General features: G+C 44.0%; 38 protein-coding genes and 1 other RNA gene. 20 read left to right on the forward strand and 19 right to left on the reverse strand.

Features of this window, described 5'->3' with window-relative positions:
* The 3 genes from NI469_RS10300 to rimI all read left to right on the forward strand — a co-directional run.
* Positions 1-236, forward strand: a 236-nt coding sequence (locus NI469_RS10300) for an EF-Tu C-terminal domain-related protein (RefSeq protein ID WP_475653502.1), incomplete at its 5' end; no start/stop codon positions are given.
* Between the two features lie 223 nt (positions 237-459).
* Positions 460-1,341, forward strand: a complete 882-nt coding sequence (locus NI469_RS10305; RefSeq protein ID WP_005104811.1) for a metal-dependent hydrolase — start codon at positions 460-462, stop codon at positions 1,339-1,341.
* A 105-nt stretch (positions 1,342-1,446) separates the two neighbouring features.
* Positions 1,447-1,905, forward strand: a complete 459-nt coding sequence (gene rimI / locus NI469_RS10310; RefSeq protein WP_005104810.1) for a ribosomal protein S18-alanine N-acetyltransferase — start codon at positions 1,447-1,449, stop codon at positions 1,903-1,905.
* A gap of 15 nt (positions 1,906-1,920) precedes the next feature.
* Here the strand turns inward: rimI and NI469_RS10315 are convergent, their stop codons facing one another.
* The 3 genes from NI469_RS10315 to trxB form a co-directional block, all read right to left on the reverse strand.
* The gene (locus tag NI469_RS10315; RefSeq protein ID WP_253175082.1) at positions 1,921-2,736 is read right to left on the reverse strand and encodes an arginyltransferase; all 816 of its coding nucleotides are present in this window, start codon (positions 2,734-2,736) and stop codon (positions 1,921-1,923) included.
* A gap of 21 nt (positions 2,737-2,757) precedes the next feature.
* Positions 2,758-3,489, reverse strand: a complete 732-nt coding sequence (aat, locus tag NI469_RS10320) for a leucyl/phenylalanyl-tRNA--protein transferase (protein WP_253160811.1) — start codon at positions 3,487-3,489, stop codon at positions 2,758-2,760.
* A 92-nt stretch (positions 3,490-3,581) separates the two neighbouring features.
* Entirely contained in the window at positions 3,582-4,544 is a 963-nt protein-coding gene (trxB, locus tag NI469_RS10325) for a thioredoxin-disulfide reductase (RefSeq protein WP_253160813.1), read from the reverse strand.
* Positions 4,545-4,793: 249 nt separating this feature from the next.
* Here trxB and NI469_RS10330 point away from each other — a divergent pair, with 249 nt between their 5' ends.
* Positions 4,794-7,853, forward strand: a complete 3,060-nt coding sequence (locus tag NI469_RS10330; RefSeq protein WP_253175083.1) for a DNA translocase FtsK — start codon at positions 4,794-4,796, stop codon at positions 7,851-7,853.
* Positions 7,854-7,915: 62 nt separating this feature from the next.
* Here the strand turns inward: NI469_RS10330 and NI469_RS10335 are convergent, their stop codons facing one another.
* From NI469_RS10335 to NI469_RS10360, 6 genes are all read right to left on the reverse strand, one after another.
* The gene (locus tag NI469_RS10335) at positions 7,916-8,203 is read right to left on the reverse strand and encodes a PA4642 family protein (RefSeq protein WP_114541551.1); all 288 of its coding nucleotides are present in this window, start codon (positions 8,201-8,203) and stop codon (positions 7,916-7,918) included.
* A gap of 196 nt (positions 8,204-8,399) precedes the next feature.
* A complete protein-coding gene (gene minE, locus NI469_RS10340) occupies positions 8,400-8,672 on the reverse strand; it encodes a cell division topological specificity factor MinE (RefSeq protein WP_005104804.1) in 273 nt (90 codons plus the stop codon).
* Positions 8,673-8,674: 2 nt separating this feature from the next.
* A complete protein-coding gene (gene minD, locus NI469_RS10345) occupies positions 8,675-9,487 on the reverse strand; it encodes a septum site-determining protein MinD (protein WP_004646120.1) in 813 nt (270 codons plus the stop codon).
* Positions 9,488-9,553: 66 nt separating this feature from the next.
* Entirely contained in the window at positions 9,554-10,267 is a 714-nt protein-coding gene (gene minC, locus NI469_RS10350) for a septum site-determining protein MinC (protein ID WP_253175085.1), read from the reverse strand.
* Positions 10,268-10,426: 159 nt separating this feature from the next.
* Complete coding sequence (locus NI469_RS10355) at positions 10,427-11,491, reverse strand: hypothetical protein (RefSeq protein WP_004279261.1); 1,065 nt, start codon at positions 11,489-11,491, stop codon at positions 10,427-10,429.
* Between the two features lie 2 nt (positions 11,492-11,493).
* Complete coding sequence (locus tag NI469_RS10360) at positions 11,494-12,435, reverse strand: acyltransferase (protein WP_253160819.1); 942 nt, start codon at positions 12,433-12,435, stop codon at positions 11,494-11,496.
* Between the two features lie 252 nt (positions 12,436-12,687).
* On the opposite strand from NI469_RS10360, the gene NI469_RS10365 reads away from it, so the two are divergent.
* From NI469_RS10365 to NI469_RS10405, 9 genes are all read left to right on the forward strand, one after another.
* Positions 12,688-13,341, forward strand: a complete 654-nt coding sequence (locus NI469_RS10365) for a YiaD family glycine zipper/OmpA-like lipoprotein (protein WP_004646124.1) — start codon at positions 12,688-12,690, stop codon at positions 13,339-13,341.
* A gap of 137 nt (positions 13,342-13,478) precedes the next feature.
* Positions 13,479-15,518 carry a UvrD-helicase domain-containing protein gene (locus tag NI469_RS10370; RefSeq protein WP_004730583.1) on the forward strand — a complete coding sequence of 680 codons (2,040 nt, stop codon included), beginning with the start codon at positions 13,479-13,481 and terminating at the stop codon, positions 15,516-15,518.
* Positions 15,519-15,565: 47 nt separating this feature from the next.
* The gene (gene dut / locus NI469_RS10375; RefSeq protein WP_253175088.1) at positions 15,566-16,018 is read left to right on the forward strand and encodes a dUTP diphosphatase; all 453 of its coding nucleotides are present in this window, start codon (positions 15,566-15,568) and stop codon (positions 16,016-16,018) included.
* Positions 16,019-16,402: 384 nt separating this feature from the next.
* On the forward strand, positions 16,403-17,821 hold the full coding sequence (locus tag NI469_RS10380; RefSeq protein ID WP_253175089.1) for a phosphomannomutase/phosphoglucomutase: 1,419 nt from the start codon (positions 16,403-16,405) through the stop codon (positions 17,819-17,821).
* 10 nt (positions 17,822-17,831) lie between these two features.
* Positions 17,832-18,740 carry an acetylglutamate kinase gene (argB, locus tag NI469_RS10385; RefSeq protein WP_253175093.1) on the forward strand — a complete coding sequence of 303 codons (909 nt, stop codon included), beginning with the start codon at positions 17,832-17,834 and terminating at the stop codon, positions 18,738-18,740.
* A 132-nt stretch (positions 18,741-18,872) separates the two neighbouring features.
* Positions 18,873-19,721, forward strand: coding sequence for a class II glutamine amidotransferase (locus tag NI469_RS10390; RefSeq protein WP_253175094.1), 849 nt, complete (start codon positions 18,873-18,875; stop codon positions 19,719-19,721).
* 275 nt (positions 19,722-19,996) lie between these two features.
* Positions 19,997-20,452: a bacteriohemerythrin gene (locus NI469_RS10395; RefSeq protein ID WP_005247102.1), complete on the forward strand. Its 456-nt coding sequence runs from the start codon at positions 19,997-19,999 to the stop codon at positions 20,450-20,452.
* Between the two features lie 143 nt (positions 20,453-20,595).
* On the forward strand, positions 20,596-21,675 hold the full coding sequence (locus NI469_RS10400) for a hypothetical protein (RefSeq protein ID WP_253175096.1): 1,080 nt from the start codon (positions 20,596-20,598) through the stop codon (positions 21,673-21,675).
* The gene (locus tag NI469_RS10405) at positions 21,675-22,007 is read left to right on the forward strand and encodes an RnfH family protein (protein WP_253175098.1); all 333 of its coding nucleotides are present in this window, start codon (positions 21,675-21,677) and stop codon (positions 22,005-22,007) included. The genes NI469_RS10400 and NI469_RS10405 overlap by 1 nt, the downstream gene beginning before the upstream one ends.
* A 100-nt stretch (positions 22,008-22,107) precedes the next feature.
* Here the strand turns inward: NI469_RS10405 and NI469_RS10410 are convergent, their stop codons facing one another.
* A complete protein-coding gene (locus tag NI469_RS10410; protein WP_004279275.1) occupies positions 22,108-22,506 on the reverse strand; it encodes an outer membrane protein assembly factor BamE in 399 nt (132 codons plus the stop codon).
* A 112-nt stretch (positions 22,507-22,618) separates the two neighbouring features.
* Here NI469_RS10410 and fur point away from each other — a divergent pair, with 112 nt between their 5' ends.
* Entirely contained in the window at positions 22,619-23,056 is a 438-nt protein-coding gene (gene fur / locus NI469_RS10415; protein WP_005096051.1) for a ferric iron uptake transcriptional regulator, read from the forward strand.
* Positions 23,057-23,123: 67 nt separating this feature from the next.
* Here fur and NI469_RS10420 read toward each other — a convergent pair whose 3' ends face one another.
* Both NI469_RS10420 and NI469_RS10425 read right to left on the reverse strand, forming a co-directional pair.
* Positions 23,124-24,245: a PilT/PilU family type 4a pilus ATPase gene (locus tag NI469_RS10420; protein ID WP_253175100.1), complete on the reverse strand. Its 1,122-nt coding sequence runs from the start codon at positions 24,243-24,245 to the stop codon at positions 23,124-23,126.
* 30 nt (positions 24,246-24,275) lie between these two features.
* Positions 24,276-25,313: a type IV pilus twitching motility protein PilT gene (locus tag NI469_RS10425; protein ID WP_004279279.1), complete on the reverse strand. Its 1,038-nt coding sequence runs from the start codon at positions 25,311-25,313 to the stop codon at positions 24,276-24,278.
* Positions 25,314-25,436: 123 nt separating this feature from the next.
* On the opposite strand from NI469_RS10425, the gene NI469_RS10430 reads away from it, so the two are divergent.
* Complete coding sequence (locus tag NI469_RS10430; RefSeq protein WP_253175120.1) at positions 25,437-26,126, forward strand: YggS family pyridoxal phosphate-dependent enzyme; 690 nt, start codon at positions 25,437-25,439, stop codon at positions 26,124-26,126.
* 31 nt (positions 26,127-26,157) lie between these two features.
* Here NI469_RS10430 and NI469_RS10435 read toward each other — a convergent pair whose 3' ends face one another.
* From NI469_RS10435 to NI469_RS10445, 3 genes are read right to left on the reverse strand one after another with little or no spacing between them, the layout of a single operon-like run.
* A complete protein-coding gene (locus tag NI469_RS10435) occupies positions 26,158-27,267 on the reverse strand; it encodes an acyltransferase family protein (protein WP_253175102.1) in 1,110 nt (369 codons plus the stop codon).
* Between the two features lie 2 nt (positions 27,268-27,269).
* The gene (locus tag NI469_RS10440) at positions 27,270-30,875 is read right to left on the reverse strand and encodes an AAA family ATPase (RefSeq protein WP_253175109.1); all 3,606 of its coding nucleotides are present in this window, start codon (positions 30,873-30,875) and stop codon (positions 27,270-27,272) included.
* Positions 30,876-30,883: 8 nt separating this feature from the next.
* Positions 30,884-32,137 carry an exonuclease SbcCD subunit D gene (locus NI469_RS10445; protein WP_168386756.1) on the reverse strand — a complete coding sequence of 418 codons (1,254 nt, stop codon included), beginning with the start codon at positions 32,135-32,137 and terminating at the stop codon, positions 30,884-30,886.
* A gap of 469 nt (positions 32,138-32,606) precedes the next feature.
* Between NI469_RS10445 and NI469_RS10450 the strand changes: the two genes are divergently transcribed.
* Complete coding sequence (locus NI469_RS10450) at positions 32,607-33,065, forward strand: ABZJ_00895 family protein (RefSeq protein WP_005107697.1); 459 nt, start codon at positions 32,607-32,609, stop codon at positions 33,063-33,065.
* A 155-nt stretch (positions 33,066-33,220) separates the two neighbouring features.
* Positions 33,221-34,126, forward strand: coding sequence for a TIGR01777 family oxidoreductase (locus tag NI469_RS10455; protein ID WP_253175112.1), 906 nt, complete (start codon positions 33,221-33,223; stop codon positions 34,124-34,126).
* Here the strand turns inward: NI469_RS10455 and thiO are convergent.
* Together thiO and hemB are read right to left on the reverse strand one after the other, a co-directional pair.
* Positions 34,115-35,239 (reverse strand): glycine oxidase ThiO, encoded by a 1,125-nt coding sequence (thiO, locus tag NI469_RS10460; protein WP_253175115.1) that lies wholly within the window; start codon positions 35,237-35,239, stop codon positions 34,115-34,117. The genes NI469_RS10455 and thiO overlap by 12 nt on opposite strands.
* A 15-nt stretch (positions 35,240-35,254) precedes the next feature.
* Positions 35,255-36,268, reverse strand: coding sequence for a porphobilinogen synthase (gene hemB / locus NI469_RS10465; protein WP_253175116.1), 1,014 nt, complete (start codon positions 36,266-36,268; stop codon positions 35,255-35,257).
* A gap of 105 nt (positions 36,269-36,373) precedes the next feature.
* On the opposite strand from hemB, the gene NI469_RS10470 reads away from it, so the two are divergent.
* Entirely contained in the window at positions 36,374-36,871 is a 498-nt protein-coding gene (locus NI469_RS10470) for a thioesterase family protein (protein WP_005247090.1), read from the forward strand.
* 78 nt (positions 36,872-36,949) lie between these two features.
* On the opposite strand, the gene glpK is transcribed toward NI469_RS10470, so the two are convergent.
* Positions 36,950-38,434 (reverse strand): glycerol kinase GlpK, encoded by a 1,485-nt coding sequence (gene glpK / locus NI469_RS10475; protein ID WP_253175118.1) that lies wholly within the window; start codon positions 38,432-38,434, stop codon positions 36,950-36,952.
* 130 nt (positions 38,435-38,564) lie between these two features.
* On the opposite strand from glpK, the gene ssrA reads away from it, so the two are divergent.
* Both ssrA and NI469_RS10485 read left to right on the forward strand, forming a co-directional pair.
* Positions 38,565-38,923: a transfer-messenger RNA gene (ssrA, locus tag NI469_RS10480) on the forward strand.
* A gap of 182 nt (positions 38,924-39,105) precedes the next feature.
* Positions 39,106-40,248, forward strand: a complete 1,143-nt coding sequence (locus NI469_RS10485; RefSeq protein WP_005027452.1) for a tyrosine-type recombinase/integrase — start codon at positions 39,106-39,108, stop codon at positions 40,246-40,248.
* 15 nt (positions 40,249-40,263) lie between these two features.
* Here the strand turns inward: NI469_RS10485 and NI469_RS10490 are convergent, their stop codons facing one another.
* Positions 40,264-41,277, reverse strand: a complete 1,014-nt coding sequence (locus tag NI469_RS10490) for a hypothetical protein (RefSeq protein ID WP_004279293.1) — start codon at positions 41,275-41,277, stop codon at positions 40,264-40,266.
* Between the last annotated feature and the right edge of the window lie 405 nt (positions 41,278-41,682).

Consider the following 41,682-nt stretch of genomic DNA (forward strand, 5'->3'; position numbering starts at 1 on the left):
GTGGTCGTCACACTCCATTCCTTAACGGTTACCGTCCACAGTTCTACTTCCGTACTACGGACGTAACTGGTGCGATCGCGCTTAAAGAAGGCGTGGAAATGGTTATGCCTGGTGACAACGTTGAGATGTCAGTAGAGCTAATCCACCCGATCGCAATGGACCCAGGTCTACGTTTTGCGATCCGTGAAGGCGGTCGTACAGTTGGTGCTGGTGTAGTTGCTAAAGTAACTGCATAATCGCTGATTGTGTAAGAAAAGCGCCTCTTTGAGGCGCTTTTTTTGATTCAAACTTTTTATAAAACTAAAAATAGATTGTCGGACAATGATTTTAAAAGCTGTCCTTATCTGATATTGGCTTGACCTAAACTGCACTTATGTAAAAAAAATTACCACGTAATATACAGATAAGAATATGAATATTACATTTTCGGGTCTGGATTGGCCTGATGGGAGTGGTCACATGAATGCGAAAGTAAATATTACAAATCGTGCGGGTGCAAGTTTTCCAGTTCGTCGCATGAACTTTGATTTTGATGCTGTACCGGAATATTGGATGAATGGTTCAGCAGGTCTCACTCATTTTATGACCGCATTATCTGCGCTATTTCCAGCAGGTGAAAAGTTTTTTATAGATTCAGTCCGCGCGGTACGTAACCATCCTGCAATTGCCAATAATGAAGCATTACAAAAAGAAATTTCTGCTTTTATTGGTCAGGAAGCCATGCATACTCACGAGCATATCGGCTTTAATGCTTCTGCGCAAAAACATGGGCATGATGTCGAGACGCTTGATCGTTATACCGATAAAGTCATTCAAACGACACGTAAAGTCATGGCTAAACTGGGTAAGCCTGTGGGAATTACCCAAGAAATGGTAGATTTGACTGCAACTACGGCACTTGAGCATTTCACTGCAACCATTGCCTCACAGCTTTTGACCAATAGCCACATTCAGGAATTGATGACAGATGAAACCATGAAAACCATGTGGTTATGGCATGCCATCGAGGAAAATGAACATAAGGCAGTGGCATATGATGTCTTCGAAGGAGTTTTTGGCAAGGGCCTAAAAGCTTATGCACTGCGTACTTCATCCTTGGTGATCGCAATGGCAACCTTATTTGTAGTGCAAAGCTATTTCCTCGCCCGTTTGCTTAAACAGGATCAGCAGTTTAATCTTGAGTCCTTAAAAGCCATTTATATCTATGCCTATAGTCCTTCTAAAGGTGTCATTACGGGTATGGCGAAAGAAATGCTGATGTATTTTAAACCGGGATTCCATCCGAATGATCATTATACAGATCAACTGTTGGCGACCTGGAAAGCCAAATTGGGTTTGTGACAGAACTGAAGATTGGAGAGCGACTAAAATCGCTCTTTTTTTTGCTCGATTTTTTGGATGAAGTTTCTATAATGCGGAGGTTGATTCTATATAAGATGAACGAAGATGATTCGTTTAATGCAAGCAGCGGATGTAGAAGTCGTTGCAAAGATTGAAAAATCAGTTCAATCACATCCCTGGACTTTAAAACAGTTCGAAGATGCTGTAACAGCTTATCAAAGTACCGTGATTGAAGTGCAAGGGCAGGTGGCCGGATTTTGTATTTTACAACCAGTGCTGGATGAAGCCAATTTATTGCTCATGGCAATTGATCCGGCACAGCAAGGTCAGGGCTTGGGCTATCAGTTGCTGGAGGCTTCAGTGGCGATGCTAAAAAATAATCCGGTGCAGATTTTCCTGGAAGTGCGCGAGAGTAATCTGGCTGCGATCAAGCTGTATGAAAAATCAGGCTTTCATCAGATTGATCTGCGCAAGAATTATTATCCTAACAGTAACGGAAGCCGTGAACATGCCATCATTATGGTAAAAGCATGTACGGATGATTTTGCTAGTCTATTTAAATAATACAAACTGACGACCTTATTTAATAATCTGGTGATTCCATCCGCTGGGTAAGGTCGTCATTAATGAGTTTCCCAATTGCTGAATCTCCGTGGCACTCAATGCATGATTTAAACGTCGCCATTGTCCATCGATCAAGAGTTCCAGTGGCAGATACTGAGATTTGTAATTCATTTTGCTAGAATGCGGCACCCAATATCCCAGATAGATAAATTGTAAGCCCAGCTTTTGTGCATGTTCAATCTGTTTCAAGATTGCAAAAGCACCAAGTGAGCGGCGATTTTCATCTGGGTCAAAGAAGGTATAGACGGCAGAAATGCCATCATCCAGCAAGTCACAGGTTGAAACACTGATTAGACGCTCACTTTGCCATAATTCTAGAAAGAAGCTGTCGGTGCAGCTTTGCAATAAAAATTTTTCGAACTGATCCCGGGTGGGTGGGAACATATCGCCATCTGCGTGGCGTTCATTGATATAGCGTTCATACAGCGCATAATGTAGGTCCCCGGCGTGCTCTGGACTGGTAATTTTTATCACCAGATCCTGATTACGTTTCCAGGCTTTTTTTTGTGAACTGTTCATGCGGAATTCAGCAACAGGCACACGCGAAGACAGACATTGACGACACAAATGACATTCGGGGCGATACACGAAATCACCACTGCGACGGAAACCGGTACGTGACAGTTCCGATAAAGTGACTACATCAATTCGATGTGCGGGATCCAGAAAAACCATGCGCGCCGACTTGTTGGGCAGATAGCTGCAATCATGCGGCGGCGTAATATAATACTGTAAATCGTTCAGTAGGGCCTTTGGCTGATAAGAGTTCATAACAACTACCCTCTGTTATTTTCATTCACTTAAGCGCGCGTTTTGCGCTATTGTTTTACTTGAAAATACACCTTCCTGATACTTTTTCCAATCAATCGCAGGCTTTTTTACAATATCTTGTAAAGAATTAAGATAGTCTTGGCGAGAAAGTGTGCAGGCACCTAGGCTTAAAAGATGATCGTTGACCAGTTGGCAGTCGATCCAGGGTAGTTTATTTTCCTGTCCAATCAGCATTAAAGTATAGAAAGCCATTTTAGAAACATCGGTTTGCGTACTAAACATAGATTCACCAAAACAGCCTTGACCGATGGTCACACCATAAAGTCCACCGACGACGCGATCTTCATCCCAGACCTCAATGCTATAACCATACCCTGCGTCGAACATGTCACAATAGCCTGCGATAATATCTTCACTGATCCAGGTGTCGTCTGCATAAGCACGCGGCAATGAACAGGAACGAATCACCCTTTCAAAAGCATGATTGATTGTAATTTTATAGTCCTGCTTTTTCATATTGCGTAGCAGGGATTTGCTTGGATGATAATCTTCGGGGCGAATAATGCAGCGTGGTTCCGGACTCCACCAGCAAATTGGATCACCTTCTGAAAACCATGGAAATAATCCATGTGTATAGGCTTCATAAAGTGTAGAAGGGGAGAGGTCGGCACCAATACAAATCAGTCCTTCACCTTCAGGATCAACCTCGACCGGATTGGGAAAAATGAATTCTGAGGGAGGAAGTAAAGACATGGCAGACCCGACATAAATCTATAGATAAATCATCATCTCATTCTAGCAATAAAAAAGCCGCCCATAATGGACGGCTTTTTTATTCTTGCTGCTTAGTCTAGTTTGCCCATCGCATCAAGATATTTTTCCGCATCAAGCGCAGCCATACAGCCTGAACCCGCAGAAGTAATGGCTTGACGGTAAATGCTGTCCGCAATGTCACCGGCTGCAAATACACCCGGTACGGAAGTTTGTGTTGCATTACCTGCAGTACCGCTTTGCACCTGGATATAGCCGTCACGAAGCTCCAACTGACCTTCAAACATGGTGCTATTTGGCTTGTGACCAATCGCCACAAACATACCTGTCACATCAACGTTTTGAGTAGAATCATCTTGAGTTGATTTAAGACGAACTGAAGTTACGCCAGATTGTGCATCACCGAGTACTTCATCGACCTGATGGTTCCAGATAATGCTGATCTTGCCTTCTTTTTCTTTAGCAAATAAATGATCTTGCAAGATTTTTTCAGAACGTAATGAATCACGGCGATGAACCAGAGTCACATGCGAAGCGATATTGGATAAGTATAAGGCTTCTTCAACAGCGGTATTACCACCACCCACAACCATGACTTTCTGGTTTTTGTAGAAGAAACCATCACAAGTGGCGCAAGCGCTGACGCCTTGACCCATAAAGGCAGCTTCAGATTCAAGACCTAAATATTGAGCTGTTGCACCGGTACAGATGATTAAAGCATCACAGGTAAATTCGTCCATATCGCCTTTCAATACGAAAGGGCGCTGGTTTAGATCTACTTCATTGATATGATCATACACGATTTCAGTGCCAAAGCGCTCTGCATGCGCCTGCATACGCTCCATCAATGCTGGACCGGTTAAGCCTTCAGGATCACCTGGCCAGTTATCCACGTCCGTGGTCGTGGTCAATTGGCCGCCCAGTTGCAAACCGGCAATGAGGGTTGGTTTTAGGTTTGCACGCGCTGCATAGACTGCTGCGCTGTAGCCTGCGGGGCCAGAACCTAAAATAATCAGTCGTGAGTGACGTGCGCTCATCAGCTGTATCCTTTTTTATTTAGAAATTTATTGAATTATACGTGAAACTGTATAACAGTGGTGTGAGATTAAAGTCGATATTATTGATCATTGAAATCGATTTGAGCTATATAGCATAAGTAACATTGTGCTTGCACAATAGTGCATCTTTTTTCACAGAACAGGTGCATAATATGTATTTTATTGCGTCGCTTTTTTCAAGCATTGAAGCAAAAGAATATTCATGAAGAATTGGTTACAGGACAGTATATGACAGCGGTGTCGAGTGCCTATGCACAGCGCTTAGTAATGACATTATTTTTAGTCTCATTTGGGATTTATCTGTTTCTTGCAACAGTGACCTATACGCCATTTGATCCGGGGTGGATGCATATCTCCAGTGATACGCAGACCGTTTCGAATGCCAGTGGGGTAGCGGGTGCCTGGATTGCAGACCTTTTGTTTGGCTTTCTCGGTTGGGCAAGTCTGCTGATCCCTGTCTATCTGTTTATGGAAGCGATTCAGGTCTGGTGGCCGCGTAGCTTCCTGAACCGGCCATTTCGCTATGCTGCGCAATTCTTCCTGTTGCTGAGCACCTCAGCGCTTTTGTTTTTATTCTGGCAAGTTCCTGCTGATACGCTGGATAATTCTTCCGGCGGTATTATTGGCTATGAATTAGGCCAGAGTCTGGAACAATTGCTGACAGTCTATGGTGCAGCATTCTTCCTGCTGGTGCTTTGGGTGGTGTTATTTACCTTGGCTTTTGGGGTGAAGTGGAACAAGACCTGGAGCAGCCTCAAAGCAACGCCTGCTTATCTACAAGACCTGTTCTACCGTAATGTGCCTGAAGGCATGTCTGATTTTGATCGGACTGCACCTGTTGCCAAAAAAGAGCCAGTCATTAGTGCAAAAAAAGTAGCGGTTGCAGTAACACCTGCGCCTGAGCATCAACTGGTAGAAATAGATCCGGTGGTACGTGATCAGGTGGCTGAACGCTTATTTGATGATTTTGCCGATAAAGAATCACAACAACCGCAGTTTTATGATGATCTTCCCGAAGCTGAGCAGCAGGCTCCTGAGCCAGTCGAGACATTTAAGCAAGTACAGCAAGTGCCTCAACAGCCGGATCGTGTGGTAGCCACAGGCGAGGTGTGGCGTGCCTTACATTCAAATGAAGATCAGCGGCATAAACAGGATATTGATGCCTTACTCAAAGCAGCCGAAGAAGAACAGCTTGATTCTCCAGTCTCACATATAGCTGCTCCACAATCTGTTGCAGCACAGACTCATGCTCATACCAGAACCGCATCGACTTCACATACAGGCCTGGACTGGGATGATGATGAAATCTTTGATGAACTTCTGGCTGCAGTTCCGCAAGGCAAAACTGCGACAGATGTGCATAGCCCATTCAATACCGCGCCGCCTGAAAAAACGTCAAGAATTGTAGAAGACATGACCAATGTTGCACCTGTCATGGCGTCTATGACAACGGCACATGTCGTGAAAAATAGCGCATTACAGGCCGATCTGGATGACCTGGGTGATTTACTGATTGAAGAAGATGAGCCAAGCCAACCAGTACGTGCATCAAGCTATGCCCAATCTTCTGCTTTTGTTCAGGCACCAATTCAGCATCAGGGTATAGAGCAACCAGTATCTCCTCCTTCTGCAACTCATGCAGCAGTACGCGAGGCTTTATCTAAAGAAGAATTTGTAGAAGCCTGGCAAGAAACGGCTGGTAAACCACAAGATGAAGACGAGTTTGATTTTGATGCTCCTTTAACTGATGCTTCAGGCCGTCCGATGTCACGTGCCATGCAGGTGGTGGAGCGCCGAAAAGATTTATCACCGCTTCCAGGTCTGGATTTACTGGATGAAGTCGATCCGAATAAAAAAGTGAATTTTACTGAAGAGCAGCTGGCACGTTTATCTGAATTGCTTGAAATCAAGCTGCAAGAATTCAATGTCAAAGCTAAAGTGGTAGAAGCACAGCCAGGCCCAGTCGTGACACGTTTTGAACTAGATCTGGCGCCAGGGGTAAAAGCCTCCAAAGTGACCAATATTTCGCGTGATCTGGCACGTTCGATGTCGATGGCATCAGTGCGTGTGGTTGAAGTCATTCCGGGCAAACCGTATATCGGAATTGAAGTACCAAACAGTACCCGTGAAATGGTCCGTTTGATCGAACTTTTGACCATTCCAGCCTTTACTGATCCGAATAGTATTCTCTCTATGGCAATGGGTAAGGATATTTCCGGTAATCCGGTGATTGCTGATCTGGGGAAAGCGCCGCATATGCTGGTGGCAGGGACCACAGGTTCGGGTAAATCAGTGGCGGTCAACTCGATGATTCTATCGATGTTGCTGAAATATACCCCAGATGAATTGCGTCTTATTCTGATCGATCCGAAGCAGCTAGAACTGGCGAACTATAATGATATTCCACATTTGTTGACGCCTGTAGTTACCGATATGAAAGATGCGGTCAGCGCATTGAACTGGTGTGTCAATGAAATGGAACGTCGTTATAAACTGATGTCTTTCCTGAAAATCCGTAAACTGAGCGACTATAACCGCAAGGTGGAAGAGGCAATTGCCAATGGTGAAGACCTGATCGATCCAACCTGGAAAGCCAGCGATTCTGTTGTCGGTGAACGTGCGCCGCGGTTAACACCGTTGCCTTCTATTGTGATTGTCGCGGATGAATTCGCGGATATGATCATGCAGGTCGGTAAAAAAGCCGAAGAAATGATTACCCGTCTGGCACAAAAATCACGTGCGGCCGGTATTCACCTGTTGCTTGCGACCCAGCGTCCATCAGTAGATGTGATCACCGGTCTGATCAAAGCCAATATTCCAACGCGTGTTGCATTGCGGGTCAACTCCAAGATCGATTCGCGTACTATTCTGGATGCAGGTGGTGCAGAAGACTTACTCGGTCATGGTGACATGCTATTCCTCGGCCCGGGTAAAATTGAACCTGAGCGTGTGCATGGTGCCTTTATTGCCGATGATGAAGTCAACCGGATCTGTGATGCATGGCGTGAACGTGGTTCACCAAATTATGTGGACGAAATCCTGACGCCATTTGATGAAGAACCATCAAGCCGTGGTTTTGAAGATGGTGGCGACGGTGGATCAGATCGCGATGCGTTATATGACCAGTGTGTGGCATTTGTACTAGAAACCCGTAAGGCTTCCACTTCATCCTTACAGCGTAAATTCAGTCTGGGTTATAACCGTGCTGCACGGATCATTGACCAGATGGAAGAAAACGGCATTGTCAGTGGTATGGGTGCTAATGGCAAACGCGAGATTCTGGTTTAGTTTCAGAATCTTTGCAATAAAAAAGCCTGCTTTCAAAGCAGGCTTTTTTATGTATTTTTGACTCAGGCAAACTTTGCCAATACATCCAGAAACTCGGCACTTTGACGTGGGTAGGTGGCAATCACGTCATGAATCCGTTGGCCTTCCAGATTGGTTGCATTGACATCACGGCCATCAGCGACAAATTTCGTCAACAGGCGTTCATAATCAAATGGACGCATATGCTTGAAAGCATGATAGAGCACGTGAAAATCAGCATTAACGCCTGCAGGAGGAAGCTGATTCAAGTAGGCAAATACACGCTCATCTGACCATTCTTCGTTAAAGGTCGCTGGTTGAGATAATGCCATCGCAATTTCCTTGATCTAATGTAGTTTTTTCGGCATGAAAAAAGGCAAAATATGAGACTAGATTAGCAAAGCACTGCTTTGCCTAGTCGCAAGACTTGAAGCTATGCTTCAAGTGGGCGGAATATAGCTAAACTACTATTTCTACCGCTCTCATATTTTGCCTTGAATCAATTTACTTGACCAATCAAAAATCAGATTATCGTTCTTCAGGTAAATTGATATTCATTTCAAGCATTTCAATATTGGCTTCAGAACGAACCTGCATTTGAATATGCTGTTCATCGACACCACGAACATAACGATTGACCACTTGCATGATTTCAGTCTTCATCTGGTCAATTTTGTCCTGGCTCAAGCGACGACCCAAGCCTTGTTCGGATGCAACGATCACCTTCAAACGGTCTTTAGCAGTCCGTGCGCTTGATGGCTTCTCCTCACCACTAAAAAGTTTACTCCAGAATCCTGCCATGTCTACGCTCCAAATAGTCGTGCTAACCAGCCCTTAGGTTTTACCTCAATATGACGGTAAGGACGCTCTTCACCAAGGAAACGCGCCACCAGGTCATCATAAGCCTGACCCGCTGAAGCCTCAGTGAAAAGAATCACTGGCTTACCTTCGTTTGATGCTTGTAAAACGCTTGGACACTCAGGAATAACACCTAGGGTCGGTACACGTAAAATATCCTTAGAAATATCATCAATCGTTAGCATTTCCTGTTTATCGGCACGTTCCGGATTGAAACGGGTAATACACAGATGCTTACGAATGCGACCTTCGTTTTGTTCTACTTTTTTAGTTTTACTGTCGAGCATACCAATGATACGGTCAGAGTCACGTACTGAAGAAATCTCAGGGTTGGTCACAATGATGGCTTCATCCGCATGATACATGGCCAAAATAGCACCACGCTCAATACCGGCAGGCGAATCACAGATAATATAATCAAATTCCTGCGAAAGCTCATCCATTACACGAGCAACACCTTCATCGGTTAAGGCATCTTTATCACGTGTTTGTGATGCAGGTAAAATATATAAATTTTCAATATCTTTATCGCGAATCAGTGCTTGTTGTAATCGTGCTTCGTTATTTAAAACATTCACAAAATCATAAACTACACGGCGTTCACAGCCCATAATCAAATCAAGGTTACGTAAACCTACATCAAAATCAATAACAACAGTTTTGTGACCACGTAGGGCTAAACCTGTTGCAAAAGATGCACTTGTTGTAGTTTTACCTACACCACCTTTGCCTGATGTTACGACAACAATTTTCGCCACCGAATCCACTCCTGTTATGGTTCAAATCCCCTGTTTAAAATGGGGTTTTTGGTGTTTATTTATACATTAAAATTGTAGAGCTTCAAATACAAGCTCTAGTTGATCATTCAAGTAAATATGCACAGACTTTTTAACTACATGCGGTGGAATGTCATCCGCCACACAATAGGTTCCTGCAATTGAAATCAGTTCAGCTTCGAGGCTATGACAGAAAATGCGTGCTGCAGTATTGCCACCCGCGCCCGCAATGACACGGCCACGTGCGCTGCCATAGACATGAATATTGCCCGAAGCAATCACTTCTGAACCACTGTTGATGCCGGCATTAATAATAATGTCGCCATTATGCTGCACGATACATTGGCCGGTACGCAGGATTTCATCATGATATGAGGTGATATGCGCGACGATCGGAGCAGCAGGTGCTTGATTATCATTCACCGCTGTAGGTTCTGGTTTAACTTCCACGATCTGTTCTTTGGTGGCTTTAATTTCTTCTAACTGGCGATCAGGTGGCAGTACCGGGAACTGAATGGCGCGCGCCTGATCTCCAAGTAAACCCTCAGTAACAGCCATAGGCTGTACATCCAGACTGATTAATAGTTGAATTAGCGCAATGAGTTCCTGTTCAACTGAACTTTCAATGACTGCCAAAGTGCCGGGTGGAAATGCTGCTTGTAGTTTTGGGCTAAGTTGCTGGCGGATTGCATCATGATCATTGGTATCTAGGCTAATGCGTATCGCATTGACCATTCTGCCTTTTATCCGTATATCAGCCATAATTCTTCCTTAAATACTTCTGACGTGCTGGTTTTGTGTCGAAGCAATGTTGTAAATAGTGCAAATCCTAGAACAAATTGCAGTAATTCTCTAGCGATCTCAGTTATTTTTTTATGCGAACAGAACCGGACGGATTGATCTGATTCTGTACTTTAAACTTTACTTATCTATTGAGCTCTGATTTTGCTCATGTTCTTCTAAAATCTGTTGCCACTGTTTGACTTTCACCTGTTTTCGGATTGCTTCAAGTGTTTCAAAAACAGCCGATTCGACCAATTTATCAATATGTGGATTATGTTCAATCTGAATCTGGCTGATTTTATCTGAAATTAGGGTAAAAGTCGGATTTTCTTTTTGACCTGTGTGGGTAAATGGTTCAATCAGTCCTTGCGTGATATTTTCCCCCAAGCGTTGACCAATACTTTGAATTTGCTGTTCAATCCGGCTGCCCACAATTGGAATCAAACGTAATAATTGGGTCAATTCAGGAGTGTCTTCAATCGCCTGATTCACTACTTGCCCTACATTTTTAGCGATCATGGAACGTTGTGACTGTAATTCCTTGCCTAAAGATTCCTGCAAGATATCTGCCAAAGCAATGGCCAGTAATTTACGATGATGTTCCACCAGATCATCAATTAACTGTTTATGTGATGTGCTTGTGGTCAGTTCACGCTTGATGCCGTCCAGTACGGTCAGGACCACCCGGCTGGAAAGCTCTTCCATCAGCATGTTGTAATAAAAGTTGCCTTGGCGATACCAGCGATTGGGAATTACTTTATAACCATGGCTATGCAGGTTGTAGCCAATCGCGACCGCACGCAGCAGGCGCAGGAAACGTAGCTGAGGGATAATGGATAAAATTTCATACCAGTGCACAAAAGGGAAGAACCACCAGCGTCGATGATGACGCAGAACAATCGCGATGACCCAGCGGGCCAGTAATTCACAGACCAAGAAGGTGGTAAACCAGCCCTCGGTAATGATGACCCAAGGGCGTAAATCACTTTTATAAAACTGCAAGATTTCCGGTAAACGAATAAAGTCAAACAACCACTGACCAAAATCGCTCATTAAAATGGCGTTGGCACTGAGACAGAACAGATTGATGATGATTAAAACCATCATGAAAATGTCGTAAATCAGTGCAATTTTCCAGCCCCAGGTTCCTTTACGAACAAATTTAAAGGAGCTGGACGTAATGTCCGGGTTGTCGTTCTTCATAATTACTCAGTTACAGATCCGACCGGGGCTTGGGCAAAGTTCTGCTGCATTTGTGCGATGAGCTGATCTTTTTCGGTCCAGATTTGATCAATCCATTTTTGAAAGCGTGCACGATATTCAGCATCATCTTCATAATTGCCGCCCAGTACCCAGTCAGGAATATCAATTTTTCTTAAATTTACCGCAATACGTGGTACTTCACCTAACCAGAATTCACCATAGCCCGGAATACCGTCAGGATAAACAATGGTCATGTCGACCAGCGCATCAATTTTATCGCCGAGAATACTGAGCGCCAATGCCAGACCACCGGCTTTAGGTTTCAGTAAATGTGTATAGGGCGACTGCTGCTGATCATGCTTTTCCTGGGTAAAGCGGGTGCCTTCCAGATAATTTAACAGGGTAAAAGGCTGACTGATCAGCTGTTCACAGGATTTACGTGCCTCTTCCATATCCCGATATTTCAGCGCAGGATTTTTAGCAATCTGTTCCTTGCTATGCCGCTTCATCATCGGGAAGCCCAAAATTTTAAAGGCCTGACCGACAAAAGGAATAAAAATAAGTTCCCATTTGGTAAAGAAACGCGTCAGGGGCATACGAGTCAGACCGAAGTACTGATTGACAGTAGTATCGACCCAGCTCTGATGATTACAGGTCATCAAATAACGGCCCTGCATATTCAAATCCAGTGATTCATCTACGCTGATTTGCCATTGCGTATTTTTCAGCACATGCTCAATCAGCCAGTTGTTGACCCCTAACCAGCTGTTGGTAATCTTGATATTGGTTTCATCCACTTTTGCGGATTTTTTAAAAAGTTTGGTTAAACCCAAGGCCAGCACCGGGGGACCATGAAAAAAAGTACTGCCCGTCATGACGGATGTGACCGTCAGGCCACGCGCCAGTTTTTTTAAAGTCGGTTGCTTGTTGCTATTCGATGACATATCCAAACAGTCCCCAGAGATTAATCACTTAAATTTTTTCATATTTTGAGTAATATAGAGACAGTTAGGCAAATAAAAAAGCCTAAACAGGAAACTATGAAGATATTGTGACGAACTACTTGGTTTTAGTTACATATAAACATTACAAAATATTACTAAACGATTTATTATTAACAAAAATTCAATGGTTACACCATTCAATTTAAATCATTATCTCGCTTAACAACAAAGCATACAACAAGGAGTCATGCGATGCGTGCACTAGTCATTTCAGCAGCTGTAGCAGGGGCCGTAGCACTTACAGGTTGTCAATCAACTGGTAATAACATCGGTGGTGTGGAATATGATAAAGCTGCTCTAGGTACTTTAATTGGTGCTGCAGCAGGTTACGGTGTTTCTAAAGGCAATGCGAATACCAGCCGTCAAAATAACCGTGCAGCAGCGATTGGTGCTGTTGTTGGTGGTGCAGCGGGTGTGTATCTTGATAACAAAGAGAAAAAATTACGTCAAGCAACAGCGGGTACGGGCGTAGACGTTAACCGTAATGCAGATGGTTCGATTAACCTTGTGATGCCAGGCAGCATTACATTTGATACCAACAAATCAAATATCAAACCAAACTTCTATGGCACTTTAAACAAAGTGGCGCAAGTATTAACTGAAGATAACAAGAGCGGTATCCTTGTAACTGGTTATACAGACAGCACGGGTAATGACTCAATTAACTTGCCATTGTCTCAAGCACGCGCAAACTCTGTAGCGACTTACTTGGCAGGCCAAGGTGTTTCACGTACACGTATTAATGCTCAAGGTTTAGGTTCAGCGAACCCAATTGCAGACAATACAACTGCCGCAGGTAAAGAGCAAAACCGTCGTGTAGAAATCGCGGTATATGCAGTTCAATAATTCTTGAACGCTTAAGAAAAAACCACCTTCGGGTGGTTTTTTTATATCTGAATATTGATCTGATTAATCGTATTTTAAATTAGGCAACTGACGCAGAGATGACTATAATCGGAGCCGAATCTAGAAGAGGAAGCCATATGTCACTCGCCAGTCAGTTAAATGACAAGCAACTTGAAGCCATGAAATACACTCAAGGACCCTTGTTAGTACTTGCAGGAGCGGGTTCAGGCAAGACTTCAGTGATCACGCGAAAAATCGCGTATTTAGTCAAGCATTGCGGGATTCCCGCACATCGTATTACTGCGATGACTTTTACCAACAAGGCAGCACGTGAGATGAAAGAGCGTGTCAGCAAATTGTTGACGCGTGAAGAAAGTAAAGGCGTTTCAGTTTCGACCTTCCATACTTTTGGCCTGAATATGCTGCGCCTGGAGTTGAAACATACCCCACTGAAAAATAATTTCTCGATTCTGGATGCTGACGACTGTAAACGCATTCTGATGGATCTGATGCAGCGTGACAATTTATCCGGTGCAGAAAGCAAAGAACTGATTGCCAAAGCCATGAAAATGATCTCGGACTGGAAAAATGATCTGATTCCACCCGAGCAGGCACATACTACCTGTGAAACTGCCGAAGATGTGCAGTTTGCGCATTTATATCAATTATATGAACGTAATTTACGCGCTTATAACGCCGTGGATTTTGATGACCTGATTGTGATGCCGACGCGCTTGTTGCAGGAAAATGCCGAAGTCCGTGACAAATGGCAAAACCGGGTACGTTATTTGCTGGTGGATGAATATCAGGATACCAACACAGCACAGTATATTCTGGTGAAATTACTGGTTGGTGTGATGGGACAGTTCACCGCCGTAGGCGATGATGATCAGTCGATTTATGCCTGGCGTGGCGCCAAACCGGAAAATATGGCTTTGTTGCAGCAGGATTTTCCTAATCTGAAAGTGATCAAACTGGAACAGAATTATCGTTCGACCAGTCGTATTCTCAAAGCAGCCAACACCGTGATTGGTAATAATCCGCATATTTTTGATAAAAAACTCTGGTCGGACAAAGGCCATGGTGAAGTGATCCGTGTGATTACCTGCCGCAATGATGATGACGAAGCAGAACGCGTGGTCAAAGACCTGATCACGCATAAATTGATGAACGGTAAAAGCTGGAAAGATTATGCGGTGTTGTACCGCGGCAATTTCCAGGCGCGTATCTTAGAAACCCATCTACGTCAGATGCAGATTCCGTATAAATTATCTGGCGGACAGTCCTTCTTCGCACGTGCCGAAATCAAGGACATGATGAGCTATTTACGCTTGATCATTAACCCTGAAGATGACAGTGCATTTTTACGAATTATCAATACGCCAAAACGGGCAATTGGTCCGGTAACGCTGGAAAAGCTCGGTCTATTTGCTCAGGAAAATAATCTGTCGCTTCTGGCTGCGGCTGCGGATCAGCGTCTGACCATGGCGATTCCGAAAAAGGCCACGACTCAATTGGCTGAGTTTGCCGATTTTATTGAGGGTTTTACCCGCAATTTACTGGATGATGATGAACCAGTGCCAATTATCCGCCAGATGATGATTGAAGCCGGTTATATCGATTACATCAAGGAAACTGCAGCCACACCAGCGCAGGAAAAGACCAAGCTCGACAATATCGAAGTGCTCTATAGCAGCATTCAAAGCCTGATTAACCGCGCTGAAGATGTCGACGAAAAGAATATTGAAAGTGTGATTCGTAAAATGGTGCTGCTGGATATGCTCGAGCAGCAACAGGAAGAAGAAGATACCGATAAAGTCAACTTATTGACCTTGCATGCGTCCAAAGGTCTAGAATTTCCGTATGTGTATCTGATTGGGCTGGAAGAAGAAATTTTGCCGCATAAAAACTCGATCGCTGCAGAAACCGTCGAAGAGGAACGTCGCCTGATGTATGTGGGCATTACCCGTGCACGTCAGGGCTTGACCATTACTTTGGCAGAACAACGCAAGGCGGGCGGGCAGATGAAGCAGATGACCCCAAGCCGTTTCCTGGATGAATTACCGGAAGATGAGCTGGAATGGTTAGGCCGCAAGAAAAAGCTGGCTGGTAACATCGATCCAAAATTACAAGCCCAACATTATCTTGATAATTTGCGTAACCTTATCAAGCGATAAGGCACAAGACTTGCTCTTATTTTAAATGAAACAACAGGAATGAATACATGAAAGTTCAGGTGAAAGTCCTTGACTCGCGTCTCGGTCAGGAATGGCCCTTACCGACTTATGCTACGACAGGTTCAGCGGGGCTGGATTTGCGTGCGTGTGTTACAGAAACCACAATCATTGAACCAGGCCAAACGGTTTTGGTAAAAACTGGTTTAGCAATCTATATTGAAGATCCTACATTTGCTGGTCTGATCTTGCCACGTTCGGGTTTAGGCCATAAACATGGGATCGTGTTGGGTAACTTGGTAGGCTTAATCGATTCTGATTATCAGGGTGAATTGATGGTATCCGTTTGGAACCGTAGCCAGACGGCATTCAGCTTAGAGCCAGGTGAACGTTTGGCGCAGTATGTCTTGGTTCCTGTGGTGCAAGCTGAATTTGATCTGGTGAATGAATTCGAAGCCACTGAACGCGGTGCTGGCGGTTTTGGTCATACTGGTAAAAACTAAGTTTTAATAATGGCTTACACTCATTAACTGGATGTAAGCTATTTTTAGTTGATTAGATTCAATATTAAAAGAATGAGTGGGTTGAAATATATTTAAAAATAAAACCTTATTTTCTAGCCAAGTAGAGTTATTTAAATCTAAAATTTATGTAGTGATCAAATATCTAATCAGATGAAATTCAAAATAAATATAATTAAATAATCGTTGTTTAATTACAAGAACCCTATAATTCTAAAGTTGTAGATTATATTTTTATAATTGATTGTTACATTGAAATCGTTTAAAAATAGCGGGTCTTAAAACAAAAACAAATGTTTAAAGTCATTATGATGAAATCATCATTTTAAATCTCCTTATTTTAACGAATAGTGAAAAGACAGTTTTATGGGATCTATGAATCATCCATTCCCCATGCATATTTTTCGTGCCTATGACATACGCGGTAAAGTCAGTCTATTAGGTGCCGGGATCATTGATGCAATTGCCCACGGTTTAGCCCAGCAGTATCAGGCTGCGGGACAGACACGTGTCGCCATTGGTTATGATGCACGCATCAGTAGTCCGGCTTTTGCCGACACTATTGCTCGTATTTTTAAAGATTATTCGCTGGAAGCCACTATTGTAGGTTGTTGTTCCAGCCCAATGCTGTATTTCACCGCACGCCAGTTTGATGGCAATGGCATTATGGTCACTGCCAGTCATAATCCTAAAGAAGATAATGGTATTAAATGGATTATTGATGGTGAACCACCTTGTCCTGAGATGATTCAACAGGTGGCCCAATTGGCAAAGTCGCATTGCGATAGCCAGCTACTTGGTTTAGCCGAACTGCCACATCAGATTATTCCAGAGTTTTGCCTACAGTATCAGCAAGGAATATTAGAAGATATTCAATTAAAGTGCTCATTTAAAGTAGTGCTGGATGGTTTGCATGGCTCCGCCGGACGTTGTGCCGACCTGGTACTCAGAAAAATGGGCTGTGAAGTGACTGCTTTACGTTGCGAGGCCAATGGACATTTTCCGGATCATGCGCCTGATCCTTCGCAAGACAAACATCTTGAGACTTTACGCCAAACTGTCATGCAACAGCAGGCCGATCTCGGTATTGCCTTGGACGGTGATGGCGATCGCCTAGTTCTGATTGATGAACATGGTCAGATTATCACTGCAGATCAGTTATTATGTCTGTTTGCCGAAATTTGTCTCACTGATTCAGCACCACGCCAATTTGTTTATGATGTGAAATGTTCGACTTTGGTTCGTGATACGGTGCAACGCCTAGGCGGGGAGCCGATAATGATTCGTACCGGCAGTTCATTTCTCAGAACTTATCTGAACCAGTCTCAGCAGCAGGCCATTTTTGGTGGGGAATATGCCGGACATTATGTCTTTAATGATGGTCGCGGCTGGGGCTATGATGATGGCCTCTATGCAGCGCTCCGAGTCATGGAATATCTCGACCAAACGGAGCAAACTCTCGCGCAGGCCTTAGCAGCTTATCCAAAACGACATGGTACTGAAGATCTTTATATTTCAACGCGCCAAGTGCGTCCTGTTGAGCTTTTAAACTTCGTTGAACAACAATCCGCAAGAATTAATGCGCAAATCAGTAAAATTGATGGGATACGTCTTGATTTTGAGGATGGTTTTGGCATCATTCGAGCATCCAATACAGGTGAGTATTTCACGGTGCGCTTTGATGCCAATAATGCCCAAGGTCTGAATGAAATTCGTCACCTGTTTGTAGCCATGTTGCGTGACCGTTATCCAGAGATCGCTCAAGACATTTTAGATGCTCAATAAGGAGAGGCGAATGCCAAATCAACAAACAGGCATCGACAAAGCACAGATTTTGACAGAAGCTTTGCCGTATATTCAACGCTTTGCGGGTAAAACCCTGGTGGTAAAATACGGCGGTAACGCGATGACCGATCCTGAGCTGGAAAGTTCATTTGCACGTGATATCGTATTATTAAAAACAGTCGGTATTAATCCGATTGTGGTGCATGGCGGTGGCCCGCAAGTCGATTCCATGCTGAAACAGCTGGGTCGTGAATCTGACCGTATCGACGGCATGCGCGTGACTGATCCTGCGACCATGGAAGTGGTCGAGATGGTACTCGGTGGTAGCGTCAACAAATCTATCGTGAACCTGATCAACCAGCATGGTGGTCGTGCGATTGGTCTTACCGGTAAAGATGGCAACCTGATCCGTGCGCAAAAACTGCTAATGGAAAAAGTAGCTGAAGATGGGTCGGTTCAGCAAATTGATCTGGGGCTGGTCGGTGAAGTTGTTGGTGTGAAAACCGATGTTCTGGAAATGTTCACCAATAGTGACTTTATTCCAGTCATTGCTCCGTTAGGTGTCGACGAAGCAGGCAATACCTATAATATCAATGCCGATCTGGTCGCTGGTAAAGTCGCTGAAGCTTTGGGTGCAGAAAAACTGATTCTGCTGACCAATATCACGGGTGTTCTGGATGAAAATAAAAACCTGCTGACTGGCTTGACCACTCAGGAAGTCGATCGTCTGATCGAAACTGGCGTGATTTATGGCGGCATGATTCCGAAAGTAGGTTGTGCCCTGGATGCTGTAAAAGGTGGGGTAGTTAGCGCACATATCGTCGATGGCCGTGTACCGCATGCCAGCTTACTGGAAATTTTCACTGATCATGGAGTTGGTACCCTTATTACCAACCGTGTAAATCCGCATCGTTCATAATCCATTTTTTGTGAAAAAGAGTCTCTATGCAGGCTCTTTTTTATTTGGATTTCTTATAGTCAGCTATTTGAAATGGCAGGAACAGTCATGCACAATAAGCTTCTAAGTGAAATAAAGAGCTGAAATCAAACCATGTGCCAACTGCTCGGAATGAATTGTGCCACTCCGACGGATATTACTTTTTCCTTCCGCGGATTTTCCCAGCGGGCGGGCATTACCTCTGATCATGCGGATGGTTTCGGGATTGCTTTCTTTGAAGATAAAGCCTGCCGTCTGTTTGTTGATAACCAGTCTGCGGTTGAATCTCCGATTGCTGAACTGGTACGTAATTATCCGATCAAATCCCGCAATGTGATTGCCCATATCCGTAAAGCCACTCAAGGCAAAATTAATCTGGAAAACTCGCATCCTTTTAGCCGTGAACTTTGGGGCCGGCAGTGGATTTTTGCCCATAATGGCGATTTGCATGATTATTTTCCTGAACTGTCAGGGCGCTTTACCCCAGTCGGCAATACCGACAGTGAGCGTGCCTTCTGCTATCTGCTGGATCAACTGGTGAAACGCTTTGGCTATCATGAGCCAAAACTGGATCAGGTTTTCGATCTGCTGACCGAGGTTTCACCTGCAATCGCGGAGCATGGCACCTTTAATTTCTGCCTGTCGAATGGTCAGGCGCTGTTTAGCTATGCGATTACTAAACTTCACTGGCTGGTACGTGAATACCCGTTTAGACCGGCTCAGCTGATTGATATTGACGTCGAAGTGGACTTTAGTCAGGTTACAACACCTGAGGATCGTGTGGCGGTGATTACTACCGAACCATTGACCCAGAATGAAGAATGGACTGCTTTCCAGCCGGGTGAAATGATCCTGTTTCAGCATGGGGCGAAAGTACGTTCGCGGATGACGCATGTGGAACGGCTGGAACGTGAACGTCTTGATCCTTCCTTAAAACGTGTCACGCGAGCCGATCAATATTAAAATGCAATAAAAGAACGGAGTTTAAACTCCGTTCTTTTATATTTTCAAATAGGAAAAAATCTAAGAATAAATAAAGGTTTATTGCGGATTTTGGTTAATTAATATCTTAGCCTTTTACTCAGGATAAATTATTTTTAATTATATATAACAGAAACTTAAAATGAAAAAGCCGGATTTAGGCGGAAAGCCGACTAATTTGCTTCATTTTTATTTGAATCAATACGCTATATGCTCATTTTCACGTTATAAGTCCTTAATATTTATAGGTGGTCGTAATGAAAATGAAATGGGTTCCAGATTATAATACTGGTATCGATGTGATTGACGATCAGCACAAACGAATTCTCGATTATATCAACGAAATTGATGGAATTGATGCCAATACCGAGCGTGCCCGTATTAAACAGATTCTTGATAATATTATTGATTATACCCAGTCGCATTTCACCTTTGAGGAATCTCTTCAGGAAGAAGCCGGCTATAAATATCGGGTGCCGCATAAACGTGTGCATGACCTGTTTATTAAAAAAATCGAGTCTTATCGTGACCGTTTTGAACTGGGACAGTCCATTGAATCAGAGCTGCACGAAGTATTATCGAAATGGCTGATTAACCATATTCAGCACGATGACGCCGATTATGTCGGTGCCGTGAAAGAAAATATGATGGGGATCATCAAGGAAAAAGAAAAGAAAACAGGTAAAAACTGGTTCGCTCGTTTCTTCTCATAATAAAAGACGTAACGAGATAACAAAAATTAAAATCTAATTATAATTTTTGCGCAGCAAATCACTGTCATGGTGGTTTGCTTTTTGTTTTTGATTTTCACCGCTTCACAAGGCAAAATAGCGCTAGATTTTTATAGGAATGCATCATGCAGGACAATGCTATGTCAAAATGGTTATCGCCGCTGATGGCTTTCTGTTTATCGTTTATTATCATCGCGACGCTCGCACCGATAACCGGTATACAGATTGATCGTCAGCTGGATTTCTGGATGCTCTGGTTAGCCACCATGCTGATTCTGGCGCTTCCCATCTGCTACTTGGAAATTGCTTTGGCCAAGCGCTCTAAAACAACGGCATTACAGGCACTGTCAACGCTGACCCGTGAAGCAGATGCCTCACAAAAATGGCGTATAGTCGGCTGGCTCAGTGTGATCTTTATACCTTTTCTGGCCGGTGCCATGCTGAACAATGCCAGCAATGTTCTGGCGGTTGCTGCACTTGATCTTGCACCGAACCTTTTGTTGATCGGATTGACAATAGTAGCGTTGGCCCTGTCACTGCTACCGCGTCAAATTTTATTAGTGGTTATAGCGATTGGTGTGCTGGCGTCTCTGGTTCTGGCCAATGTGATGGGAACTGCGCTACCTGCATGGCAAGTCACACCAGTCGAGTTCTCGGAATGGGGCAATGCCACGGTATTGGCTTTGGTCGCAAGTGGTCTGGGCATGGGCTTGTACTGGCAGTCTAGCCTGAGCGCTGTACAACAACAGGATGTCGCCAGCAAGACGGTATTGCCGATCTGGATTGCGCAGCTCGTTGCTGTCATTGCATTTGCTTTCTTTGCCGTACAAGCACAAATTCCTGCATTTACTCTGGTCGCAGCAATGGTGGCAGCTGCCGCATTAATTCTGCAAATGGCACGTGAACAATTACAGCAACGCCAGCTTCATCCTGCGATTCAATGGGCGATTGTGGCGGCGGTTACACTGATCTGGGCTATTCCAAATCTAAGCCCAATTTTCAATGTGGTCTTGCTCGTCTGGGGCTTATTGATTTGTTTGATCTATGCACTGTTTGCCGGCTGGATCATGAAGATCAGTCATTTGCGTAAATCAATGAATTTTAGCTCTGAAGCGTTTTATAACATCTGGCGTATTGCAGTACGTGTGGTGTTACCGGTTGGGATTATTCTGGCAATCATTGCTGTCTTAGGACAATTCGTCTGATGAGTGAGGTGATGATCTGGGTGGCGTATGCGACGCTAGAAAAACAATTTCATCTAGCCCTGCCATTTCAGCCCGGCATGACGGCACTGGACGCGATTGAGCAAAGTGGAATCCGTGAGCAGGTCGACTTGCCTGAACCATTATCTTTGGGCATCTTTGGCGTGCGCTTGCAAGATCAGCAGCAGCCACTGGCAGCAGGTGACCGGGTGGAAATATACCGGCCACTGACCATTAATCCCAAAGATATCAGGCGTAAACGTGCTGAGAAAAATCCGGTAGGACGTTATGCAAGAGGCAATCTTTTAAGAAAGCTGAAACCGTCTTCCGAATAGAAAGCGGTTCGAATGAGCAGTAGTCTCAATGATCTGCTCAATCAATCAGCTTAATCAAAAAAGCCCCTGATGATTCAGGGGCTTTTTCATGAGAAACCGACTATAGTGGAGGAGCATTTAAAATTGCTTCTTTTGATCCTGGTAAGCCGGGTTGAGATTCCGGAATCGTCTCCAGACCTTCAACACGTTCCACGATACCAGACTGGTTAAAGTAGATTTTCAAATGCTGGCCCTGGGCTGCCGGGATCTTGGCTTTTTTAGCGTAGGTTCCTGGGGTATAGTTATAGATGTAGTCCCAACGTAAAGGATTCAGTGGATCGCTTACTGTTGGACTGCCCAGTAAGAAACGCACCTGTTGATGGCTCATTCCCACCTGAATTTTAGCGGCTTGTGCTTGGGTTAAAGGGGTTCCTTGTGGAATATCTACTTTATAAACACCTAATGTCGAACAGCCGACGAGCAATGAAGTGACGAATAACGTCAACATGATTTTTTGCATTTTGCTAAACTATCCCAAATTAATTATGATGCATTTGATCCAAGGATAGATCATACTGCATCTAAACTTTGTTGCATATTCCAACTTTGATTTTGTTGAGAGACCTTTTTACATGACTATTTCAAACCAAGATTTACGAAAAGCTGGGCTGAAAGTTACCCTTCCACGAATTAAAATATTAGAATTACTAGAAAATTCAAGACAACATCATTTAAGTGCGGAAGATATTTACAAGACTTTACTCGATCAGGGCGAAGATGTAGGTTTAGCAACTGTGTATCGTGTGTTAACGCAGTTTGAAGCAGCGGGCATCATCGAACGTCATAATTTTGAAAATAATCATTCAGTTTTTGAAATTATGCAGGAAGATCACCACGATCACCTGGTGTGTTTAAATTGCAGCAAAGTTGTTGAATTTATTAATGACACGATTGAAAAAGAGCAGCATGACGTTGCTGAAAAATTTGGTTTTGAATTAACCGGTCACTCACTGAATCTGTATGGCTACTGCGATGCGCCTGCCTGTCAGGAAGTTTTCCGTAAAAAATAATTTGAGCGCTGGTTCAAACAAAAAACAGGCTTCATGGGAAGCCTGTTTTTTTATGCCTTCAAGATGATCAGGACTGACCATCAAAAGTAATATTGGAATGCGCACGTAATAAGTGGCTGCCACCTTCTTCTGACAGCTTGATTTGCAGACGCAGGTCGTTGGGTGAATCCGCATGTTTCAGCGCATCTTTATAGCTGATCTGTTTAGCTTTATAGAGATCATAGAGCGCCTGATCGAAGGTTTGCATGCCCAGTTCACGGGAACGCTTCATCAGGTCCTTAATCTCATGCACATCACCTTTACGAATCAAGTCGGCAATCAGTGGCGAGTTAATTAGAATCTCAATCGCAGCGCGGCGACCATTGCCATCGATGGTTGGAATCAGTTGCTGTGCCACAATGGCTTTCATGTTCAGGGACAAGTCCATAAACAGCTGATTATGCCGGTCTGCTTCGAAGAAATGGATAATCCGGTCAATCGCCTGGTTAGCGTTGTTAGCGTGCAGGGTAGCAAAGACCAGATGACCGGTTTCGGCAAAGGCAATCGCATAATCCATGGTTTCACGTGAACGGATCTCACCAATCAGAATCACATCTGGTGCCTGACGCAAGGTGTTTTTCAGGGCAATTTCAAATGAATCCGTATCAATGCCGACTTCGCGCTGGGTGATAATACAGCCCTTATGCTGGTGAATAAATTCGATCGGATCTTCAATGGTAATGATATGACCTTTGGAATTTTCATTACGATAACCGACCAAAGACGCCAGTGAGGTTGATTTACCGGTACCGGTTGCCCCGACAAAAATAATGATGCCACGTTTGGTCATCGCCAGTTCTTTTAAAATGGGCGGTAACTTGAGTTCATCCATCGTGGGAATAACAGTTTCAATCCGACGTAGCACCATCCCCGGTTGATCACGTTGCTGAAAGGCACTGACACGGAAGCGGGCACTTTTATCCGGCGTGCTGATGGCAAAGTTACATTCACGACTTTCAGCAAATTCTTTACGCTGCTTTTCGGTCATGATGGAATGGAGCAGTTGTCCTACTGCCGCACCGGGTAATTTTACCGAACCAATCGGTAAAATCTGCCCATTAATCTTGATGGAAGGTTCTACATCGGCTGTAATGAACAGATCCGATGCTTTTTTCTCCACCATATAATCGAGTAAGCCGTTAAAATCCATGTATATAAACCCCAATACAATTCAATTTTTTTATAAAAATGCTTCTGGCTGTTTGGCTGCAGTACGTGCAACTTGCGGGCTGATCAAACCTTTGGACACTAGCGTTTTCAGGGTCTGATCCAGCGTGGTCATGCCATAGTTGGCACCGGTCTGAATTGCTGAGTACATTTGTGCGACTTTGTTTTCACGGATCAGGTTACGGATCGCAGGAATACCAATCATAATTTCATGTGCTGCGACACGTCCCCCGCCATTTTTCTTCAGCAGGGCTTGTGAAACTACGGCTTGTAGGGATTCAGACAACATGGCACGTACCATGTCTTTTTCTTCAGCAGGGAATACGTCGATCACACGGTCAATGGTTTTGGCCGCTGAGGTGGTATGCAGGGTACCAAATACTAAGTGACCGGTTTCTGCCGCAGTTAATGCCAGACGAATAGTTTCAAGGTCACGCATCTCACCGACCAGAATAATGTCCGGGTCTTCACGCAGTGCTGAACGCAGTGCTTCATTAAAGCCATGCGTATCACGATGCACTTCACGCTGGTTAATCAGACATTTCTTGGACTGATGCACAAATTCGATCGGATCTTCGACGGTCAGAATATGGTCATAGCGGTTGTCATTAATATAATCCAGCATCGCCGCCAAGGTGGTTGATTTACCCGAACCGGTTGGACCTGTGACCAGTACCAGACCACGTGGATATTCACAGATGTCTTTAAAAATCTGTCCCATGCCCAGATCTTCAAGCGTTAGGACTTTAGAGGGAATGGTACGGAATACTGCACCGGCACCGCGGTTCTGGTTAAATGCGTTGACACGGAAACGGGCCACGCCAGGCACTTCAAAAGAAAAGTCAGTTTCCAGATTTTCTTCAAAATCACGGCGCTGTTTATCGTTCATGATGTCATAAACGAGTTTATGCACTTCTTTGTGTTCTAATGCTGGCAGGTTGATGCGACGAACTTCCCCATCGACACGAATCATTGGCGGTAAGCCCGCAGACAAGTGTAAATCCGACGCACCATTTTTAGCAGAAAATGCCAACAATTCTGTGATATCCATAAGGTCCCCGAGTTCATTAAAATGTTAATTATTTTGATAGAATAATAAGGCTTTCCCACAGCTTAACCAACACTTAGTTCATGGGCAAGGGAAAAAAAGATGAATGAAATGAGAACCCCATCAATGAATATGTTGCAACAGTCACGAAATCAGGTCTTAGTGCAAATTGAAACTGCCTGTGTTGAGGCCGGCCGCGAAGCAGATGCGGTGCAACTGCTTGCCGTTTCCAAGACCCAGCCAAGTAGCGTCCTGGCAGATATGTATCAGGCAGGGCAACGTGCTTTTGGTGAAAATTATTTGCAGGAAGCAGTGGAAAAAATCACGGCACTGAAAGAGCTGGACATTGAATGGCATTTTATTGGTCATGTGCAGCGTAACAAGACCAAGCATCTGGCGGAAAATTTTGCCTGGGTGCATGGGGTGGATCGTCTGATTATTGCCGAGCGCTTATCGAATCAGCGTGAAGAGGAGCAGCCAGCACTGAATATCTGTATTCAGGTCAATATTGATGGTCAGGATACCAAAGATGGTTGCCGACCAGATGAGGTTGCAGATTTGGTCGTACAGATCAGCCAACTGCCGAATGTGCGTTTACGTGGTTTGATGGTGATTCCAGCACCGAATAATCCTCAAGCCTTTGCTGATGCCAAAGTTTTATTTGATATAGTAAAAACACAACATGCTCATCCTGAAGACTGGGATACTTTAAGTATGGGCATGTCTGGGGATATGACCGAAGCGATTGCTGCGGGTTCTACCATGGTTCGTGTTGGCACAGCCCTATTTGGTGCACGGCCTAAAAAGGATGCATAAAATACTAATGTCAGTTTTTTGCAGCAAAGCGTTATCGAAGGGTATTGGATAACGCTTTTTTTCTGGCTGGTTCGAGCCATTTAGCCATCAACCAGGCAAAGACTATTATGCCGAACATGCTGGCAAGCAAGGCTAAAACTGCTCCGCCCAGACCATAGGCCAAAGTTGCCGGAATACACCCCAAAATAAATAAAAGTAAGGGGAAATGGGTGACATACAAAGTATAGGAAAAGTCTGCGGATTGAACCCAGACCGGATGATAATGACTGCGTTGATGCTGGAGTTGTACCAGCCAGCAGCTAAAGCCCAAACCCAGACAGAAATTAAAATGGACAAAATTCGCAGCACGGTATTGCTGGGCCTCATCAATCACCTGAAACTGGTAAGCATCAAAACAGGCGATTAGAAATGCCAAGCCGAATAGGGCTAATTTGACCGATTGTAAGCGGTTTAAAAAACGTAGCTGGATATATCGAAATGAACAGGCAAAGGCACTAAGCCAGACCAGAAAATAAATAAAAAACTGGATGTTCAGTAATGACAGTATAGCCAGAACCATAAAAAATCCGATTTTGGCGATTTCCGAATTTTTTAAAAAAGGTAGGAATCCGGCCAGCACATAAAACCACACTTCATAGCTCAGGCTCCAGAGCGCAGCATTGGCTGAAACCGTTGGTGTTACAAAGCCATTCAAAAATAGCAGCGAGCCCACAAATTCCGGTATATCTACCTTATAGCCAGTCCGGATCATTATGCCAAAACTGTGTTGAAAAGCATGAGTATGGCTGGCAAATAATAGTGGAGCGAGCAGATATAAAACCAGTGTCAACCCCATGGCAAACAGAAAGGGTGGTAAAATTCTACTGCCACGCTGTCGAGCATAACGGTGCAGATTGAACTGACCATGCTGATGAATGTTGTGCTGAATCGAATAGCCGATCAGATAGCCACTTAAGGCAAAGAAAATCATGACCGCGGCCTGACCGAGCAGGCGTACCCATGAATACAGACTGGTATCGAAAGGCGCAATAAATGCCTGAAAGCAATGACTGAACAACACTACAATGGCACTGATGCCCCGCAGGCTCTCGAGCTGTAAGCTGAAATGGGGCGAGAGCTTGTTCGGGGCAGGGTGACTCATCGTTAACCTATAATCTGAATGGTACTTGCACCTGCACCAACCGGTTTGACCTGAATCTGTACCGGAATACGTTCATGCATTTCCTGTACATGTGAGATCAAGACGACTTTACGGCCCTGGCTTTGCAAATGATCTAGTGCATTCATGACCATATGTAAGGATGCCGGATCTAGCGTACCAAAACCTTCATCAATAAACAGGGATTCCAGTTTCATTGAACCTGAAGCCATATTGGCAATTGCCAGTGCCAGTGCCAGCGACACCAGGAAGGTTTCACCCCCCGATAGGGACAGCACAGGTCGGACTTCACTATTCATGTCCAGATCAATAATCGCCAGACTCAGGCTGTCAGGAATACGGTGTAACTGATAGCGTGGTGCCAACGGTTGCAACTGCTGATTTGCATATTCCACCAGAATATCCAGATGATGTTCTTGGGCAATTTTCTGGAATTTGGTACCTTCCTTATGTCCGATCAGATCGTAAATACGACCCCAACGGTATTCTTCAGCTTTGATCTGCTCAATTTGCTGCTGATATTTGGCATAGGTGTTTTGATTATTGGTATTCATACGCAGTTTGGCATCAGTTTCATTGAGCACTTCCTGCTGCATTATTTTTTCCTGATGCAGCATGCCAAGTTTTTGTTCAATTTCCTCAAATTCATGTTCTGGCTGTAGTTTTAAATGGGCCTGATATTGTTCTTCCAGTAATTGCCAGGCTGTTCTGGCATTTTCGAGTGCCTGTTTCTGGTTGGCCAGATTCTGACGAATGCGTTGATGGTTGCTCAGATCAATACTGAGCCATTGGTCAATTTGAACTGCCGTCACTTGCGGATGTGCTGCTTGCCATGCCTGAATATCTTGCTGATATTGAGCCAATTGCTGATCGATCTGCTGAAGTTGGCTGATAAATTCTTGCAGTTTCAAGTGGGTTTGATGCCACTGTTTTTCGGCCTGCGCCGTGCATTGACGCTGTTGTTCTAAAGCCTGCTCTAAGGTCTTGGCTTGTAGATCTAGTGCATCACGCCATTCTGCAGCGACACGGTAGACTTGTCCTGCATGCTCTTTGGTCAATTCAGCCAGTTGTTGACGCAGGTCTTTGCCTTGCTGAATCAACTGCTCTACAGACTGGCTCAATTGAGCAAAATTTTGCTGTTCCAATTGTAGTTGATACTGGCTCTTTTCCAATATCTGCTGCTGTTGATGCAGGTCAGATTCCAGCTGCTTTTGTACTGCCAAGTGCTGCATGCGCTGCTCTAATTGTCGCTGCAACTGAGGTAAGCAGAGCATAGGTGGCTGCGACTGGTACTGCTCGGGCAGTATGCTTAAAACTGGGTGTATCAGCTGGTCGAGTTGCTGACGTTGCTGTAGAGCCAGTTGTAATTGGTGCAATTGCTGTTGTTGTTGACGCCATTGTTGTAATTGTTGCTGGAGCTGTTGTTCCTGCTGTTGTGATAGTTCTAGCTGCTGGACCAGACTTTGAGTGTGATTCGCCAGTAACTGGATGAATGTAGGAAGATTATTGTGCTGCTCGGTAACCACTTCCAGTTTAAGTAGTTGAGATTTACAGTCAGCAGAGGATTGTTGAATCTGGTTTTGCAGGATCTGGCAACGCTGTTGCTGTTGCTCAATTACTGTTTGTGCTTTAGACATTTCAATGCGTTGCTGCTGCTGAGATTGCAGTTGCTGATCGAGCTGCTGTTTTGCCTGCCGTAACTGTTGCTCCTGTAGCTGGTTCAGGCTCTGTTCCAGATGTTCATGGACGGCATCGACAAAAGGATGGGCTGGGCTTCCACAGACCATGCATGGCTCATCCGGTTTTAACTGGCCACGAAGATCCTGCACACTTTGCGCATGCAATAAACGTTGCTGGGCAAGTATTTGTTCCAGGTGTTCATAGGCCTGTTGTTCAGCCTGAATCTGCTGATGTAGTGCCTGTTCGGCCTCTTGCTGCATTTTTAGTTGCTGCTGTTGGCTATTTACAGCAGATTGCAGTTGTTCAAATTCTTGTGATTGTTGAACGATTTGTTGTACCTGCTGTTGCAGCAGGTCGAGCTGACGCTGTTCCGCTTGGCGTTGCTGACGCATTTCCTGAATGGTTTTGAGATGCTCTTCTAGCTGTTCCAGACTATGATGCTGTTGTATCCACTGGTTCAGATTTCCTGAAAGTACTGTAACGGTTTTTTCCAGTTCAGGTAAAGGCTGCTTCAGGCTGTCCGGATTCTGTTGCTGCAGTTGCTGATACTGACGCATAAAGTCTTGTATGCGTTGCAAGGTACTTTGCGGCTCCAGATCGAACACATTTAAAAAGCCAGATTCAGCCAATTGTTGTGCAACCTTTTCTTGCCGAGCTTGTAGCTGATTCAAAGTCTGTTGTTGCTGTCGCAGTTGTTCTTCTAAAGGCTGTAGACGAAGGGTTTGAAACTGGCTTTGCTCTGCATGCAGTTTTTTGTACCGCTCTGATACCGTATCAATTGCATGATCCAGCCTTAAACCTGCCTCCAGATGCGGTTTCAGGTTTGCCAAGTGTTGCTGAAACTGGTGCTGCTGTTGTTGTAAGGCTGTAAGTTTGGCTTCTTCTGCTACAAAGCTCTGTTTGAGCGTTTCAAATTCCAGCGTAAATTGGGTGTGCTGGTGCTGAATCTGCTCTTTTTGAGGGGCTAGACGGGTACGACTCATAAACTGATCCCGAATCGACTGGAATTCATCCAGCTGCTCCAGTAGCTGTTGCTGTCCTGCAGATTTATTTACTGCATCTTGCTGTACTTCGTAGACTTCTTTTTTGGCATGGACTTCTGCATAGAGTTTATGTCGGTCCAGATGCCATTGTTTCTCATTTTCTAGCAGTTTTTCTGATTGCTGCAAATTCTGAAGTTGCAAAGACAAAGAGTTCTGCTGCTGTTGTAAAGCGCTGATGTCTTCTTCAGACAGAATTTCAATATGCCCGATCAGCTTTTCCAGATCGTTGCGCTTGTTTTTGACTTCGCTGAATTTCTCTGCGGCTTTCTGACTAACTAGACTGAAAATCTGCGAATTGGTGAGATATTCCAGTAAATCTGCACGCTCATTATCTTTGGCTTTTAAAAATGCGCCGACTTCCGACTGTGCGAGCAACACTGCGCGGGTAAACTGCTCAAAACTTAAGCCCACCAGTTTTTCAATGAGCGGGGTGACTTCCGATATTTTTTGCGTCAGTGTCGTGTCGTCATCCAGACATTTGACGTAGCGGTCTACTTTTAGATTGCCATCGACTTTCTGGCGTGCCCGTTTAATTTCCCAGCGTGCCATATAGCGTTTGCTGTCGAGTGCAATAAATTCCAGTTCGGCAAAACCATGCACGCAGCCACGGCGCAGAATATTCTTGGAATCCTTGATGGAAACATCCTGACCGCCAGCATCTTTCAAGCTGCCTGTCGCACCTTTTAAACGTGGAATTTCATTGTAAAGCGCCAGGCACATGGCATCGAGCAGGGTAGATTTTCCGGCACCAGTTTTGCCGGTGATGGCAATCAGGCCGGCATGAGCCAAAGGACTCGATTCAAAATCAATATGATGGGTGCCGGTGAGGGAGGCCAGATTATGAAGACTTAGACGTAAAATTTTCATGGCCGATCCTAGGCTTGTTGTTTTTGTGCAAGTTCGTGTTGGGCTTCATTCAGTAATTCCTGAAAATCCCGTTGTACCGAGTGATCCTGCTCATAGCCCATTTTTTTCCAGATATTGAAAAATAGCGATTCCGGAGTAGGGGGTGCCAGATCAATTTTAGACTGGCTTGAACTAAGGTCGACCTGTTGCTGGTAAATCCGGCTGATGCGCAGCAGTCGGTAACGGTTAGCAGGTAGGGCCTGTTCTATTTGCTGACGCAGATCTACCGGAGGCGGCGCATCGGTCGTGTATTCCACCTCCAGAAAATGCCGTGCAGAAAGCTGCTCGATTTCTCCGGCAGGCAAGGCCTGAATTGTAGTGATTAAATTTTCCAGCTTTTCACGAATGCGGAACAGCTCGACAGTACGCGGAATGCTTAAGGCATCGTACTGAAAGCGGTTTTCCGGGTTTTGTTCGGGGTCAATCCTGACTTCAACTATTTGATGCTTATAATTAATCTCACTAAATGACAGCGGAATCGGAGAGCCACTATAGCGAATATGCGGCTGACCGACTTTTTGCGGTTTATGCAAATGCCCTAGCGCGACATAATCAATCACGTCATCAAACAGCGCCGTTGACAGGGCCTCTTCATTGCCGACAATAATCGGACGTTCAGAGTCCGAAGTCTCACCACCTTGCATGTGCGCATGTGACATTAAAATCAGTGCCTGATGTGGCTGTTTTCGGGCTTTGGCTTCGGCAATCAGTTGTTGATGCAGATAACTGATCGCGTTCTGGTTATTGCTGGTATGTTCATTCAGTCCGGTAATTTCGGCACTGCGTAAATAGGGCAGGGTCAGACACCAGGCGATGATATTTTTATCCTGATCATAAATAGGAATAAGCAGCCGATCCAGATTCAGGGTATTTTCTGCAGTGCGGCCTACAATTCCCACTGCTTTGGCATTAAATTTGGCCAGCAAGGGTTCAACCTGCTCAATCCGGTAACCGGAATCATGATTGCCTGCAATCATCAGGGTCTGCATATGTGGCGCCAGATCGTGGGCATCGGCCAGAAACTGGTATAGCTGTCTTTGCGCACTGGAAGCGGGATTGATCACATCAAAAATATCGCCGGCAATCAGCAAGGCATGCGGTTGCTTTGCTTTAATTTGCTCAAGTAGCCAAGTCAAAAACTGCGCATGTTCAAATTCACGGTCATGGTTATGGAAAAATTGTCCCAGATGCCAATCGGAAGTGTGAAGAAAATGAACTGCCATGTAATGAACCCCAAGATATCTGCCTTGCTACTATAGGAAAAAGCACAGGTAAAAATCTACTTGAAATCGATATTTCAGTGAATTGTTTGTGATTTGGAGGCTGAATTTATTTTGATCAGTATGGATATTAATGGACGGTTGTATCCAGATCATCAGATATTAAAGGTTCTGCAAGCCCTCAGATTTTAGAAATAGGAATTTAAAAAAATAAAAACCGACGATTCGAGTGATGATGAAATCGTCGGTCAAATTTGTGTTACATGAAAATTTTGGCTGCTATTCAAAATTTCCCTGTACACTGGACTTATTGCTTTAGCTCTAAAGGTCAGCAAAAATTCGTGGATGCCAGTCCAAATTTTTGTACCTTGTACCCTATATAACGTCACCCTGTAGTGGATGGTTGACAATAAAATGAAAAAAAACCTGATTTTTTTTATACTAGCTTGTTGAAGATCACTGAGTCATGCATATGTTGCCGCTAAGTCGTTATTTTATCTGGTTTTTCGTTATATGTTTTATTTTTACCTGTATTTGCGGTGTACTCGCAGCCTTGCTGCCGATGGGCATGGGTGCAGTCTTGACGATTGTTCCGTATCTGGTAGCCATGATTTGGGTGCTTTTTAAATTTTTAAAACAGCAAAAACGTGCCCCGACCCAAGCAGAGCGTAAAAAATTCACCCTCGGGTTTAGCCTGATTTACTGGGGCTATAATTTATTATTTCTCTTGCTCGGTATTGTTATCGCCACCCGTTCCAATCCGAATGCCTGGCAGGACTTTCTGTTGTATCTACAGCAGCCACAATTTATGAGTATTGTGCTGATCATGTTCCTGATGATCGCAATTCCGCTGTATCTGCTGACCTACTGGTTTTATGGCAAGCAGGCCCAGCGTATGGCAGAGAAAATGTTTGGCCATCCACCTCAGTGAGTATAGATGAATCATTGTGTGACGACTGATCTTCATAAATTGATTGAATGATGAAAGATACAAATTCTCCACTACAAAGATCTTCTCGGTTTAAAAAGCTGAAGATGAGTGGCGTATAATTTAAACCAAGAAAATAATAAGGCGAAGAATGACGAATGTATAAACCTGTAGTGCTGTTGACGGGAGCGAGTGGTTTTATTGGCAGTCATCTCGTGCGTTTTTTACTGGAACGGGATTATCGGGTGATTGGGCTGACCCGTCAGAAAAATAAACATGAACCACATCCGGACTTCCATTGGATCAATCAGCTGGATGAATTAAAACAGCATCAGCTTGATTATGTGGTCAATCTGGCTGGCGAAAGCATTGGTCAAGGCCGCTGGACGGCAGCGCGTAAAAAGAAATTGCTGGATAGCCGTTTAGACACCACCAAAAAGGTTTTTGATTATTTAGAAAAAAATCAGATTAGACCGAAACGGATTATTTCAACATCAGCGGTTGGTTATTATGGTATTGATCCGACAGAGCGTTGGGAACAGGTCTGCACGGAGCAAAGTCCGCCACAAGATATTTTTATGTCTGAACTCTGTGCGAAGTGGGAACAGCTGGCCTTGTCCTATACTAACCAGAACACCAAGATTGTTCGCTTTGCGGTGGTATTTGGTAAAGGTGGCGGGATTCTTCCGCAGATGCTATTGCCGATTAAGTTGAATCTGTTCGGGCGAATTGGTCATGGACGTCAGCCAGTGACCTGGGTGCATCTAGAGGATGTACTGCGTGCGATTGAATTCTTGATGCTCGAGGATACAACCGAGCAGATCTTTAATGTGGTCGCGCCAGAAAAAAGCAGTCAGGCCCAGTTCGCACGAACTACGGCCCAGATTCTGAAACGCAAACCCTTACTTCCACTACCCGCATGCAGTCTGAAAATGATGCTGGGAGAACAGTCACAACTGGTATTGAACGGTCAGTATGTACAGCCCAAAGCCTTGCAGGAGGCTGGATTCCAGTTTCATTATCCAACTCTGAAAGAAGCGCTGGATAATATCCTAAAGCACTAAATGACTGGGCTCTAATAAACGGACTGGATCATAAGGAACTGGATCAACGATTGGCGTTTGTTCAAGGATAAGTTGAGCGAGTAGTTTGCCTGATGCCGGCCCCATACATAAACCATTACGGAAATGTCCGAAATTGGCCCAGGCATTGTGTAGCTTGGGAATTCTGCCTATATAGGGAATGCCATCGGGTGAGCTGGGTCTTAATCCGGCCCATTGCTTGACCAGCGGAAAATCTGCCAGTTCCGGTACCATCTCGATACACGCCTGTAAAATATCCTGCCGGATTTCGCTAGAAGGCGAGGTGTCAAAACCGACCTGACGCATACTGGAACCACATAAAACATGTCCATCCTGACGTGGAATCAGGTACATCACCTTATGCATGCACATGGTCGGCAGCCAGTTTTTTGGCGTTTTAAACAGCAGCATCTGGCCCTGAACCGGCTGTACCGGAATTTCCAAACCAAGTTGCTGTGACCAGTGTTGCGACCATGCTCCGGTTGTGAACACATATTGATCTGCCTGAAAAACCTGGCTATGTTCATCTGAGATACTTTTTACACAGCCTTGCTGAATATTGAGCCGAGTGATTTTACAGTCTTCTTGCCAGGTGACACGAGGATGCTGCTTCAAATAGTGAATGATCGACTGTAATAACCGTGGATTACGGATATTCGCCAGTTCAGGGAAATAAATCGCCTGCTTGAATTTGCTCTGATTAATTCTTGGATTGATCTGTTGCAGTTTAGCCTGATCAAGCAATTCTGCCTGTTGCTGCGGATCCTGATGTGTTTTGGCATAACTTAAACCGATTTCAAAATCGGATTCATCAAAAATCAGCATACCTGTTTCATGAATCTGGAAATCGATGCCAGTGAAAGGTTGCAGTTTTTGATTCCAGTCCTGATACATGGGTTTGGCATGTCGGGCCAAAGCATTTACAGCAGCGGGATAACGCCACGGATACATAGGGGAGAGGATGCCTCCTCCAGCCCAGGATGCAGCCTGTCCGGCGGCCTGCTGATCAAAAAGGGTAACAGAACATCCCTGTTCAATAAGTTCCAGCGCCGACATCAAACCCGTTATGCCAGCGCCGACAATGGCAATATGCATTGCGCCGAAATCCTTTTACTTCATGTCTTTCAGTTTAAGCGCAGCTTCTTCAGCAAAATAGGTCCAGATACCATCTGCACCGGCACGACGACAGCTCATCAATGATTCTAAAATGACGCTATCAGATAACCAGCCATTTTGAATTGCCGCAGCCAGCATCGCGTATTCGCCACTGACCTGATAGACAAAGGTTGGTACACCAAAAGTGTCTTTGACTTCGCGGACGATATCCAGATAAGGCATGCCCGGTTTAACAATCACCATGTCTGCACCTTCCTGAATATCCAGCGCAATTTCATGCAGGGCTTCAGCACGGTTACCGACATCCATCTGGTAATTGTATTTATTGCCGCCTTTTAAGTTGCTGGCAGAACCGACTGCATCACGGAACGGGCCATAGAAACTTGATGCATATTTGGCTGAATAGGCCATGATCGAAGTATAGATATGACCATTTTGCTCAAAGGCCTGACGAATCGCACCGATCCGGCCATCCATCATGTCACTTGGAGCAAATACATCTGCACCGGCTTCGGCATGGCTCAAGCCCTGTTTAATCAGGCACTCGACCGTTTCATCATTTAAGACATAACCGTTCTCATCAATAATGCCGTCCTGACCATGCGTGGTATACGGGTCTAATGCGCCGTCAGTAATCAGCACCATTTCTGGCAGTTCTTTTTTCAATAAACGCAAGGTATTTTGCACCAGACCATCTTCACGCCATGCGGCTTCTGCGGTCAGGCTTTTATCTTCTTGTGGGGTGACCGGAAATAGCGCCAGTTTATTGACACCGAGTTCCAGCAGACGTTCTGATTTTTTTAACAGCAAGTCTGCTGACAGACGCTGGATATTCGGCATACTTGGAATATCTTGGGTCTGGTTTTGTCCTGGCAGGACAAATACTGGATAAATGAGATGATCTGCCGCGAGATGGGTTTCACGAACCATCGAACGTAAATATTCATTTTTACGAATACGACGCATGCGAGTTGCAGGAAACGCGGGACGATTGAACGTATAAGTCATAAAAATCTCAGTAATCAGTATTAAACTAGGCCTCTATTGTAGCCCTAACTCAAATTTTTGGGCATAAATTAGCGGTTTTTTATTGTGGTGGATTCGGGCAGAGTGATGAGTAAGACAGAGAGAAACTGGACGGGTAATATACATCTGGGCTCGAAAGTGGATATTGATGTAGTCCTGAAACAGCTGGTACATGCTTTTAATAGCTCTCCTTTTTTTAAGCATAACGGCATGACCATGCGGGTGGTCGAGGGCCAGATTGAGGCCTATGTAGAAATGCAGGATTTCATGATTGGTAATGTGGCTTTCCAGATTCTGCATGGCGGTCTGGCTGCAACTGTACTGGATAGTGTCGGTGGTATTGTGGCCATGGGCGAACTGTATAAAAAAGCTGAACCGGAAACGATTGCAGATACCATTAAAAAAGTATCGCGTCTGGCGACGGTCGATATGCGGGTGGATTATCTGGCGCCTGGACGTGGCAAATATTTTATCGCGCGTGCAGAAACCTTACGTTTGGGGCGTAAGGGCTGCACCATGCGCATGACCATGGTCAATGATGAAGATAAGGCGATTGCAACAGCGATTGCTTCTTATGCCTATTAATGAAATCGTGAACTGAGGGAGTTAAAAGCACTGTTTAAAAGTGCTTTTTTATGATGATCAAATATGAACCTAGAGGATTTAGAGATCAGATTTAGCCCGTTTCAAGGCATTTTGCCATTTGGCTAAATGCATTTCTCTTTCGTCATTTTGCATTTTGGGTTCAAAAGCACGGTCCAGCTGCCAGGACTGGGAAATTTCATCCAGGTTTGAAAATACCCCAGCTTTTAATCCGGCCATAGCGGCTGCGCCCCAGGCAGTAGCTTCTAGCATTTTCGGACGCAGTACCGGTACATTCAGAATATCGGCCTGAAATTGCATTAGCATGTCATTGCTGCTGGCACCACCATCAACCCGCAGTTCATTAAGTGGATGTGCAATATCAGACTGCATCGCACTGAGCACATCCGATACCTGAAAGGCAATAGATTCAAGGGCTGCACGAGCGATATGCGCTTTGGTCGTACCACGTGACATGCCACAGAGTAGGGCACGTGCTTCACTATCCCAATGCGGCGCGCCCAGTCCGGTAAATGCCGGAACCAGAACCACCCCGTCACTATGCTCGACCTGATGCGCCAGTTTTTCCACATCACTGCTTTTTTGAATAATTCCGAGACCATCGCGTAACCATTGCACTACAGCACCAGCCATAAATACGCTGCCTTCGAGCGCATAGGTGGTTTGATCATGCACTTGCCAAGCGAGGGTGGAAAGCAGCTTGTTCTGGCTAAGCTGAATTTTATGTCCGGTATTGAACAGCATAAAGCAGCCAGTACCATAGGTGTTTTTAGCACTGCCCACCTCAAAACAGGACTGGCCAAAGAGTGCAGACTGCTGATCCCCCAAAATTCCGGTGATGGGAATATTGGCCCCAAGTAAGCCAGAAGCAGTGTCAGCGACATAACAATCAGAAGAGATAATCTTGGGTAAGACTGAAGATGGAATATTAAACAGCTCGAGTAGCTCCTTATCCCACGACTGTTGCTGCAGATTCATCAACATGGTACGAGAAGCGTTACTGGCTTCAATGACGTGCTCTGCGCCTTGGGTCAGATTCCAGATCAGCCAGCTATCGATGGTACCAAATGCCACATGGCCTTGTTCAGCGAGTGCTCGTACTCCCTCGACATGCTCTAAAAACCAGACCAGTTTTCCCGCACTAAAATAAGGATCAATCCGTAGGCCGGTTTTTTGCTGAATTTTGGACATCAGGCCTTGTTCAATCAGCCGGTTACACCAGTCAGATGTACGACGGTCCTGCCAGACGATTGCCGGAGCGAGCGGTTTGCCGTTTCTACGATCCCAGACTACGGTCGTTTCGCGCTGGTTAGTCAGGCCAAGGGCTTTAATATCTTTTGCCAGAATACCTGCAGTCGCCAAAGCTTGTTGTACCACGGCAATCTGTGAGCTCCAGATTTCTTGAGCATCCTGTTCCACCCAGCCCGAATGTGGGGTGTGGATATGCGTTTCACGTTGAGCCGTTGCCTGAACTTGTCCATGTTCATTAAAAATAATGGCCAGACTTGACGTAGTTCCCTGATCTAGTGCCAGTAAATAGCTCATAATTTTTCTGTTATTTGGCTTGAAAAGTAAAATATTAGCGCAATAATGTAATTAAGCGCATCAAGTTGTGTAAATGTTCAGAAAATACATCGTAATTTTTGACATTTATGCTATGATTGCCTTGTACTTTGGGGGTGTTTCTGGCTTCGACGCTGGTGATGAAACTCATAGATGCATGCCGAGAGCGCATTTTCTCTCGTAAATCAAATTTGCATTTTTTAGTCGCAAACGACGAATCATACGCTCTAGCTGCCTAAGGGCAGCTTGTCCGCCTCTCCGAATACTTGTGGTTAGAGAGTCCGACTGAAGCGCACGCACACAAGTCCGTATAAAGCCAAGCCTCGGGGCTTTGTACTAAATTAAGAGGATCGCGATTTGTATCCTGTTCGTCGGGTCACAAAGAGTTAAAATAATAGACGATATCTAAGCATGTAGTATTCTCGAGCGTAGTGCTGGCGGACGCGGGTTCAACTCCCGCCACCTCCACCAAAATTCTTTCCGAAGTAATCCATCGGAATCTAAAAAAGCCTTTAAACTCAATGTTTAAAGGCTTTTTTTTATGCCTGTTTGTCCGATATTGTCTGATCCTATTTGACCCCATATTTGCTCTTTGCGGGTAAATATTGGGAAAATTTACCCAGAAATTAATACATCAATTATGGGTAATCGACATGCCACTTACAGATACTGAATGCAGAAAAGCACAGCCGAAAGATAAACAGTATCGTCTTTCGGATTTACATGGTTTATCCCTCATCATTACCACCAAAGGTCAAAAATATTGGAATGTACGCGTCACTGTCCATGGTGAACGTAAGTCTGAATCGCTTGGCCCATATCCAGATTTAAGCTTAAAAAAGGCAAGGGAGCTTGCATATGAGCTTAAGCATCGATACTCACGTTCAGTATTGCATGAAGACTTAAAGCCCTATTTCGAAGAAGTTGCAGAAGATTGGTTTAATAATCAAAAAGAAACCTGGTCATCCAAACACATCAGTAATGTTCGAGCTTCATTGGATGAGCTTTATATTGCTCTTGCTAATAAGCGTATTAATCAGATTCAGGCACCTGAGATTCTGCAGATCATTAAGAAGATTGAAGCTAGAGGCTCGCTTGAAATTGCAAAACGGACCTTATCTCGTTGCGGCATGGTCATGAAGTACGCCATTGCGCATGGCTATCGCTATGACAATCCGGCAGGTGATTTAGTCTACGCCCTCAAGAATAAAAGGGTCAAAAACCTGGCTTCGCTTTCTGCCTCTGAGATGCCTGAATTTCTTAGACGTATTAAGGCTTATCCTGCCGATGCTCAAACACATCATGCCATTGTCCTGATTATGCTGACAGGCGTTCGGGTCAGTGAGTTACTACAAGCACGCTGGGAAGAATTTGATCTGGAGGGGCGTAAGTGGGATATCCCTGAAGAGCGGATGAAGAACCGACTTTCACATCGTGTGCCGTTGACGGACATGATGATTGCCGAGCTTCAGGCTTTGAGACTTACCCATAATCAGGAACTGCTATTTCCCCATCGTTTAAATAACAAAGAACCTATGCGTAGCGAGTCTATTTTGGCTGTGATCAAGCGTTCGGGCTATGCAGGTCGGATGACCACACATGGTTTTAGATCGCTATTTAGTACAGTCGTAAACGAATCGAATCTGTTTAATCCAGATGCCATTGAACGCCAGCTTGCTCATGTGCCTCAAAATAGAATTCGTTCGGCATATAACCGAGCGCAATATTGGGATGAGCGGGTGAGATTGATGCAGTGGTATGGGGAGCAGGTAGAAGGATGGATGGCTCAGTATTGAGCCTTTCCTTTCTAGTTACTTATAGTCTTTATATTCTTCATATTCCTTATTAATCAATTTTTCTAGAAGTTCTGATTCAGAAATATTGTAAAGCTCTGCTAATTCTTTCAATCGAACTTTTGTATTTTTTCTTAAGGGTAAGTGAAATTTCTTTTTAAGATTATCCTTATTTTTTAATCTAAAAACATTTTGCTGCCATGCTTTTTTAAGTTTATTTAAATCATTAATATACTTTTCTCTATTATGAATATAAAGATCGTCAAAATAAGCATAGATATAATTTTCATGTAACTTTTCTTTTTCAAAAAGAAATTGAGGGAAAACATTGTATTCAAAATTTTTATCAATATAGCTTTTACTCCACTCTATAAAATCTTTATTCTTAATGTATTTATTTAGATTTATTTTTTCTTTTATTATTTTATCAAAATCAGCAATATATTCTTCCAAGTCTAAATTTTTTTGAATGATATTGTGCGTTATTTCGGGGTTTAAATAAATCAAAGCTAAAATAAAAATTCTAGGATTATTAATGTTTTTATGAACTTTATGATTGTCGTTTTGTCTAAGTATTTTAGGGTTGTGGGCGGATTTGTGTATTATATTATTATTAATTTGACTTGATGTTTCTGAGTTTTTTAATTTTTTAAATGTACTTTCTCTAATAAAAATAGGTATATCGTAGTCTTGGGTGAATCTATTAATTAAGAACCAACATAATCTGTCATCCTTTAGGTGTAGATTAATATCTATATTTAAAGTATATTCTTCCTGTTCTTTATGACAATTCTTAATAAAGATATTTATTTCTTCTTCTTCAAGTTTAGATAAAGTTGTTTTTATATAATCAAATAAATATTCATAAGAATATTTTTCATTATAAAAATTGAAAAAATCACGAGGGGTGTAATTATTAGTGCTAGCCACTTTCCAAGCTATCCATACATACTCATGCTCTTTAAAACCTCTTAAAAGTTTGTCAATCAAAAGCCCTTTACGGATATTGTGATTTACTGAAGTTAAGCCCATTTTTATTAATTACCTGTAGTATTTCTTGTAGTATTTATACTAATATTTTCTCTAGTATTTTTCAATACTGAAGTCACCTTGAATGCTTAAAAATATTAGCTTATGGACATTTTTATTAGCTATTAATTAGGTTTTAGCTTAACTCTAGCTTTTTTGAGACTCGATCCTACATGAATTTAAGCATAGAGCAGGGAGGAAAAGTTTTTCATGTGGAGAATAGGTACTGCACTACAGGAGGAATTTGGACTCCCTAGAGCTTTGGTTATATATATTATCTTTTATTAGCTAACACCTGATTGAGAAGTAAAAATTATGGTGGTGTTTCAAAAAGTATGCTGACATTAAATGAAGCCATTATTGATGTAAAAAAAGGTTAAGTCGAAAGCTTTAAAATGGTTTTCAATC

It is taken from the genome of Acinetobacter lwoffii (assembly GCF_024129735.1).
GTDB lineage: Bacteria > Pseudomonadota > Gammaproteobacteria > Pseudomonadales > Moraxellaceae > Acinetobacter > Acinetobacter lwoffii_H.

Coding starts and splice junctions, on each gene's coding strand:
- NI469_RS10410 (WP_004279275.1), bottom strand. CDS start 22,506: ATGCAAAAAATCATGTTGACGTTATTCGTCACTTCATTGCTCGTCGGC.
- minC (WP_253175085.1), bottom strand. CDS start 10,267: ATGGCTGATATACGGATAAAAGGCAGAATGGTCAATGCGATACGCATT.
- dut (WP_253175088.1), top strand. CDS start 15,566: ATGAAAGTTCAGGTGAAAGTCCTTGACTCGCGTCTCGGTCAGGAATGG.
- rimI (WP_005104810.1), top strand. CDS start 1,447: ATGATTCGTTTAATGCAAGCAGCGGATGTAGAAGTCGTTGCAAAGATT.
- NI469_RS10425 (WP_004279279.1), bottom strand. CDS start 25,313: ATGGATATCACAGAATTGTTGGCATTTTCTGCTAAAAATGGTGCGTCG.
- aat (WP_253160811.1), bottom strand. CDS start 3,489: ATGTCTTTACTTCCTCCCTCAGAATTCATTTTTCCCAATCCGGTCGAG.
- argB (WP_253175093.1), top strand. CDS start 17,832: ATGCCAAATCAACAAACAGGCATCGACAAAGCACAGATTTTGACAGAA.
- NI469_RS10435 (WP_253175102.1), bottom strand. CDS start 27,267: ATGAGTCACCCTGCCCCGAACAAGCTCTCGCCCCATTTCAGCTTACAG.
- NI469_RS10330 (WP_253175083.1), top strand. CDS start 4,794: ATGACAGCGGTGTCGAGTGCCTATGCACAGCGCTTAGTAATGACATTA.
- NI469_RS10450 (WP_005107697.1), top strand. CDS start 32,607: ATGTTGCCGCTAAGTCGTTATTTTATCTGGTTTTTCGTTATATGTTTT.
- NI469_RS10445 (WP_168386756.1), bottom strand. CDS start 32,137: ATGGCAGTTCATTTTCTTCACACTTCCGATTGGCATCTGGGACAATTT.
- NI469_RS10490 (WP_004279293.1), bottom strand. CDS start 41,277: ATGGGCTTAACTTCAGTAAATCACAATATCCGTAAAGGGCTTTTGATT.
- NI469_RS10420 (WP_253175100.1), bottom strand. CDS start 24,245: ATGGATTTTAACGGCTTACTCGATTATATGGTGGAGAAAAAAGCATCG.
- NI469_RS10305 (WP_005104811.1), top strand. CDS start 460: ATGAATGCGAAAGTAAATATTACAAATCGTGCGGGTGCAAGTTTTCCA.
- NI469_RS10470 (WP_005247090.1), top strand. CDS start 36,374: ATGAGTAAGACAGAGAGAAACTGGACGGGTAATATACATCTGGGCTCG.
- minE (WP_005104804.1), bottom strand. CDS start 8,672: ATGGCAGGATTCTGGAGTAAACTTTTTAGTGGTGAGGAGAAGCCATCA.
- NI469_RS10365 (WP_004646124.1), top strand. CDS start 12,688: ATGCGTGCACTAGTCATTTCAGCAGCTGTAGCAGGGGCCGTAGCACTT.
- NI469_RS10380 (WP_253175089.1), top strand. CDS start 16,403: ATGGGATCTATGAATCATCCATTCCCCATGCATATTTTTCGTGCCTAT.
- trxB (WP_253160813.1), bottom strand. CDS start 4,544: ATGAGCGCACGTCACTCACGACTGATTATTTTAGGTTCTGGCCCCGCA.
- fur (WP_005096051.1), top strand. CDS start 22,619: ATGACTATTTCAAACCAAGATTTACGAAAAGCTGGGCTGAAAGTTACC.
- glpK (WP_253175118.1), bottom strand. CDS start 38,434: ATGAGCTATTTACTGGCACTAGATCAGGGAACTACGTCAAGTCTGGCC.
- NI469_RS10370 (WP_004730583.1), top strand. CDS start 13,479: ATGTCACTCGCCAGTCAGTTAAATGACAAGCAACTTGAAGCCATGAAA.
- NI469_RS10455 (WP_253175112.1), top strand. CDS start 33,221: ATGTATAAACCTGTAGTGCTGTTGACGGGAGCGAGTGGTTTTATTGGC.
- NI469_RS10405 (WP_253175098.1), top strand. CDS start 21,675: ATGAGTGAGGTGATGATCTGGGTGGCGTATGCGACGCTAGAAAAACAA.
- NI469_RS10430 (WP_253175120.1), top strand. CDS start 25,437: ATGAATATGTTGCAACAGTCACGAAATCAGGTCTTAGTGCAAATTGAA.
- hemB (WP_253175116.1), bottom strand. CDS start 36,268: ATGACTTATACGTTCAATCGTCCCGCGTTTCCTGCAACTCGCATGCGT.
- NI469_RS10315 (WP_253175082.1), bottom strand. CDS start 2,736: ATGAACTCTTATCAGCCAAAGGCCCTACTGAACGATTTACAGTATTAT.
- thiO (WP_253175115.1), bottom strand. CDS start 35,239: ATGCATATTGCCATTGTCGGCGCTGGCATAACGGGTTTGATGTCGGCG.
- NI469_RS10335 (WP_114541551.1), bottom strand. CDS start 8,203: ATGGCATTATCTCAACCAGCGACCTTTAACGAAGAATGGTCAGATGAG.
- NI469_RS10485 (WP_005027452.1), top strand. CDS start 39,106: ATGCCACTTACAGATACTGAATGCAGAAAAGCACAGCCGAAAGATAAA.
- NI469_RS10360 (WP_253160819.1), bottom strand. CDS start 12,435: ATGTCATCGAATAGCAACAAGCAACCGACTTTAAAAAAACTGGCGCGT.
- NI469_RS10440 (WP_253175109.1), bottom strand. CDS start 30,875: ATGAAAATTTTACGTCTAAGTCTTCATAATCTGGCCTCCCTCACCGGC.
- NI469_RS10400 (WP_253175096.1), top strand. CDS start 20,596: ATGCAGGACAATGCTATGTCAAAATGGTTATCGCCGCTGATGGCTTTC.
- NI469_RS10390 (WP_253175094.1), top strand. CDS start 18,873: ATGTGCCAACTGCTCGGAATGAATTGTGCCACTCCGACGGATATTACT.
- NI469_RS10395 (WP_005247102.1), top strand. CDS start 19,997: ATGAAAATGAAATGGGTTCCAGATTATAATACTGGTATCGATGTGATT.
- NI469_RS10355 (WP_004279261.1), bottom strand. CDS start 11,491: ATGAAGAACGACAACCCGGACATTACGTCCAGCTCCTTTAAATTTGTT.